Origin of the sequence: Rhodosalinus sediminis, from assembly GCF_003385555.1 — a bacterium.
In the GTDB taxonomy this organism is placed as follows: Bacteria; Pseudomonadota; Alphaproteobacteria; order Rhodobacterales; family Rhodobacteraceae; genus Rhodosalinus; species Rhodosalinus sediminis.
In genome coordinates, this window is record NZ_QOHR01000015.1 from 1 (window position 1) to 55,085 (window position 55,085).

Below are 55,085 nucleotides of genomic sequence, written 5' to 3' on the forward strand. Positions count from 1 at the left end.
TGCCCAAGGGCCTTCGAAGGCCCTTGGCGCCCGGCTCCGGCTTGTGCGCCGCGACGGCCACCGTCATCCTGAGCGCATGACCGATCCCGGCCCCCCGCCCGCCCTGCGCCTTCGCGTGCTCTTCGGAGAGGGGGCCATGCTCGGACCGGGCAAGGCGGACCTGCTCGACGGGATCCGCGACGCGGGCTCGATCGCCGCGGCGGGCCGCGCGATGGGGATGAGCTACAAGCGCGCCTGGTCGCTCGTCGAGGAGATGAACGCCGCCTTCCGCGCGCCGCTCGTGGCGCGCACGCGCGGCGGGCCGCGCGGCGGCGGCGCGCGGCTGACCGAGACGGGGGAAGCGGTGCTGGCGCACTACCGCGCGCTCGAGCGCATCGCGGCGGAGGCCGGCGCGGCGGAGATCGCGGCGCTGCAGGGACTGCTCGCGGATATGTCCGATGAAAGATAACGCTTGCGTGGGCGCGGCGCGCCCGCAATATGTTTCGCGAGACATAACGCCAGTGGGAGATCGCCCCATGCCCGTCCGGCGCGCCATCGCCGCCGCTGCCGCCGTCGTCCTGTTCGCCGCCGCCTTCCCCGCGACGCCCGCCAAGGCGGAGCGGCTGACCGTCTTCGCCGCGGCGAGCCTGACCGACGCCATGGCCGCGGTGGAGGCCGGTTTCGAGGCGGCGACCGGCCACGAGGTCGCCGTCTCGCTCGCCGGCTCCTCGGCGCTCGCCCGGCAGATCGAGGCAGGGGCGCCGGCGGATGTCTTCATCTCCGCCAATCCCGGTTGGATGGACGAACTGGAGGCCGCGGGGCGGCTCGCGCCGGGCACGCGGGTCGATCTCCTGCGCAACGCGCTCGTGCTGATCGCCCACGGGCCCGGGGCCGCGCCAGTCGAGATCGGCCCGGAGCTCGACCTCGCCGCCCGTCTCGGCGCGGGGCGCCTCGCCATGGCGCTGGTGGAGGCGGTGCCGGCCGGGATCTACGGCAAGGCGGCGCTGGAGCGCCTCGGCCTCTGGGAGGACGTGGCGCCGCGGGTGGCGCAGGCCGACAACGTGCGCGCCGCCCTCGCGCTGGTGGCTACGGGCGCGGCGCCCTACGGCATCGTCTACGCCACCGACGCGCGCGCCGAGGACGACGTGACCGCCATTGGCACCTTCCCGGCGGAGACGCATCCGCCCATCCTCTACCCCGCGGCGGCGATCGCCGGGGCGGAGGGGCCGGCGGCGGCCTTCCTCGACTACCTCGCCGGGCCGGAGGCCCGCGCGGCCTTCGAGGCGGAGGGCTTCGCCGTGGTCGCGGACTGAGGCATGGACTGGCTCGGGGCGGAGGAATGGCAGGCGGTCGCGCTCTCGCTGCGCGTCTCGCTCTGGGCCACGGCGGCGAGCCTGCCGCTCGGGCTCTTCACGGCCTACGCGCTGGCGCGCTGGGAGTTCCCGGGCAAGCAGATCGTCAACGGGCTCGTGCATCTGCCGCTGATCCTGCCGCCGGTGGTGACGGGGTATCTGCTCCTTCTGACCTTCGGGCCGCAGGGGCCGGCGGGCCGGCTCCTCGCCGAGGTGGGGGTGGTCTTCGGCTTCCGCTGGACGGGCGCGGCGCTCGCCGCGGCGGTCATGGCCTTTCCGCTCATGGTGCGGGCCATGCGCCTCTCGATCGAGGCGGTGGACCCGAAGCTCGAGGCGGCGGGCGCGACGCTCGGCGCCTCGCCGCCCTGGGTCTTCGCGACCGTCACCCTGCCGCTGGTGGCGCCCGGCGTGCTCGCGGGGGCGGTGCTCGCCTTCGCCAAGGCCATGGGCGAGTTCGGCGCGACGATCACCTTCGTCTCGAACATCCCCGGCGAGACGCGCACGATCCCTTCGGCGATCTACGCCTTTCTGCAGGTGCCGGGGGGCGAGGGGGCGGCGCTGCGCCTCGTCGCGGTCTCGGTCGCCGTGGCGATGGGCGCGCTTCTGCTGTCGGAATGGCTGGCGCGGCGCGTGGCGCGGCGGGTGGGCGGCGCATGACGCTCGAGGTGCGGCTCCGCCACGGCTTCGGCGGTTTCACGCTCGACGCGGGCTTCGAGGCGCCGCCGGGCGTCACGGTGCTCTTCGGGCGTTCGGGCTCGGGCAAGACGACCATCGTCAACGCCGTCGCCGGGCTCCTGCGGCCCGAGGCGGGGCGCATCGCGCTCGGCGGGCGGGTGCTCGTCGACACCGAGCGGGGCGTCTGGCGGCCGCCGCACCGGCGCCGGCTCGGCACGATCTTTCAGGAGGGGCGGCTCTTTCCGCATCTCACCGTACGGCAGAACCTGCGCTACGGCGCGTGGTTCGCGCCCCGGGGCGCGCGGCGCGAGGACATGGGCCGCGTGGTCGAGATGCTGGGGATCGGCCCGCTGCTCGACCGGCGGCCCGGCGCGCTCTCGGGCGGCGAGAAGCAGCGCGTGGCGATCGGGCGCGCGCTCCTGTCGGCGCCGGCGGCGATCCTCGCCGACGAGCCGCTCGCCGCGCTCGACGCCGCGCGCAAGGCCGAGATCCTGCCCTACTTCGAGCGGCTGCGCGACGAGGTGGCGGTGCCGATCCTCTACGTCAGCCACGCCGCCTCCGAGGTGGCGCGTCTGGCCACGACGGTCGTCGCGCTGGAGGCGGGGCGCGTCGTGGCGACGGGCACGGCGGCGGAGGTGCTGGGCGACCCGGGGGTCAAGCCGCTCGGCCCGCGGGAGGCGGGCGCGGTGCTGGAGACGCGGATCGCGGCGCATCACGCCGACGGGCTGACCGAGCTCGACGCGGGCGGCGCGGCGCTCTTCCTGCCGCGGCTCGCGCAGGAGGCGGGCGCGGCCGTGCGGGTGCGCGTCGCCGCGCACGACGTGATCCTCGCGCGGGAGGCGCCGCGCGGCCTCTCGGCGCTCAACGTTCTGCCGGGGACGGTGCGCGAGGTGCGCGCCGGCGAGGGGCCGGGCGCGCTCGTCGCGCTGGACACGGACGCGGGGCGGCTGCTCGCCCGCGTCACGCGGCGCTCGGTCGCGGCGCTCGCCCTCGCGCCCGGCGTGGCGGTGCACGCCATCGTCAAGACGGTCTCCGTCGCGCCGGGGGACGTGGGCGGATGAGCCCGGCCGCGCCCGCGCCGCGACGCCTTTTCCGCCGGGTTTTCCAACGGGGCCCGACACGCTAAGGAGCGGTCATGCGGTGGACCCTGCCCAACGTGCTGACCGTTCTGCGCCTGCTCGCCGCGCCCGGCGTGGCGGTGATGTTTCTCTACTTCAACCGGCTCTGGGCGGACTGGTTCGCGCTGACGCTCTTCCTCGCGGCGGCGGCGACCGACTGGATCGACGGCCGCCTCGCCCGCGCCTGGGGGCAGGAGACGCGGCTCGGCGCGATGCTGGACCCGATCGCGGACAAGGCGATGGTGGTGATCGCGCTCATGGTGATCGTGGGCTATTCCTCCTACTCGCCGTGGATCGTGCTGCCGGCGACGGTGATCGTCTTCCGCGAGGTCTTCGTCTCGGGCCTGCGCGAGTTTCTCGGCGCGGCGGCCGGGACGCTGAAGGTCACGCGGCTCGCCAAGTGGAAGACGACGCTGCAGATGCTCGCCATCGCGATCCTCTTTGCGCAGGGCGTGTTCGAGCATTATCTGGGGCTCGAGCGTTCCGGCATGGGGCCGGAGCGGGTCGCGGCGGTGCTCGCGGGGGAGGCCGAGGACGTGCACGGGCTGCGCTGGATGCACCGGGGCATGGTCGCCACGGGCTACGCCGGGCTGACGCTCCTCTGGATCGCGGCGCTGCTGACGCTCGTCACCGGCTGGGAGTACTTCCGCAAGGCCCTGCCCCATCTGAAGGACTGACGCGATGGACGTTCTCTATTTCGCCTGGGTGCGCGAACGCATCGGCCTGCCGCGCGAGCGCGTCGAGACCGAGGCGGCCACGGTCGCCGATCTCGTCGAGGAGCTCCGCGCGCGCGAAGAGCGCTACGCCATGGCCTTCGCCGATCTCGCGGCGCTGCGCGTCGCCGTCGATCAGGAGCTGTCCGACTTCGACGCGCCGCTCGCGGGGGTGCGCGAGGTGGCCTTCTTCCCGCCGATGACCGGGGGCTGAGCGATGCGCGTCTCGGTGCAGGAGGCGCCCTTCGACTACGGCGCGGAATGCGGCGCCTTCGCCGCGCGGCAGGCGGGGCAGGGGGCCGTGGTCACCTTCGCCGGGATCGTGCGCGACACGCCCGAGGGCGACCTCGAGGCGATGGAGATCGAGCACTACCCCGGCATGACCGAAAAGGCGATCGCGGGGATCGCGGCCGAGGCGCGCGACCGCTGGGCGCTCGGCGACGTGGCGGTGATCCACCGCCACGGGCGCATGGCGCCGGGCGAGGTGATCATGATGGTCGCCACCGCCGCGCCGCACCGCGCCGACGCCTTCGCCGCGGCGGAGTTCCTGATGGATTACCTGAAGTCCCGCGCCCCCTTCTGGAAGCGCGAGATCACCGCGCGCGGCGCCGGCTGGGTCGAGGCGCGCGAAGCCGACGAGGCGGCGCTCGACCGCTGGTGAGGGGCGGGGGCGCGCCGGGCACGCGCCCTGCAGGTCGGTCGCCGGGTCCCGCCGCGGCGTGCGCTGGTGCCTGTGTCACGGCCGCAATGCCGGGCGAATTGGCCCGGGACATCGCCCGGATCGCGCCGGCTCGATCCCCGGGAGGGTCAGTGGTGGCGCGTGCCGGGCACGCATCCTGCGGGGCGGTCGCAGCGCGAGGCGTGGAGCGCATGCCGCCGCCCAACGCGACGACGCCCGTCAGGGCGGAGGAGCGCGCAGCCGGGCCGAACCGCGAGATCGTCAGGGCCACCGCCGGCCCCATCCCGGGGGCGTGACGCCTTTGCAACGCGGGGTAGCGGAGCCCGCGGACCTGTCGCCGAGCCCGGAGGACCGCGCGCGCCCGTCTCAGCCCGCGGCGCCGCCCCACGCGACGACGCCCGTCAGGGCGGAGGAGCGCCGGCTCAGCGCGCCTCGGTCCCGTCGAGCCGGGCGCGCAGTTCCTCGGCCTCGCGGCGGGCGGCCCGCAGGCCGTCCATCGCCGCGGCGCGTTCGGCCTCGGCCTGCTGCAGCTCGTTCGAGAGTTCGGCTTCGCGCTGCTGCATGTAGGTGATCGCCTGATCGCGCGTCTCCTCGGCGTCGTGGAGCTCCTGCGCCATGCGTTCCATCTCGTCCATGTCGGTGCGCGACACGCGCGTGAAGCGGTGCAGCAGCCAGTGCGCGAACCAGCCGAGGCAGAAGGCGACGAAGAGGATCGCCGCCGTGGCGATCACGAACTCGGTGCGAGTCATCCGGCGTCTCCGTCGTCGTCTGCGGTCTCTTCGGTGTTCTCGGCGTCCTCCGGCCGGATCAGGCTGAACTCGATCCGGCGGTTCGCCTCGCGGCCCGCCTCGGTGCCGTTGTCGGCGATGGGGCGGCTTTCGCCGTACCCCCGCGCCCGGAAATCCGCGGTGAGCACCCGGCGGTTGCGCAGCTCGTCCAGAACCGCCTGCGCGCGCGCCTCGCTGAGCTCGAGGTTCATCGACTCGCGGCCCTGGCTGTCGGTGTGCCCCGCGATCTCCAGCGGGATGGACCCGCAGTCGCGCAGGACCTCGGCGATGTCGTCCATCAGCCGCCGGGCCTCTCCGTCGAGGGTGGCCGAGCCCGGCTCGAAGGTGATCTTGCGCTCCTCGAGGAGCCCACGGATGCTGGCGATGCATTCCTCCGGCGTGGGTTTCGACGCCTCCGGGTCGAGCGCCTCGCGGTAGGTCACCTCGAGCGTCAGCCCATCCGTCCCGCCGAGCTTCTCGGCCATCAGCGCGGTGATCTCCGCGGTGGCCTCCGTGTCGCCGGTCTCGCCGCGCAGCTCAATCCCGTCGGGCGTCACGAAGAGCGCCCCGCGCGCCAGTTCGGCGAGGCCCTCGATCCCGGCCAGCACCCGCGTCTGCCAGCCCTCCGGCAGGCCCTCGCGGAGCTCGGCGGCGGTATGCACGACCTCGCTGCCGAAGCGGGCGCGCGCGAGGCTGTCGGCGACGCTCCGCGCGGTCTCGCTCGCCAGCGGTCCGCGTAGCTGCACCGCGCCCTCGGGGCTGAGCGTGGCGATGAACTCGGGCGCCGCGGCGTCGGTCTCCGCGTCCCTCGGGGCCGGGAGGGTGGCGTCGAGGCGGTAGCGATCGGGCAGCGCGTCGCCCAATTCCTGCACCACGCTCTCGTAGCGCCCGGCGTCGGTGCCGCGCGGCGCGACGAGGGCGACCTCGGTGTCCGTCATCGTGAGCGTGCCGCCGCCCATGCGGTCGAGCGCGCCGAGCGCTGCGCTCGCCGCCTCCGCCCAGTCGGGGCCCGGCGCGCCGAGGCCGAGCCGGCAGTCCGCCTTGCCCGTGAGCCCGGCCGCCGCCGCAGCCTCGAGGATGCGGGCGCGGCCCGCCTCGGTCGCCGCGGCGCAGGCGTCGAAGCGCGCGCCGGCCGCGTCCTTGACGAAGCGCAGCGTGAAGGGCGCGATCACCGGCCGCGGCGCCGAGATGCGCAGGGCGAGGCGCACCGCCTCCGGCGTGTCGCGGGCGATCGCGGCCTCGAGCCGGCGCCGCTCCGCGTCGCTCTCGGCCGCGCCCTTCACCGTGACGCGCCCCGCCTCGATCGAGATCTTCGCCCGCGGCAGTCGCTCCAGCGCGTCGAAGGCGGCCTCGAGCGCGGGGCGCCAGCCCTCCGGCGCGGGGTGCTCGGCCGTCTCCAGCAGGTCGGAGACCGGCGCGCCCCCGGCGGCGCGTTCGGCCCGGGCGCGCAACGCGGCGCGGTCGGTCGCGGCGGGCACGAGCCCGATCAGCGTGAGCCCGCCGTCGCGGCGCAGGATCTCCACCGAGAAGCGCGGCGGCGCCGGGCGGTCCGCCTCGGCCACGTTCACGTCGTCGATGAGGCGCGCGGCGTCCACGACCTCGCCGGCCGCCGAGAGCGCGCGGAAGCGCGCCGCCTCCGACGGCGCCGTGCCGAGGAGAAAGACCTGAAGCCCGTAAGCGTCCACCTCGGCCCAGTCGATCCCCGCGCGGTCGAGCACGGCGCGCACGCCCGCCTCGGACTCGCGCTCCACGACCCGCACGGCGACCGCGGCGGCCGCGGCGCTGAGCACGAGGGCGGCGGCGAAGATGGCGATGGTGGCGACGGACGGGGAGAGGCGCATCGGCGGTCGGGTCTCCGGGAGTGACGGCAAACTAGGCGCAGGCCGCCGCCGATGCAATCGCCGCCGGGGCGTCAGCCGGCGCGCTCACACAAAGAGCGCCGCGAGCGCGAAGAACGGCACGACGAGCAGCCCCGCGTCCCGGTTGGCGCGGAAGAGCGTCAGCAACCCCCCGTGATCGTCGAGGTCGAGCCGGCCGAGCTGCCAGACGAGGTGCGCGGCGAAGGCGACCGGCCCGCCGAGCGCGATCCCCAGCGCGAGGATATCGCCCCGCGGCGCGGCGCCGAGCACGGCGAGGCCCATCAGCGCGACCGCGGCCACGAGGAAGCGGCGCAGCCAGCGCGGCGTCTCCGCCCCGAAGAGCCGGGCGGTGGATTTCACGCCGATCAGCGCGTCGTCCTCGCGGTCCTGGTGGGCGTAGATCGTGTCGTAGAAGAGCGTCCAGGCGATCCCGGCGAGATATAGCGCCACCGCCGGCCAGGCGAGCGCGCCGGTATGCGCGGTGAAGGCCAGCAGCGCGCCCCAGTTGAAGGCGAGCCCGAGAAAGACCTGCGGCCACCATGTGAAGCGCTTGGCGAAGGGATAGACCGCCACCGGCAAGAGCGCGAGGATGCCGAGCGCGATCGCCGCCGTGTTGAAGGTCAGCAGGATCGCGAAGGCCACGAGCGCCTGCGCGCACATCCAGAGGATCGCGCCGCGCACGCTCACCTGCCCCGAGGGGATGGGCCGCCCGGCCGTGCGCCAGACGCCGCCGTCGATGTCGCGGTCGGTGACGTCGTTCCAGGTGCAGCCGGCGCCGCGCATCAGCCACGCCCCGATCGCGCAGCCCGCGAAGATCCAGAGGTCGTGCGGCCGCGCGCTGCCCGTGGCGAGAATGCCGAGCGTCAGCCCCCACCAGCACGGCAGCAGGAGAAGCCACGTCCCGATCGGCCGGTCGGCGCGCGACAGGCGGAGGTAGGGCCGCCACGCCGCCGGCGCGCGGCGGTCCACCCAGTTCCCGCTTACCGCGTCGGCGATCGGGCCGGGCTGTCGATCGTTCGGGGATCGGCCCTCGGCGGGCATGGGCGGTCTCCGGCTTGTCTCGCTCACCTGCTGCATAGGGCAGGGGGCGGGGCGCGTGCAAACGCTTCCCCCCGGCGCGGGGCGGCGTTAGAGGGGCGGCATGGCCCCGCGCGTGCGTCTCTTCGTCGATCATCCGCTGTCCGAGGGCGCGCGCGTGCCCCTCGAGCGGGCGCAGGCGCATTACCTGTTCAACGTCATGCGCCTCGGCGAAGGGGCGGAGATCGCGGTCTTCGACGGCCGCTCGGGCGAATGGGCGGCCGAGGTGGTCGAGGCGGGCAAGCGCGGCGGCGCGCTGGAATGCCGCAGGCCGACGGCGCCGCAGGGCGCGCCGCCCGATCTCTGGCTTCTCTTCGCGCCGGTGAAGAAGGCGCGCACGGATTTCATCGTCGAGAAGGCGGTGGAAATGGGCGCGCGCCGGATCGTGCCGGTGCAGACCGACCGCACCAACGCCGAGCGCATCCGCCGCGACCGCTTGCAGGCCCACGCCGTCGAGGCGGCGGAGCAATGCGGCGCGACCGTCGTGCCCGAGGTCGCCGACCTCGGGCCGCTCGCGCGGCTGCTGGACGACTGGCCGGAGGGCCGCGCGCTTCTCTATGCCGATGAGGGGGAGGCGGGGCGCGCGTCGCCCCTCGCGGGGCTCCTCGCGCGCGACGACGCCCGTCAGGGCGGAGGAGCGCCCCCGCCTGCTCCGCCCCCGCCTGCTCCGCCCCCGCCTGCTGCGCCCCCGCCTGCTGCGCCCCCGCCTGCTGCGCCCCCGCCTGCTGCACCCCCGCCTGCTGCACCCCCGCCCGCCGCGCCCCCGCCTGCCGCGCCCCCGCCTGCCGCGCTGCTGATCGGACCCGAGGGCGGCTGGTCGGAGGGCGAGCGCGCGCGCCTCGCCGCGCTCGCCGCGGCGCGGCCGCTCGCGCTCGGCCCGCGCATCCTGCGCGCCGACACCGCCGCGGTCGCCGCGCTCGCGCTCTGGCAGGCGGCCTGCGGGGACTGGCGGTGATCCGGCCCGAGGCCGCCGCCGCGCTCGCGCGCTGGCGCGAGGCGCTGGCGGGCCTCGCGCTCGCCGGCGCGGGGCTCTGGGCCGCGCTCGGCGCCTTCGGGCTGCTCGCCTGGCTCGGCTGGGCGGGCGTGGTCGCAGGCGCGGCGCTCGTCTTCGCCGGTGTCCAGCGCGGCCGCTTCCGCGGCCGGCAGGGCGGGCCCGGCGTGGTCGAGGTCGTCGAGGGGCGCATCGCCTATTTCGGCCCCGAGGCGGGCGGCACCGTCGCGCTTTCGGAGATCGAGGAGCTGCGCCTCGACCCGACGCGCGATCCCGCCGTCTGGGTGCTCGAACAGCCCGAGCGCCCGCCGCTCGCGATCCCGGTCAACGCGGCGGGCGCGGATCAGCTTTTCGACGCCTTCGCGGCGCTGCCGGGGCTGCAGACCGGCCACCTGCTCGCCGAGCTCGAAAAGGGCGGGCGCTGGCCGGTGGTGATCTGGGAGCATCCCGACCGCCGCGCGGCGCGGCCGCGGCTGCATTGACACCGCCGCGCGCTCGGACCATCCCTCCACTTTCAGCGAAACGAGGCCCGGAAGCTCCCCCATGTCCATTCCCCAGTCCGGCGGCGGGCCGATCGAACGGCGAGAGCAGCTCGCGGAATACCTCGAGGCGGGCTGCAAGCCGCGCGCGGACTGGCGCATCGGCACCGAGCACGAGAAGTTCGGCTATTGCCGCGACAGCCACCGCCCGCTGCCCTACGAGGGGCCGCGCTCGGTGCGGGCCGTGCTCGAGGGGCTGCGCGACCGCCACGGGTGGACGCCCATCGAGGAGGCGGGCCACCTGATCGGGCTCGAGAAGGACGGCGCCAACGTGAGCCTCGAGCCCGGCGGGCAGCTGGAGCTCTCGGGCGCGCCGCTCGAGCACATCCACCAGACCTGCGACGAGGTGAACGCGCATCTCGCCGACGTGAAAGACGTGGCCGACGCGCTCGACGTGGGGTTCATCGGCCTCGGCGCCGCGCCCGAGTGGCGCCACGACGACATGCCGATGATGCCCAAGGGGCGCTACCGGCTGATGACCGACTACATGGACCGCGTCGGCACCATGGGGAAGTCGATGATGTACCGCACCTGCACGGTGCAGGTGAACCTCGACTTCGGCTCCGAGGCCGACATGGTCAGGAAGCTGCGCGTGGCGCTCGCGCTGCAGCCGGTGGCGACCGCGCTCTTCGCCAACTCGCCCTTCTTCGAGGGGCGGCCCACGGGCTACAAGTCGTGGCGGAGCCGCGTCTGGCGCGATCTCGACGACGCGCGCACCGGCATGCTCCCCTTCGTCTTCGAGGACGGCTTCGGCTTCGAGCGGTGGGTGGACTACGCGCTCGACGTGCCGATGTACTTCGTCTACCGCGACGGGGTCTACGTGGACGCGCTGGGCCAGTCCTTCCGCGATTTCCTCGAGGGGCGGCTGCCGGCCCTGCCGGGTGAGACGCCGACGCTCTCGGACTGGGCCGATCACCTGACGACGATCTTCCCCGAGGCGCGGATCAAGAAGTTCATCGAGATGCGCGGCGCCGACGGCGGGCCGTGGCGGCGGCTCTGCGCGCTGCCGGCCTTCTGGACGGGGCTGATGTACGACCAGTCGGCGCTCGACGCGGCGTGGGACCTCGTGAAGGACTGGAGCGCGCCCTTCCGCGAGGCGCTGCGGATCGCCGCGGCCGATCTCGCGCTCGGCGCGCGGGTCGAGGACGTGCGGATGCACGACCTCGCGCGCGAGGTGCTGGCGATCTCGGAGGCCGGGCTGAAGGCGCGGGCGCGGCCGGGCGCCGGCGGGCTCTTGCCCGACGAGACGCATTTCCTGAACACGCTCAAGGAAAGCGTCGAGAGTGGCGAGGTGCCGGCCGACGAGCTCCTGCGCCGGTACCGGGGCGACTGGGGCGGCGATCTCTCGCGGATCTACGGGGAATATTCCTACTGACGCGGTCCCGGGCGGGGCCGTCCCGGGCGGGGCAGGGCGGGCGCGCCTCTGGACGCCTGCCGGGCGCGGTTCTATAAGCGCGCCCATGACCCGGGGTGTCGCGATGATCCGTCGAATTAGCGGCCCGGCGCGCTGACGCGCGGCCGGGACCTCAGGCGCCGGGTGCTCCGCGCCGCCGCTTCGACCGACCCCGAGACCCAAGCGAAGGACGCCACCGATGTCCGCCGACGACGCCGCCCCGCTGCCCGACTACAAGGACACGCTGAACCTCCCCGAGACCGCCTTTCCGATGCGCGCGGGCCTGCCGAAGCGCGAGCCCGGCTGGCTCGAACGCTGGGAGGAGATCGGCATCTACGACCGCCTGCGCGAGCGCGCGGCCCGGGATCCGGGGGCGCGCCCTCCCTTCACGCTGCACGACGGGCCTCCTTATGCCAACGGGCACCTGCACATCGGGCATGCGCTGAACAAGGTGCTGAAGGACCTCGTCGTGCGCAGCCAGCAGATGATGGGGCGCGACGCGCGCTACATCCCCGGCTGGGATTGTCACGGCCTGCCGATCGAGTGGAAGATCGAAGAGCGCTACCGCGCCAAGGGGCTCGACAAGGACGAGGTGGACACCGTCGCTTTCCGGCAGGAGTGCCGCCGCTTCGCGGACGAGTGGATCGACGTGCAGCGCGACGAGTTCAAGCGCCTCGGGGTGACCGGCTGCTGGGAGCGGCTCTACCTGACGATGGACTTCCACGCCGAGCGGGTGATCGCCGGGGAGTTCATGAAGTTCCTCATGTCCGGCGTGCTCTACCAGGGCTCGAAGCCGGTGATGTGGTCGCCCGTGGAAAAGACCGCGCTCGCCGAGGCGGAGGTCGAGTATCACGACCACAAGAGCCACACGATCTGGGTGCCCTTCGCCGTGCGCGACCGCGGGGCGGCGCCGGAGGATCTGGGCGCGGCGCGCGTGGTGATCTGGACCACGACGCCCTGGACCATCCCCTCCAACCGCGCGGTCGCCTACAACCCGGAGGTCGCCTACGGCCTCTACCGGGTGGAGGCGACGCAGGAGGAGTGCTGGGCCTCCGTGGGTGAGAACTTCGTGCTCGCCGACGCCCTTGCCGAGGACACGCTCTCGCGCGCACGGGTGACCGAGCACGCGCGCCTGCGGGACGTGACGGCCGATGAGCTCGGCGCGCTGACCCTCGCCCATCCCTTCGCCGGGCTCGACGGCGCGGACGGTTTCTGGGACTACGACGTGCCGATGATCGCCGAGGACTACGTCACCGACGATCAGGGCACCGGCTTCGTGCACACCGCGCCCAGCCACGGGGCGGACGACTACGACGCCTTCGCGCGGCGCGGCTGGCTCGACCGGATGACGCACAACGTGGGCGAGGCGAGCGAGTTTCGCGATCACGTCCCCTTCTTCGCCGGGCTGCGCGTCTTCGACGAGAAGGGCAAGGAGGGCAAGGCCAACACCGCCGTCATCGACAAGCTGGTGGAGGCCGGCGGCCTGATCGCGCGGGGGCGGCAGAGCCACAGCTACCCGCATTCCTGGCGCTCGAAGGCGCCGGTGATCTTCCGCAACACGCCGCAGTGGTTCGCCGCCATCGACCGGGCCGTGGGCGACGGGCAGGACACCTACGGCGAGACGATCCGCGCCCGCGCGCTGACCTCGATCGACGAACTCGTGCAGTGGACGCCGAAGACCGGCCGCAACCGCCTCCACTCGATGATCGAGGCGCGCCCGGACTGGGTGCTCTCGCGCCAGCGCGCCTGGGGCGTGCCGCTGACGGTCTTCACGAAAAAGGGCGCGCTGCCCACCGATCCGGACTTCCTGCTGAAGGATGAGCGCGTCAACGCCCGCATCCTCGCCGCTTTCGAGGAGGAGGGCGCGGACGCCTGGTACAAGCCGGGCGCCAAGGAACGCTTCCTCGGCAAGGATTACGACCCGGCCGAGTGGGACAAGGTCGACGACATCCTCGACGTCTGGTTCGATTCGGGCTCCACCCACGCCTTCGTCCTGCGCGACCGCGAGGACGGCTCGGCCGACGGTCTCGCCGATCTCTACCTCGAAGGCACCGACCAGCACCGGGGGTGGTTCCATTCCTCGATGCTGCAGGCCTGCGGCACCATCGGCCGGGCCCCCTATCGCGGCGTGCTGACCCACGGGTTCACGCTCGACGAGAAGGGCAACAAGATGTCCAAGTCGCTCGGCAACACCGTGGCGCCGGAGGACGTGGTCAAGCAGTACGGCGCCGACATCCTGCGCCTCTGGGTGGCGCAGTCGGACTACACGGGCGATCTGCGAATCGGGCCGGAGATCCTGAAGGGCGTGGCCGACAGCTACCGCCGGCTGCGCAATACCCTGCGTTTCCTCTTGGGCAACGTCGCGCATTTCACCGAGGCCGACCGCACCGCGCCCGAGGACATGCCCGAGCTCGAGCGCTGGGTGCTGCACCGCATGGCGCATCTCGACCGGGTCGTGCGCGAGGGCTACGACGCCTACGACTTCCAGGGCGTGTTCCAGGAGGTCTTCAACTTCTGCACCGTGGACCTCTCGGCCTTCTACTTCGACATCCGCAAGGACGCGCTCTACTGCGACGGCGACACCGCGCGGCGCCGGGCCGTGCGCACGGTGCTGGATCTGCTGTTCCACCGCCTGACCACCTGGCTCGCCCCAGTGCTGGTCTTCACGATGGAGGAGGTCTGGCTGGAGCGCTTCCCGGGCGAGGGCTCCTCGGTCCACCTGCAGGACATCCCCGAAACGCCGGAGGCGTGGCTGGACAGCGATCTCGCCGGCCGGATGGTCGCCGCGCGGACCGTGCGCCGGGTCGTCACCGCCGCGCTGGAGGTGAAGCGCACCGACAAGGAGATCGGCGCGAGCCTCGAGGCAGCCCCGGTGGTGCACGTCGAGGATCAGGGGACGCTCGACATCCTCCGGCAGATGTCCTTCGCCGATCTCTGCGTGACGTCGGATATCTCGCTCACCGCCGACCCGATGCCGCAGGAGGCCTTCCGCCTGCCCGAGGTGCCGGGCGTCGGCGTCGTCTTCGAGCGCGCCGAGGGCGAGAAATGCCAGCGGTGCTGGAAGATCCTGCCCGACGTGGGCAGCCACGCCCACCCGGGCGTCTGCGGGCGCTGCGACGCCGCGCTGGGGTGAGCGACGCCGAGATCGCGGCGGAGCTGATGCGGCTCGCCCGCGCGCGGGGGGCGGACAAGAGCTTCTGCCCCTCCGAGGCGGCGCGCGCGCTCGCCCGCGACTGGCGCGCGCTGATGCCCGAGGTGCGGCGCGTGGCCGCGACCCTGCCGCTCCGCGCGACGCAGAAGGGCCGCCCGGTGGACCCGGCGACGGCGCGCGGGCCGATCCGCCTCTCGCTCGCGCCGGAGTGACGCGGCGCGCGCCGCCGTCCGGCGTTTCGCGTATGGCGACAGTGTGCCGACGGCTTGTCCTGCGCGGCATTCAAGCGACATAATGGCGCCCAAATCGGGGGCTAACACGATATCAACCGCGGCCGGGCGCCCTCGCGCCGCGACCGTTTGTGCCGGATCGCGCCCCGGAGCCGAGATGATCGAGTTCGACACCGTCAGCAAGTCCTTCTGGACCGGCGTGCAGCGCAAGGTCATCCTCGACCGCGTGTCCTTCCGCGTGGAGCTCGGCCGCTCGCTCGGCGTGCTCGCGCCGAACGGGACCGGCAAGACCACGCTGATCAAGATGATGGCCGGCCTCGAGAAGCCCGACGAGGGGGAGGTGCGACGCCACTGCAAGGTCTCCTTTCCGCTCGGCTTCATGGGCGGCGTCATCACGAAGCACTCCGCGCGGGAAAACGCGCGCTACATCGCGCAGCTCTACGCGCTCGATCCCGACTACGTGGAGGCGTTCTGCCGCTGGCTCTGCGGGCTGGAGGAATACTTCGACCAGCCGATCGGCACCTATTCCTCGGGGATGCGCGCGCGCTTCACCTTCGCGCTGATGCTCGCGCTCGATTTCGACGTCTATCTCATCGACGAGGGGATGCCGTCCTCCACCGACGCGGAGTTCAACCGCAAGGCGGGCGAGATCCTGCGCGAGCGGCTGCGCACCACGACGCTCGTCATCGTCTCGCACCAGCCGCAGGTGCTGGAGAAGTTCGCGGTTCAGGCCGCCGTCCTGCTCGACGGCAAGCTCCACATGTTCGACACCCTCGAAGAGGCCCGTCAGCTCTATGACTACCAGACCGAAGGCTAGGAAGTTCCGCGTGCGCCGGCCCGCGGCCTCGGCCTCCGCCTCCGGCGCGGGGGCGGAGCGCGCGGGCGCCGCGGCCGCGGGGGGCGCGAGCCTCAGCGGCGAGGTGCAGAGCCCCGCGGAGGTCGCGGCCGCCGAGGAGGTCGAGGCGATCCGGCGCGAGGGGCTCACGGGGCGGCAGCTGCGCATGGCGCGCCGCGTCGCGCAGCGCCACGGCATCGCCGCCACCTCGGACCACGACGCGGTGCGCCAGTTGCGCGCCCGCGGGATCGACCCGTTCCAGCCCTCGCGCATGCTCGAGCTCGTGGTCCCCGGCGAACGCCGGCCCGACGCCTCCGGCGCCGGTCCGGGCGCGGCGGAAAGCCTGCCGCAGGTGCGCGAGACGCCCGCCGAGACGACCGAGCGCAGCCCGGCGGACCGCCGCGCCGAGGAGATCACGCGCATCCAGCGCGACATCGCCCGGCGCCGGCGGCGCAAGCTCGCGCTGCTGCTGACGCGGCTCGCCTTCTTCGTCTTCCTGCCCACCTTCGTCGCGGGCTGGTACTTCTTCGTGATGGCGACGCCGATGTACGCCACGAAGTCCGAGTTCCTGATCCTGAAATCGGACAGCGGCGCCAGTGCGGCGGGCGGGCTCCTGTCGGGGACGCAGTTCGCCACGAATCAGGATTCGATCGCGGTGCAGTCCTATCTCGAATCGAAGGACGCCATGGTGCGCCTCGACGCGGACGAGGGGTTCCGCGCGCATTTCGCGCAGCCGTGGATCGACCCGATCCAGCGCCTCGAGCCCGACGCATCGACCGAGGACGCCTACGCCCTGTATTCCCGCAACGTGAACCTCGGCTACGACCCGACCGAGGGCGTGATCCGGATGGAGGTGACGGCCGCCGATCCGGAGGTCTCCGCGCGGTTCTCGCGCGCGCTGCTGTCCTATGCAGAGGAGCGGGTGGACAACCTCTCGCAGCGCAAACGCGAGAATCAGGTGGCCGACGCCGAGCGCGCCCTCGAGGAGGCAGAGGCGGCGCGCCGCGAGGCGCAGCAGCGCCTCGTCCGGCTCCAGCAGGAGGGCGCGGTCCTCGACCCCGAGGGCCGGATCGCCGCACTGCGGAGCCAGATCAACAACATCGAGATGCAGATCCAGGACAAGCAGCTCGAACTCGCCGCGCTCCAGGACAACCCGCGCCCCAACGCGGCCCGGCTGGAGGGCGTGCGCGGCGACATCCGCCGGCTCGAGACGCTGCTCGAGCAGGTCAACGCGCAGATGACGGAGGCGACGACCTCGCAGGGGTCGCTCGCCGCGCTCGCCTCGCAGATCCAGCTCGCACAGGCGGATGTGACCACGCGGGACATGATGCTGCAATCCGCGCTCGAATCGCTCGAACAGGCCCGGCGCGACGCCAACTCGCAGACGCGGTATCTGACGACCTCGGTGCGCCCGCTGCCGCCCGAGGACCCGAGCTATCCCCGCGCGGTCGAGAACACGCTCTTGGCCTTTCTCGTGTTTTCCGGCATCTATCTGATGATTTCGCTGACCGCCTCGATCCTGCGGGAGCAGGTCTCGTCCTGAGCCCGAGCGCGGGTCGGCCCGCCCCGATTGATCCGGGCCGCCCGCGGGCGGCCCGCCAAGCGATAGACCGGCCGCGCCCGTCGCGGCCCCAGCGAAAGGCCCTGCCGATGCGTCCCCACCCCGAGAGCCGCCCGAACACCTGGGAGTTCCTCTCCGAGCCAATGATCGCGCCGACGGGCTTTCGGGAATACGACGCGCGCTGGCGCTACCCGGAAGAGATCAACCTGCCGGGCATGACGGCGCTGGGCCGCGGCCTCGGCACGCAGATGCAGCGCCGCGGCCTCCGCCCCGAGATCGCGGTCGGCAACGATTACCGGGACTATTCGCTCGCCATCAAGCAGGCGCTGATCCTCGGGCTGGTACAGGCGGGCATCCGGGTGAAGGACATCGGCCCGGCGCTCTCGCCCATGGCCTATTTCGCGCAGTTCCACCTCGACGCGCCGGCGGTGGCGATGGTCACGGCGAGCCACAACCCCAACGGCTGGACCGGCGTGAAGATGGGCTTCGAGCGCCCGCTCACCCACGGCCCCGAGGAGATGGCGGAGCTGCGCGACATCGTTCTGGGGGACCAAGGCGAACACCGCGCGGGCGGCGGCTGGGAGGTCGTCGAGGGTGTGCGCGACGCCTATCTCGACGATCTCGCGGGCGATTTCCGACTGTCGCGCAAGCTGCGCGTGGTCTGCGCGACCGGCAACGGCACCGCGAGCGCCTTCGCGCCCGCGCTGCTGGAGCGCATCGGCGCGGAAGTCATTCCGCTGCACACCGCGCTCGACTACGCCTTCCCCAACTACAACCCCAACCCCGAGGCCATGGAGATGCTGCACGACATGGCCCGCGTCGTGAAGGACACCGGCGCGGACCTCGCGCTCGGCTTCGACGGGGACGGCGACCGCTGCGGCGTGGTGGACGACACGGGCGAGGAGATCTTCGCCGACAAGGTGGGCGTCATCATGGCCCGCGATCTCGGCAAGCTGCACCCGGGTGCGACCTTCGTGGCCGACGTGAAATCCACCGGCCTCTTCGCCGCTGACCCGGAGTTGCAGAAGCTGGGCGTGAAGGCCGACTACTGGAAGACCGGGCACAGCCACATGAAGCGCCGCGTCAGGGAGATCGGCGCGCTCGCGGGTTTCGAGAAGTCGGGGCACTATTTCCTCGCCGAGCCGGTGGGGCGCGGCTACGACGACGGGATGCGGGTCGCCGTCGAGCTCTGCCGCATCCTCGACCGCAACCCCGAAAGCCGGATGTCGGATCTGCGCCGCGCCCTGCCGCGGACCTGGTCCACGCCGACGATGTCGCCCTTCTGCGGCGATACGGAGAAATACGAGGTGCTGGGCCGGATCGTCGGCAAGCTCGAGGCCAGGGCCGAGGCGGGCGAGACGATCGGCGGGCGCCCGATCGACCGCGTGGTGACGGTGAACGGCGCGCGCGTGATGCTCGACAACGGCGCCTGGGGGCTCGTGCGGGCGAGCTCGAACACGCCGAACCTCGTCGTGGTCTGCGAAAGCCCCGAGAGCGAGGACGAGATGCGGGCGATCTTCGCCGACCTCGACGCGGTGATCCGCACCGAGCCGGCGGTGGGGGATTACGACCAGACGATCTGAGCCGGGCGCAACGCGCTTGAAAGCGCGTTGCAAGGCGCTTGGAAGCGCCTTGCCCGCGCCCGGCGGCGCGGGCGAGGGGGCGCTGCCCCCTCCTGGCCTGCGGCCAGTTCACCCCCGGAGTATTTCGGCCAAGATGATGGGCGTGAGCGGCGGCCCCGAGCCGGGATGCCGCGGTGCGGCGAAGGGCTCGTGACAAGCTCCGGCGTCGGCCCTATAAGGCGCGCGACATTTCCACCATGGCGACGGACGGACTTCGATGACGCTGCAGGTTTTCGGCCACAAGGCCCCCGACACCGACTCCACCGGCTCGCCCATCATCTGGGCTTGGTATCTCTCCGAGGTGAAGGGCGAGGCGGCCGAGCCGGTGCTTCTGGGCGAGCCCAGCACCGAGGCGGCCTTCGTGCTCGAACGCTGGGGGCTCGACCACCCGCGCGTCGCGGAAAGCTTCGAGGACGGCACGCCGGTGGTGATCGTGGACACCAACAACCCCGCCGAGTTGCCCGAGAACGTCAACGCGCTCGACGTCAGGGCGATCATCGATCACCACAAGCTGACGGGGGGCATCGAGACGAAGGCGCCGATCGAGATCACCGTGCGCCCGCTGGCCTGCACGGCGACGATCATGCACGACCTGATGGGGGCGGACGCGGAGAAGATGCCCGAGGGCGTCAAGGGCGCGATGCTGTCCTGCATCCTGTCGGACACGCTGGAGTTCCGCAGCCCGACGACCACCGACAGGGACCGCGCGGTGGCCGAGGCGCTCGCCGGCGATCTCGGCGTCGCGATCCCGGACTACGCGGCGGAGATGTTCGCGGCGAAATCGGACGTCTCGGCGTTTTCCGAGGCGGAGCTTCTGCGCATGGATTCCAAGGCCTACGAGGTGGGCGGCACCGCGTTCCGCGTCAGCGTTCTGGAGACGACGAGCCCGGACCAGGTGCTCGCGCGGAAGGACGCGCTGATGTCGGCGATGCCGCAGGTCGCCCGCGAGGACGGCGTCGATCAGGTGCTGTTCTTCGTCGTGGACATCCTGCGCGAGGAGGCGACGCTCCTCGTGCCGAACGACCTCGTGAAGGGGGTGGCGGAGAAGAGCTTCGGCGTCGCTGTCGGCAGCGACACGGTGGTGCTGCCCGGCGTGATGAGCCGCAAGAAGCAGATCATCCCGAACCTCGCGGTCTGAGCGCGCCCGCGCGATCGCTCTGACGAGGGGCGCCCGGCGCGGCGCCCCTTTTTTCGACGCCGGAGGACCCCATGGCGCAGATCATCGAAACGCTCGACGAGATTTCCGCGGAGTACGACGCGCTGCTCGTCGATCTCTGGGGCTGCGTGCACGACGGCGTGCGTGCGCTGCCCGAGGCGGTGGCGGCGCTCGTCCGCTACCGGGCCGAGCGGGGCGGCGCGGTGGTGCTCGTCACCAATTCGCCGAAGCCCCGCGCGGGGGTGGAGCGCCAGCTCGACCGCATGGGCGTGCCGCGCGCGGCCTGGGACGCGATGGCGACCTCCGGCGACAGCGCGCGCGCGGCGATGTTCCGCGGCGTGGTGGGCCGGAAGGTCCATTTCATGGGGCAGGATCACGACGAGGGGTTCTTCACGCCGCTAGAGGTGCTCGACGATCCGCTGGAGATCGAGCGCGTGCCCCTCGCGGAGGCGGAGGGGATCGTCTGCACCGGGCCCGTCGATCCGATGGCCGACCCGGAGGCCCTGCGGCCCGAGCTGCGCGACGCGCGGGCGCGGGGGCTGAAGCTTCTCTGCGCGAACCCCGACATCGTGGTGGACCGCGGCGAGGTGCGCGAGTGGTGCGCGGGCGCGGTGGCCGCGCTTTACACCGAGATGGGGGGCGAGAGCCTCTATTTCGGCAAGCCGCATCCGCCGATCTACGATCTCGCCTATCGCCGGCTCGCCGCGCTCGGGCGCGAGGTGCCGCGCGCACGGATGCTGGCCATCGGAGACGGCACGCGCACGGATGTGGCCGGCGCGATGGGGGAGGGAATCGATTCGCTCTACATCACCAGCGGGCTCGCGCGGGCGGAGACGAAGACGAAGCGACAGCCCGATCCGCAGGCGCTGGAGCGCTGGCTCGCCGCCGAAGGGGTGTCGCCGCCCTACGCCATCGGCGCGCTGCGGTGACGCGGGCGCCACTTCGCTCTTGCTTTTCTGCGCGCGCGAAGTAATGAAATTACCGAGGGGCGCATCGTGGCGTCCGATAATTTCAGCGCTAGGCCGGAGGGGCGGATGTTGGACAACCTGCCGCGGGGCACGATCTGCATCGAGGACATCGAGATGGGCATGACCCGTCACCTGCGGAAGGTGGTGACGGATCAGGACATCGAGATGTTCGCCGAGGTCTCGACCGACCGGAACCCGGTGCATCTCGATGACGAGTATGCGCAGGACACGATCTTTCACGGGCGCATCGCGCACGGGATGCTCACCGCCGGGCTGATCTCGGCGGTGATCGGCGAGCAGCTGCCGGGCCACGGCACAGTCTACATGGGCCAGACGCTGAAGTTTCTCGGCCCCGTGCGGCCGGGAGACATGGTGAAGGCCGAGGTGGAGGTCACCGGCATCGACCATGCCAAGCGCCGCGTGACGCTCGACTGCCGCTGCATCGTGGACGGCAAGCCAGTGCTCAAGGGCGAGGCGACGGTGCTCGCCCCCTCGCGCAAGTTCGACTGACCGCAGGCGCGCATCGGCCCTGACGGGCCTCTTCGCGCGACGTCGCGGCGCCCGGGCCGCCCGCTTGCGCCGCCGCGCGCGCGGCGCTAGGTGCCTGAGCATGCGGATCGTGCGCGACCATCAGTTCACCGCCCCGGAGGACCGCGGCGCCGCCGCCGCCATCGGCAATTTCGACGGCGTGCACCTCGGGCACACCGCGGTGATCGACATCACGCGGGGCGCGGCCGCGCGCCTCGGCGCGCCGCTCGGGGTCGTCACCTTCGAGCCCCACCCGCGGGAGTATTTCGCGCCCGACGCGCCGCCCTTCCGCCTCACCGGGCCGGAGGCGCGGGCGCACCGGCTCGAGAAGCTGGGCGTCGAGCGGCTCTACGAGCTCAAGTTCAACGCGGCGATGGCTGCGCTGACGCCGGAGGGCTTCGCGGCGGAGGTGCTGCGCGACGGGCTCGGCTTGCGCCATGCGGTGGTGGGGCGCGATTTCTGCTTCGGCAAGGATCGCGCCGGCGACGTGGCCGATTTGACGCGCTTCGGCGCCGCGATGGGCTTCGGCGTGACCGTGGCCGACATGGTTACCGAGGGGCCGACGCGCGTCTCCTCCACCGCCATCCGCAAGGCGCTCTCGGAGGGGCGGCCGCGCGACGCCAAGGCGCTTCTCGGGCACTGGCACAGGATCGAGGGGCCGGTGATCGGCGGCGAGCAGCGTGGCCGCGACCTCGGCTATCCGACGGCGAACATGTCGATCGACGGGCTGCACCCGCCGCGCTTCGGGGTCTATGCCGTCATCGTGGACGTGCTCGACGGCCCGCATGCCGGCAGCTACCACGGCGCGGCGTCGCTCGGCGTGCGGCCGATGTTCGGCGAGAACCGCGCCAACCTCGAGACCTACATCCTCGACTTCGCGGGCGATCTCTACGGCGCGCATCTCTCGGTCGCGCTGATCGACTTCCTGCGCCCGGAGGAGAAGTTCGAGGGCGTCGATCACCTGATCGCGCAGATGGAGGCCGACTGCGCCCGCGCCCGCGCCGTGCTGGAGGCGCTGTGAGCCGCGATCCGATCGACCGCGCCGGTCTCGCGCCGCGCTACTGGGAGCGCAAGCGCCTAGACGAGATGACCCGCGCCGAGTGGGAGGCGCTCTGCGACGGCTGCGGCAAGTGCTGCCTGAACAAGCTCGAGGACGCGGACACCGGCGAGGTGGTGCTGACCCGGGTGGCCTGCCGGCTCTTCGACGACACGACCTGCCGCTGCGGGCAGTACGAGATCCGCCACCAGTTCGTGCCGGAGTGCATCGTGCTCACGCCCGAGACGATCCCGGATCACCTGTACTGGCTGCCGGCGACCTGCGCCTACCGGCTCCTTTACGAGGGGCGGCCGCTTTACGACTGGCACCCGCTGATCTCGGGCGATCCGACCTCCGTCCACGAGGCGGGCGTGTCGGTCCGCGACCGCACGGTGCCCGAGTTCGCGGTGGACGAAGACGACTGGGAAGATCACGTGATAGAGGAACCCCGCTGATGCAGTTCGCCTCCGACAACGCCGGCCCGGCGCACCCGCAGGTGCTCGCGGCGATGAGCGCCGCGAACGAGGGCTACGCCAGCCCCTACGGCGCCGACGCGGTCACCGCGCGCGTCACCGCCCGCCTGCGCGAGATATTCGAGGCGCCGGAGGCCTCGGTCCATCTCGTCGCCACCGGAACGGCGGCGAACGCGCTGGCGCTCGCGACGCTGGCGCAGCCGTGGCAGGCGATCTTCTGCACGCCGGTCGCGCATATCCACGAGGACGAGTGCAACGCGCCGGAGTTCTACTCGGGCGGCGCGAAGCTCGCGCTCGTGGGCGAGGGCGACCGCATGACGCCGGAGGCGCTCCATGCCGCCATCGCCGCCGAGGAGAGCCGCGGCGTGCACGGGCCGCAGCGCGGGCCGGTCTCGATCACGCAGGCGACCGAGCGGGGCGGGGTCTACGACACGGACCAGATCGCGGCGCTCGGCGCGGTGGCGCGCGACTTCGGGCTGAAGATGCACCTCGACGGCGCGCGCTTCGCCAACGCGCTCGTCGCGCTGAACGCGAGCCCGGCCGAGATGACCTGGAAGGCAGGGGTGGACGCGGTGAGCTTCGGCGCCTCCAAGAACGGCTGCCCGGGCGTCGAGGCGGTGATCTTCTTCGACCCGGAGGTCGCCTGGGAGTTCGAGCTGCGCCGCAAGCGGGGCGGGCATCTCTTCTCGAAGTATCGCTACCTCGCCGCGCAGTTGGAGGGCTATCTCGCCGACGGGCTCTGGCTCGAGAGCGCCCGGCGCGCCAACGCCGCCTGCGCGCGCCTCGCCGAGGGGCTGCGCGCCCTGCCGGGCGTCTCCTTCCTGCAGGAGCCGCGGGCCAACATGCTCTTTCCGCGGATGCCGCGGGCGATGCACCGCCGCCTTATGGAGGCCGGGGCGCAGTATTACCTCTGGGAGGGTGCGCTCGAGGGCGATGACCCGGAGGAGCCGCTCACCGCGCGGCTGGTCTGCGACTGGTCGATCCCGGACGCCGAGATCGACCGCTTCGTGGAGATCGCGCGCGGCTGAGGCGGGTGGGGCGCCGCGCCGCCCGTGCGGGCGGCGGCTTCGGCTTCAGTCACCCGGGCGGCGCTCGGCGCATCACCGCGCGGGCGGGGCAGCAAAACGTCTGGCATGAGATCGAGACTGCGGGCCGCCCCGCGCGCGGGGGGAATCCCCTCCGCTATAATGGCGTCGTCGTCGGCGAAACCGCCGACCCCGAGCGTGTGTGAGGGGAAAATCCCGGTCAGATGCCGGAAGCTCCCTGAGGAGCCGCCCCCAACGCGCGGGCATCTTGCGCGCGAGCGTCACCGCCTGATCGCGGTGGGCCGTCCTCGCTCGCGCCCTTGGGGGGCGGCCTCGGCTTCAGCCATCCGGGCGGCGCTCGGCGCTTCACCGCGCGGGCGCCGGGACCGGCCCCCGGGGCCGCCTGAGTCAGTCCGCGCGCCCGCTGGCGTCCTTGCCGAAGAGCCCCGTCAGCGCCCGGTGGATCAGCCGCGAGACGCTCGGCGCCGCCACCGCACGGAAGGGCAGGGGGCGGCAGACCTCCATCGCGGCGACGCCGACGCGCGCGGTGAGCGCGCCGTTGACGATCCCCTCCCCGAAGCGGCGCGAGACCCGCGACAGCAGGCTCCCGCCCGCCACCGAGTGGATCAGGTCGTCGCCCACCGCCACCGCCCCGGTCGCCACCAGATGCGCGAAGACCGCCCGCAGGAGCCGCAGGCTGCCGAGGGTGCCGGAGCGCCCGCCGTAGATCTCGGCGATGCGGCGGATCATGCGGACGTTCGCGGCGAGCGCGCCCACCACGTCGGCGAGCGCGAGCGGCACCAAGGCCGTGACGGCGGCCACCTGACGCGCTGCGGCCTCCACCTCCGCGCGGGCGCGGGCGTCGAGCGGGGCGAGAAGCTCGCGCTCGGCGAGGCCCATCAGCGCCTCGGCGTCGAACTGCTCGGCCTTGCGCTCGGCGAGCCGCCGGCGGCCCCATTCCGTCTCGCCGCGCCCGGCGTAGAGCGCCTCGAGCCGCGCGACGAGCCGGCGCGCGGCCTCGAGGTCGGCCCCGGCGTGGGTGGCGTCCGCCGCGCGGTGCAGCGCGTCGATCCGCGCGAGCCGCGCGAAGGCCGCGGCCTCCTTCATAGCGATTGCGAGAAGCACCGCGAGGAACCCCGCGAAGAGCGCCGTCACCCCCCAGCCGAGGAGCGGCTGGCGGTCGATGAGCCCCGTGGCGAAATCCCAGGCCGCGACCGAGAGCACGGCGGCGATCAGCGCCGCCGCCAGCCCCCAGAACCACCGCGCGAGGCGCGCGGGCCGCGCGGCGGCGAGCGCCGCGGCGCGCTGCATCGCCCGGCCCTCGGGCGCCTCGGGCTCGGGCACGGGGGGCGCCTCGGCCGGGGAGGCCGGCTGCGCCTCGTCGATCTCGATCTCCACGGGGCCCCGCCGCTCGGTCATCGCGCGCCGGCCTCCCGCCGCCAGTCGAGGCGCAGGTCCGGCAGCCCCTCGTCGTTGTCGCGCCCGTCGCCCTCGGCCACGCGGCGAAAGCCCGCGCGCCGGTAGAAGCGCAACGCGGGCCCGTTGGCGGCGAAGCTGCGCAGGCTCAGCGCCGGGCGCTCCATCTTGGCCCGGTCGAGGAGCGCGCGGCCGAGGCCCCGGCCCGTCGCCCCCCCGGCGACGTAGAAGGCGTGGATGAAATCCCCCTCCCGCGCGAGGAAACCCTGCACCGTGCCCGCCTCCTCGGCCACCGTGACCCAGCCGCGCGCGATCATGCGGTCGCAGTGCGCCACCGCCTCGGCCCCGCTCATCAGGCAGGGCATCCACGGGGTGGCCCGCGCGAAGCCGTGCAGGATCGCCCCCGCCGCGCCCGCGTCGAGCGGCGCGGCAGGCCGCAGGGTGAGCGCCGCCACGCTCACAGCCGGTCCCCGATCAGGAACTGCGCCGCCCGGTCGAGCCGGATGTGCGGCGGCCCCTCGCCGGGGCGCAGCGTCAGCGGCGCGGGCGCGAAGCGCGGCGCGGCGTAGTCGCCCGCCTGCCAGTCCGTCGCGCCCAGAAGCTGCGCGGGGTCCTCCGGCAGCGCCCCGGGCGAGACGGCCACCTGCCGCCCGTCGGTGAGCCGCCCGCGCACGAGATCGCGGTGCGCGCCCGCGTGCTCGCGCGTCTCCTCGGTGGTGGCGCGCAGGCTCGCGATCGCCATGGCGCGCGTCTCGGCGCCGGCGTATTGCGCGCGGTCGCGCGCCTGCCGCAGGAGCGCTTCCATCAGCGCGGCGAGGCGCGGGTGCTGGGTGTGGTGCAGGTGGTCGGCCTTGGTCGCGGCGAAGAGGATGCGCTCCACCCGCCGCCCTCGCAGGATCTGCGAGAGAAAGCTGTTCGTGCCGGGGCGGAAGGCGCCCAGCACCTCCGACATCGTGCGCGAGAGATCGGAAAGCGCCGCCGGCCCGTGCGCCACCGCGTCCAGCGCGTCCACGAGCACCACCTGCCGATCGATCCGGGCGAAGTGGTCGCGGAAGAAGGGCCGCACGACGCGCGCCTTGTAGGCCTCGAACCGCCGCGCCATCTCGCGCCGGAGCCCGCGGCGCGGCGCCTCCGCCTCCCGCGGGAGGGGCGCGAAGGTCAGCGCGGGCGAGCCCGCCATTTCGCCCGGCATCAGGAAGCGCCCCGGCGAGGTGTCCGAGAGCCCCGCCTTGCGCATCGCCGCGAGCGCCTCGGTGTAGCGCGCGGCGAGCGCCTGCGCCTCCGGCTCGCCCCAGTCGCGGGTGCCCCGCGCGTCCCGCGCCGCCGCGAGGTAGGCCGCGGCCTCCGGCTCGGGGCGCGTGGCGAGGCGGGCGAGCACCCCCTCGGCCCAGGCGTCGTAGTCCATCCCCATCAGGCCGAGGTCGAGCAGCCATTCGCCCGGATAGTCCACGATATCCAGATGCACGATCCGCGGCCCCGAGAGCCCGGCGAGCAGCCCGGTGGGCCGCACCCGGAGCGAGAGGCGCAGCTGGCTGATCGCGCGCGTGCCCTCGGGCCAGTGCGGCGCGGCGGCGGTCAGCGCCGCGAGGTGGTGCTCGTAGTCGAAGCGCGGCACCGCGTCGTCGGGCTGCGGCTGGAGGTAGGCGGCCTCGATCCGGCCCTCGGCCGCCGCGGTCAGGCCCGGCATCCGCCCCCGGTCGAGGAGGTTCGCCACGAGCGAGGTGATGAAGACGGTCTTGCCCGCCCGCGAGAGGCCGGTGACGCCGAGGCGGATCACCGGCTGAAACGCCTCGCCGATCGTGTCCCCGACCCGGCCGACCCCGCGGGTCAGTTCGTCGGCGAGCGTGCCTATCACCACTGCGTGGCCCTCCTTGCGCCGCGGCCAAGATAGGCACCCCCGCCGCTTGGTGCCAGAGGCGGGACCAGCGCCGGGACATCAGCGGGGCCGGAAACGTGGGCAGAGGCGGCGCCGAGGTGGGGTCGGAGACGGTGCCAGAGCCGGGGCCCGACGTGGCACCGGAGGCGGGGCCCGAGGTGGTACCGGAGGTGGAGTCCGAGGTGGCACCGGAACCGTAGCCGGAGGTGACACCGGAGGCGGGCCATATGCGGGACTGGAGCCGGAGAGCGGAGCGGCGCCGTGGTCCGGGTCGAGGCCGGAGCCGGAGAGCGGACCGGAGCCGCTGGCAAGGCTCGGGACCTACGCCGAAGCCCGAGGCTTCACCGGACGCGGCCCCGGCGCGCGGGCCTTGCCGCGCGCCGGGGCCGGCGCTATGCGCGCCCCCATGCCCCGCTACGCGCTGAAGATCGAGTATCACGGCGGCCCCTTCGCCGGCTGGCAGCGCCAGGCGGGCCCCGCCACCGTGCAGGGCGCGCTCGAGGCCGCGCTCGCCCGGCTCGAGCCCGGCCCCTTCGCCGTCGCCGCCGCGGGGCGGACGGACGCGGGCGTGCACGCCCTCGGACAGGTGGCGCAGGCGGAGATGGCGCGCGACTGGGACCCGTTCCGCCTGTCGGAGGCGCTCAACCACCACCTGAAGCCGCATCCCGTGGCCGTCGTGGCCTGCGCGCGGGCGGCGGGCGACTGGCACGCGCGCTTCTCGGCGGTGGAGCGGCGCTACCTCTTCCGCATCCTGATGCGCCGGGCGCCGGCGACGCATGCCGCGGGCCTCGTCTGGCAGGTGCCGCGGGCGCTCGACGCGGGCGCGATGCGCGCCGCGGCGGCGCATCTCACGGGCCGGCACGACTTCACCACCTTCCGCGCCGCGCTCTGCCAGGCGAAGAGCCCGGTCAAGACGCTCGACGCGCTCGAGGTCGAGGAGGTCGCGGGCCTCTGGGGGCTGGAGCTGTGGCTCCGCGCGCGGGCGCGCTCCTTCCTTCACAACCAAGTGCGCTCGATCGCCGGCACGCTGGAACGCGTGGGCGCCGGGGCGTGGCGGCCGGAAGACGTGCGCGCCGCGCTCGCTGCGCGCGACCGCGCGCGCTGCGGCCCCGTCGCGCCGCCGCAGGGGCTCTACCTTTCCGAGGTGCGCTACCCCGAGGACCCCTTCGCGTGAGGCGCTTCGCCCCTCGCGGGGCGCATCGCCGGGTCTCGCCTGCCGTACCGGTCGCCCCGGTCTCGTGCGGTGCCGCCGCCCGGGAAAGCCCGTCCCGACCCGCGAGCCGCGCGCCGGGGACCGACGCACGCCGCGCAGAGGCCCCTCTGCCGCGACCCGTCGCCGCCCCGGCCGACGCCGCGCCGCCCGCGCGCCGTGCCGCGACGTTGACTTGCCCCCGCCCCTCGGGCACTCAAGGGGCTTCTTCCGGAGGACCCAGCCCATGATCCCGTCCGTTCTGCCCACCTACAACCGCGCCCCGCTCACCTTCGTCGAAGGCGCGGGCGCCTGGCTGACCGAGGCGGACGGGCGACGCTTCCTCGACATGGGCGCCGGCATCGCCGTCAACGCGCTCGGCCACGCGCACCCGGCCCTCGTCGCGGCGCTGACGGAGCAGGCCGGGCGGCTCTGGCACGTCTCCAACCTCTACCGCATCCCGGAGCAGGAGGCGCTCGCCGACCGGCTGGTGGCCGAGACCTTCGCCGACACGGTCTTCTTCACGAACTCGGGCACCGAGTCGCTCGAGCTCGCCGTCAAGATGGCGCGCAAGCACTGGCACGCCGCCGGCGAGGACCGCCCCGAGATCGTCACCTTCGGCGGCGCCTTTCACGGCCGCTCCACCGCCGCCATCGCCGCCGCCGGCTCGGAGAAGATGACCGCCGGCTTCGGCCCGCTGATGCCCGGCTTCGTGCATGTCCCCTGGGGCGACCACGAGGCCCTGCGCGCCGCCGTGACCGAGCGAACCGCCGCCGTGCTGATCGAACCCGTGCAGGGCGAGGGCGGCATCCGTCCGCTGCCTGACCAGTGCCTCCGGGGCCTGCGGGAACTCTGCGACGCCACCGGCGCGCTCCTGATCCTCGACGAGGTGCAGTGCGGCATGGGCCGGACGGGCCGGCTCTTCGCCCACGAATGGGCCGGCGTCGCGCCCGACATCATGATGGTCGCCAAGGGCATCGGCGGCGGCTTCCCGCTCGGCGCGGTGCTCGCCACCGAACGCGCCGGCAGCGCGATGACCGCCGGCACCCACGGCGCCACCTACGGCGGCAATCCGCTCGCCTGCGCCGTGGGGCTCCGCGTGATGGAGATCGTCGCCGATCCCGGCTTCCTCGAAACCGTGCGCACGCGCGGCGCCGAACTGCGCGCCGGCCTCGAGCGGCTGGTCGCCGCCCATCCGGAGGTCTTCGAGGCAGTGCGCGGCCGCGGGATGATGCTCGGGCTCAAATGCCGCCTGCCCGCGGCGGAGGTGATGACCGCCGGCTTCGCCGAGGACGTGATCACCGTGCCCGCCGCCGACAATGTCCTGCGCCTCCTGCCGCCGCTCACGCTGACCGCGGCCGAGGCGGAGGAGGCGCTCGCCCGCCTCGACTGCGCCGCCCGGGCCGCCCGCGCCGCGGCGGAGGCCGCCTGAGCGGGTCTTCTTCTTGGTAAAAATATCCCGGGGGAGTCGGCGCAGCCGACGGGGGCAGCGCCCCCTCGCCCCGGCCGCAACGAGCGTTCCGCGATGACCCATTTCCTCGACATCCACACCACCCCGCCCGACGACCTCCGGGCCATGCTGCAGCAGGCGCACGCCATGAAGACCGCGCGCGCAGGCCGCCCGCGCGGCGCGCCGGACGAGACGCAGCCCCTCGCGGGGCGCATGGTCGCGCTCATCTTCGAGAAGCCCTCGACCCGCACCCGCGTCAGCTTCGACGTCGGCGTGCGCCAGATGGGCGGGCAGACGATGGTGCTCTCGGGCGCCGACATGCAGCTCGGCCACGGCGAGACCATCGCCGACACCGCCCGCGTGCTCTCGCGCTACGTCGACCTGGTGATGATCCGGACCTTCGACGAGGCGGTGCTGCACGAGATGGCCGAGCACGCCGACATCCCCGTGATCAACGGCCTGACCGACCGCACGCACCCCTGCCAGATCATGGCCGACCTGATGACCTACGAGGAGCACCGCGGCCCGATCGCGGGGCGCAAGGTGGTCTGGTCGGGCGACGGCAACAACGTCTGCGCGAGCTGGCTGCAGGCGGCGGGGCAGTTCGGCTTCGATCTCGCCTTCACCGGCCCGAAGCAGCTCGACCCCGAGCCCGAGTGGGTCGACTTCGCCCGCGGCAAGGGCGCCACCGTCACCATCGAGCGCGACCCGATGGCCGCCGCCGCGGACGCCGACCTGATCGTCACGGACACCTGGGTGTCGATGCACGACGCGCAGTCGGCGCGGGAGCGGCGCCACACCCTCCTGCGCCCCTACCAGGTGAACGACCGGCTGATGGCCGCGGCGAAGCCCGACGCGCTCTTCATGCACTGCCTGCCCGCCCACCGCGAGGAGGAGGCGACGTCGGGCGTCATGGACGGGCCGCAGTCGGTGATCTTCGACGAGGCGGAGAACCGGCTCCACGCTCAGAAAGCCATCCTGCGCTGGTGCCTCGGCACCTGAGCGGCACGCCTCCGGCGCGCGCCAGAGGCCAAGCGGTTTCGAAACCGCTTGGCCCGCGCCCGGGGCTGCCGGTGCGCGGGCGTCGTGTCGCCGCGCGGTGAGCGCGGTCCCGGATGCGCGCGTCCGGCCGAGGGGGCGCGCCAGCGCCCGGGCCTCGGGCGCGACAGGCAGCCGGCGCGTCACCGGTCCCGGCAGCCGCGGCCCCGCATCTGCGGCCGTCGCGTCGCAGCGCGTCGCCCTCCTCCCTGCCTGTCGGAGGCGGTGCAGGATCACTGGTGCGGAAGGGAGCGCGTCGCCCCCGCCTGACGCGCGACGACCGCGTGCCGCGGCCAAGCGGTTTCGAAACCGCTTGGCGCCCCGTCAGATTGGCCCCCCTCCAGCTGGTCGCCCGTCAGCCGCCCTTGCGCTTCGTGCGCAGCGTGGGCGCGGCCTCGGTCGGGTCCTCGGGCCAGGGGTGCTTCGGATAGCGCCCGCGCATCTCCTTGCGCACCTCGGCGTAGGCCCCGGCCCAGAACCCCGGCAGGTCCGTCGTCGTCTGCACCGGCCGCCCCGCGGGCGAGAGGAGCGTGATGCGCAGCGGGCGGCCGCCCACCTGCGGATGCGCCGTCCGGCCGAACATCTCCTGCAGGCGCACCGAGATCTCCGGCGCCTCGCCGGTGTAGTCGATGGGCACCCGCCGGCCGAGCGGCGTCTCGAAGGCGCCGGGCACCGCGCGGTCGAGCGCCCGTTCGCCCATCGGCCCGAGCCGTGCGCGCAGTGCGTGGCTAAGGTCGAATTGCGCCCAGTCCTCGGCGCTGCGCACGCCTGAGAGGAAGGGCAGCAGCCAGTCCTCCAGCGTCTCCATCAGCGCCGCGTCCGAGAGGTCTGGCAGGTCGAGCCCCGCCGCCCGGCCGAGCGCGACGCGCGCCTGCAGCCGCCGGACGGCCGCCGACGGGGCGAGGCCAAGGTCGCGCACGCCCTCGAGCATCGCCCCGGCCACGCGATCGGCCGGCACCTCGCGCCAGATCCGGTCGTCGAGCGCGATGGCGCCCAGCCGCTCCTGGCGCCGGGCGACGACGCGGCGCGCGCGCCGCGACCAGCGGCAGACCTCGACCCAGCCGATGCGCTCGGGAAAGAGCGCGCGCAGCTCGCCCTCGGTGACCGCCGCCGCCCGGCGCACCCGCGCCTCGCGCCGGTCGCCGTCCAGATCGCTCGCCACGATCAGGCGCGCCCCGGCGAGCGGATCGTCCTCGGGCAGCGCCGCGCCCTTGCCGCCCGAGAGCAGGTAGCGCGGCGCCTCGCCCTTGCGGCGCAGGCCGATCCGGTCGGGATAGGCGAGCGCCGCCATCGCGCCGGGCGAGAGGGGGCCGAGCGTGTCGCCCTCCGGCGCCGCCTTTTCCAGCCGCGCGGCCTCGGCCCGGAGGCGCTCCACCGCGCCGCGGTTCGGCGCCCAGGGCCGCTCCTCGGTGAAGCGCGCGGGGTCGCGCAGCGCCTCGAGCCGCAGGGACAGGTCCACCGGCGCCGCGCGGGGCAGCGGGTCGCGGTCGGCCATCAGCGCGGCGAGCGGCGCGGCCTGCGCGCCCGCGCGGGTCAGCATGTGGCCGAGCCGCGGGTGCAGCGGCAGCGCCGCGAGGCGGCGGCCGTGCGCCGTGACGCCGCCCCGCGCGTCGAGCGCGCCGAGCGTCTGCAGGAGCGCCACCGCCTCAGCGTAAGCCGCCGGGGGCGGCGGCGTGGGGAAGGGCAGCGCCTCGTGCGCCGCGCCCCAGAGCGCGAGCTCCAGCGCCAGCCCGGCGAGGTCGGCCGCCTCGATCTCGGCCGGCGGATGGGCGGCGAGCGCGCCCTCCTCGCCCTTCGACCAGAGCCGGTAGGCGACGCCCGGCGCGACGCGCCCGGCCCGGCCCGCGCGCTGCGCCGCCTCGGCGCGCGTCACGCGCTCGGTCACCAGCCGCGCCATCCCCGCCCCCGGGTCGAAGCGCGAGCGCCGCGCGCGGCCCGCGTCCACGACCACGCGGATGTCCTCGATGGTGAGCGAGGTCTCGGCCACCGAGGTCGAGAGCACCACCTTGCGCGCGTCCCGCTCGGGGCGGATCGCCGCGCGCTGCGCGGCGAGCGGCAGCGCCCCGTAGAGCGGCCGGATCACGCAGCCCGCGGGCAGCCGGCCCTCGAGCGCGGCGGCGGTGCGGCGGATCTCGCCCTCGCCCGGCAGGAAGACGAGCACGCCGCCCTCCGTCTCCGCGATGGCCCGCGCCACGAGATCGGCGGTCGCCGCCTCGAGCCGCGCGCCCCGCCCCAGCGGCCGGTCGAGCCAGCGCGTCTCGACCGGGAAGCTCCGCCCCTCGGCGCGCACCACTGGCGCGGCCATCAGATCGGCGAGCGCGGCGGTCTCGAGCGTCGCGGACATGGCGAGCAGGATCAGGTCCTCGCGCAGCGCGCCCGCGATCTCGAGACAGAGCGCGAGGCCCAGATCGGCGTTGAGCGAGCGTTCGTGGATCTCGTCGAAGATCACCGCGCCGACGCCCGAAAGCTCCGGGTCGGACTGGATCATCCGGGTGAGCACGCCCTCGGTGACCACCTCGATGCGCGTGGCGGCCGAGACGACGCTCTCGCCGCGGATGCGGTAGCCCACGCTGTCGCCTGGACGCTCGCCCAGCGCCTCGGCCATGCGCTCGGCGGCGGCGCGCGCGGCGATGCGGCGCGGCTCCAGCATCACGATGCGCCCTTGGGCGAGCCCGGCGGCGTCGAGCGCGAGGGGCACGCGCGTGGTCTTGCCCGCGCCCGGCGGCGCCTCCAGCACCGCGCGGCGGCGGGCGCGGAGCGCGTCGAGCAGCTCCGGCAGGGCGGCGTCGATCGGGAGCGGCTGGGCCATCGGCGGCGGTTATCACGCCCGCGCGCGGCGGCGTCCAGAGGGCGGCGGTGCGCAAGCCGCTTGCAAGCGGCTTGCGCCCGGCGTCGAGGGGGGTGGACACCGCCCCGGGCTTCGCGTCATCTCGGCGCGCCCGAAAGGAGGCCGCGCATGGACATCGACCCTCTCGCCCGCGCCGTGGCGCAGGGCGACCGCCGCGCGCTCGCGCGCGCGATCACGCTGATCGAAAGCGGGCGCGACGATCACCGCGCGCAGGCGGTCGCGCTGCTCGAGGCGCTCAAGGACACCGGCCGCGAGGCGCTGCGCATCGGCCTGTCGGGCACGCCCGGCGTCGGCAAGTCGAGCTTCATCGAGGCCTTCGGGCTGATGCTGATCGCGCGCGGGCTGCGCGTCGCGGTGCTCGCCGTCGATCCCTCGAGCGCGCGCTCGGGCGGCTCGATCCTCGGCGACAAGACGCGGATGGAACAGCTCTCCCGCGCGCCGGAGGCCTTCATCCGCCCCTCGCCCGCGCAGAGCCAGCTCGGCGGCGTGGCGCGGCGCACGCGCGAGTCGGTCGCGCTCTGCGAGGCGGCGGGCTTCGACGTGGTGCTGATCGAGACCGTGGGCGTCGGCCAGTCCGAGACGGCGGTGGCGGAGATGTCGGATCTCTTCGCGCTCCTGCTCGCGCCGGCGGGCGGCGACGAGCTGCAGGGGGTCAAGCGCGGCATCATGGAGATCGCGGACCTGATCCTCGTCAACAAGGCCGACGGCGCGCTGCGCGAGGCGGCGGTGCGCACCTGCGCGGATTACGCGGGCGCGCTGCGCCTTTTGCGCAAGCGCCCGGAGGACCCGGAGGATTTTCCGAAGGCGCTCACCGTCTCGGCGCATACCGGCGACGGGCTGGAGAGCGCCTGGACCGAGATGCAGGCGCTCGCCGACTGGCGGCGGGAGACCGGGCATTTCGCCGCGCGCCGGGCCGAGCAGGCGGCGGCCTGGTTCGCCGCGGAGGTGCGCGAGGGGCTTCTGGCGCGCCTCACCCGCGACGCGGAGACGCGCGCGCGGATGGAGGCGATGACGGCGCGCGTGCGCGCCGGCGAGGTGACGCCCGAGGGCGCCGCGGCGGAGATCCTCGCCGCGCTCTGAGGCGGGGCCGCCGCGGGGCGGGGCCGCGGGCCGGCGTCGATCCGGCGCAGGCGCGGCCGGCCCGCGCTTTTGGTCCCGCGCGCGCAAGCCGCGCGGGGCAGGTGCGCCGGGATTCCCGGTTGACAGGGGCGCCGCGCTGGTGTTGAAGCACGCGACGACGTGCCGGCCCCGCCGAGGCGGGCCGATTGTTTTCTTTCTCGCCGAGCCGAGACCGCCAAGTCACGAGGATGCCATGTCGCGCCGCTGCGAACTGACCGGAAAAGGCCCGATGGTGGGCAACAACGTCAGCCACGCCAACAACAAGACCAAGCGTCGGTTCATGCCGAACCTGAACGACGTCACGCTCCAGTCCGAGGCGCTGGGCCGCGGCGTCAAGCTGCGGATCACCGCCTCCGCGCTGCGCACGGTCGATCACCGCGGCGGGCTGGACGCCTTCCTCGCCAAGGCCAAGGACGACGAGCTTTCGCCAAAGGCGCTCAAGATCAAGCGCGAGATCGCCGCGGCCCGCGCCGCGGAGGCCTGAGGCGCGCATGGCGCCGGCCGCGCGGCCGTCCTGACGTGCCGGGCGTGACGCTGCGCGCCTGTCTCTCCGCCCTGCTCGCCGTGACGCTCGTCGTCACGGCGCAGACGCTCGCCGCCGCGCGGGCGCAGCCGGCTCCGGCCGGAACCATGGTGATCTGCGCCGCGCAGGGGCTCGTCACCGTGGCGGTGGATGCGCAGGGCGAGCCGGTCGGCCCGCCGCACATCTGCCCCGACGGGGCGCTCGCGCTCATGGCCGGGCCGGCGCCCGTGGCCGCGCCGCTCTCCCGCGCCGACGTCACGCAGGTCGCGCGCGCCTTCGACACCCGGGCGCGGGCGCCCTTGCAGCCCTTCGTCCCCTTCGCGGCGCGCGCGCCGCCGCGCTTCCTCTGATCCGCGCTTTCCGTCAGATTTCACCGCGACAGAGGAGACGGCCCATGCCGCTCAAACCCCTGATGATCGCCGGCGCGCTCGCGCTGGCCGCCCTGCCCGCCGCCGCCGGGACCGGCATCGTGATCGAGGACGCCTACGCCCGCAGTTCCGGCATGATGGCCGCCTCGGGCGCGGCCTTCATGACGATCGAGAACCGCACCGGCACCGACGACCGCCTGATCGGCGCCGCCTCCGAGGTGGCCGAACGCACCGAGCTTCACACCCACGAAGAGGACGACATGGGCGTGATGCGCATGATCCACGTCGAGGAGGGCTTCCCGCTCCCCGCCGGGGAGACGCTGTCGCTCGCCCGCGGCGGGCGGCACGTCATGTTCCTCGGGCTGGCCGAGCCCTTCGAGCAGGGCGACAGCGTGACGCTCACGCTGGAGTTCCGGGAGGCCGGCGAGGTCACGGTCGAGGTGCCCGTCGATCTCGAGCGCATGCCGGCGCACGGCCACTCGATGAACTGAGACCCCGGGGGCGGCGCGGCCTGTGCCGCCCCTCAGCTGCCCGTGCGCTCGGCGAGGATGCGGCGCAGGACGGGGCGCGCCTCGTCCAGCGTCATGCCCGCCTCGAGCCGCGGGTCGTAGAGCATCCGCAGCAGCATCTCGTCGTGGCTCGTCAGCAGGGCGAACTCGTCGTCGTCGTTGAAGATCGAGGGCCGCGCGCGCGGGCTGTCGTTGGCGAGGCCGAGGCCCTGCGCGACTTCCTCGTGGATGCAGGAGCGCCGCATCAGGTCGGGATGCTCCGCCCGGATGAAGGCGATGGCCTGATCGTAGCGCTGCCCGCCCGGGTCCTCGGAGAAGGCGAAGACGAGGCAATGCACGGCCCGCGGCAGATCGCGGATGATGCCGAGCGCGTTGGCGTCGATGTCGGGCACGAGCGCGCGAATGCGGCGCAGCGCCCGGGCGCGGTCGTCCTCTCCCATGAAAAGGACGTGAAAATTGGCCGATCCGCCCTCGGTGTAGGTGATCGGATGCCCGGTGACCCGCGCCAGCCGGGCGGTGTAGGCGCGCAACGCGTTCTCGTCGCGCGTGCGTTGCGCGGGCGGGACGCTCGCGCCGAACTCCGCCGTGACGCGCACCGGGCCGGGCCAGCGCTTGAGCCGGCCGGAGGTGTCGGCAGCGCGGCGCAGGCCGCCGCCGCGCACGTATTCCTCGTAGAAGGCGATGCGCTCGAAGTTGCGGAGCAGATCGCGCGCGCCGTAGCGCGTGTCCGGTCCGCCGCCGTCGGTGCGCAGGAGCCCCCGCGCGAGCAGGTCGTCCTGCAGCCGCGCGTAATGGGCCGCGAGCGCGCGGCTCTCCTCGGAGCGGCCGGCCTGCGGGGCCGGGCGCGTCTCCTGCGGCGCGTCCCGCTCCGGCGTCTCCGGCGCGGGGCTGTCGGGCGGCGCCACCGTGCAGGCCGCGAGCAGCGCCAGAACCGGCGCGAGACGGGCGGCGCGCCACGCGGTCATCCCGAGGGCGCCTCCGTCGCGCTGCGGCTCTTCGCGGCCGAGAGCGCCTCGCGCAGCTCGGCTTCCATCTTCTGAAGCTCGCCCTCGGCCTCGGCACGCTTCGCCTTGCCTTCGTCGGCGATCTGAAGGCTTTCCTGAATCGTGCCGATGAGCTCGTCGTTGGCCTTCTTCACCGCTTCGACGTCGAAGACGCCGCGCTCCATCTCCTGACGGATCGCGCGGTTGCTCTCGCGCAGGGTCTCGGCGTTCGAGGTCAGAAGCTCGTTCGTCAGGTCGCTCGCCTCCTTCACCGCCGCCGCGGCCTCGGCTGAGCGCTGGATGGTGACCGCCTGCGCGAGCTGCGTCTCCCAGAGCGGCACGGTGTTGACGAGGGTCGAGTTGATCTTGGTCACCAAGCTCTTGTCGTTCTCCTGCACGAGGCGGATCGAGGGGAGCGACTGCATCGTGACCTGCCGCGTGAGCTTCAGGTCGTGCACCCGCCGCTCGAGGTCGTCGCGCGCCGCGCGCAGGTCGCGGAGTTCCTGCGCGGCCATCACCTGCGCGTCGGGGGCGGCGCCCTCGACCGCGCGCTCCTTGGCGGGGATGTCCTCCGCGTCGAGCGCGGCGAGCTTCGCCTCGCCCGCGGCGATGTAGAGCGCGAGCTCGTCGTAGAAGGCGAGCGTCTTTTCGTAGAGGTGATCGAGCGACTTGATGTCCTTCAGCAGGGTATGCTCGTGGCGGAGCAGATCCTCGGTGATGCGGTCGATCTGGGCCTGGATCTCCTCGTAGCGGGCGGTGAACTTGGCGAAGGGCGCGGCGCGGCCCATGAGCCGCTCCCAGAAGGTGCGCTCGCGGCGCACGTCGAGCTCGGAGACCGAGAAGCCGCGGATCGTGGTGACGATGTCGCGGAGCGAATCGCCCGCCGGGCCGACGTCCTTGTTGCGCACGTCGGCGAGCATGGACTGGCTGATCTCCTGAAGCTCCGCCTGCGCGGTCGAGCCGAAGGAGACGATGGAATTCGTGTCCGAGAGGTCGATCTCCTCCATCCGGCGGCGGATCTCGGCCGAGGTCTGCGGGTCGGCCTCCTCCAGCGGGGTGACGGCCGACGCCTCGCCCGGTTCGGGCAGGCGCACGGCGGTGGCCTCGTCCACGAGTCCGGTCGCCTGCTCCGCCTCCGCGCGTACCTTGTCCGACATCTGCTCTGTCCTCACTCTTCGCTGTCCTCGGTGCGCAGCCCCTCGCGCCGGAGCCGGTCGCGCAGCACCTCGATCTCGACGGTCAGGTCGGCGCGATCGTTCTGCAAGAGTTTCCGCGTGCGGGCCGCGAAATTCTCCTCCAGGTCGTCGAGAAGGGCCATGTAGTCGCGCCGCGCGGCGGCGTTCGGGCCGCGCTCGGCGATTTCGGCGTATTTCGCCGTCGCGTCGCGCGCGCCGGTCAGATAGACCGAGAGGTAGCGCCGCGCGGCGTTCAGGTCGCGCGGGTCGCTCTCCAGCGTCCGGAAGAGCGCCTGCGCCGCCGCCTCGAAGCCGGCGACCCGCTCCTCGAGCGCGCGGTCGCCGAGCCGGTCGGCGATGCGCCGGATCTCGGCGAGCTTCGCCTCGGCCTGCTCCACCGCGCGGGTGACGCGGCCCTGCTGCACCTCGTCCACGCCGGGCAGCCCCTTGTCCGTCAGCGGATCGATCCCGAAGGCGGTGACGTGCAGCGCCGCGGCGATCACCCCGTAAAGCCCCGCGCCCAGCGGATCGCCGCCCGAGAGCCCCGCGGCCACGGCGGTGCCCGCGCCGGTCAGCAGGCTCGCGGCCAGCTTGCGGGGCAGGGCCGGGCGGCGCGCCACTTTCCGGTCGTGATAGGCGGCCTCGGCGCGCAGCCCCTCCCGCGTGAGCCACGCGGCGAGCGCCCAGAGCCCCGCGCCGATCAGCCCGAGGGCCAGCCGCTCCGGCCCGCCGCCGAGCGCCACGACCGCCAGCACCGCGGCGGGGAGATAGAGAAAATTGACCCGCGCGCCCGCCGGGTCGATCCGGAAGCGCGTCGGCGCGGTCGAGAGGCGATGCGCGGCCGCGCGCGCCTCGCCGTCTTCGGGCGGGGGATCGGGGCTGTATCGGCCGCCGTAACGCTCCGCCATCACTCGGCCCCCAGCCAGCCGGCGGCGGTGCCGAGCATCACCGCCATCAGGAGGACATAGGCCGCGCGCTGCACCGCGTTCAGCCGCCCGCCGGGCCGGCCCATGGCACGCCCGGTCCGCTCGCCCGTCTCGGAGATCAGCGAGACGGCGATGGCGGCCGCGGCGGTGAGCACCGCGGCGAGCAAGAGGGCGATGATCAGTCGCGACACGAATGGGCCCCTCGGTCTGCCTATGCGCCAACATAGGCAATCGCCGCCCGTCTAGCTAGGTGCGCCCCGGCCCGCGCGGGCCGCGCCCGCCCTTGGTCGGTGCGCCCTTGGCTTGCCCGCCCTTGGCCGGCGCGCTCTTGCCATGCGCGCGCGTATCCGGCCCGCCCTTGCCGTGCGCGCCCTTGCCGTGCGCGCCCTTGCCCGGCCCGCTCTTGCCCGCCCCGTCGCCGCCGCGCCGCTGCGGTGCGTTCCGGCGCCGGGTGCGCGCGGGCTTGCCGGATTTTTCCGGGGTGCCCGCGGCCTCGGGCGCGAGGCCGAGCTGATCGCGCAGGATGCGGGGTTTCACCTCCTCCACCGCGCCGGGCTTCAGTTCGCCGAGCTGGAAGGGGCCGTAGCTCACCCGGATCAGGCGGTTCACGGGGAGGCCCACCGCCTCCAGCGCGCGGCGCACCTCGCGCTTCTTGCCCTCGCGGAGCGAGACCGTCAGCCAGGCGTTCGCGCCCGTCTGCCGGTCGATCCGCACGGTCATCGGCTGGAACCGCTCCCCGTCGAGCGTCAGCCCCGCGCGCAGCGGCGCGAGCGTGTCGTCGGTGGGACGGCCCTTCACCCGGACGCGGTAGCGCCGGGTCCAGCCGGTCGCGGGCAGCTCCAGCCGCCGCTTCACCGCGCCGTCGTTGGTCAGCAGGAGAAGCCCCTCGGAGTTCAGGTCCAGCCGGCCGACGCTCATCACCCGCGGCATCTCCTCGGGGAGCTCGTCGAAGACGGTGGGGCGGCCCTGTTCGTCCTTCGTCGTCGTCACGAGGCCCGCGGGCTTGTGGTAGAGCCAGAGGCGCACGGGATCGGGCGCGCCGATCTCGCGCCCGTCCACCGCCACGCGGTCGGCCGCGGTGACGTTGAGCGCGGCGCGCTCGATGCGCTTGCCGTTCACGCTGACGCGGCCCGCGGCGATCAGGCGCTCGGCCTCGCGCCGGCTGGCGACGCCGGCGCGGGCGAGCACCTTGGCGATGCGCTCGCCGTCGGGGGAGGGGGGGCTCTTGCCGCTCATGGCCCGGCTCTAGGCGCCGCGCGGCCCTTGCGCAAGCGCCGGCGGCCGCCCTAATGGCGCGGATGCCGTTTCGCACGCACATGGACGCCGCGCTCGCCGAGGCGCGCGCCGCCGCCGCCCGCGGCGAGGTGCCGGTAGGCGCGGTGGTGGTGGACCCGGCGGGCCGCGCGGTGGCGCAGGCCGGCAACCGCACGCGCGAGATGTCGGACCCCTCGGCGCATGCCGAGATGCTGGCGCTGCGCGCGGCCTGCGCGGCGGCGGGCTCCGAGCGGCTGCCCGGGCATTCCCTCTACGTCACGCTCGAGCCCTGCGCGATGTGCGCGCAGGCGATCGCATTCGCGCGGATCGCGCGGCTCTACTACGGCGCGGCGGACCCGAAGTCGGGCGGCGTGGCCCACGGCGCGCGGGTCTTCGCCCACCCCCAGGCGCACCACCGCCCCGAGATCTACCCCGGCCTCGCCGAGCGGGAGGCGGCGGCGCTCCTGCGCGCGTTCTTCGCCGCGCGGCGCTGAGCGCGCGCATCGGCCGCTGGCGCGGCCTCTTCGCTGGGGGCGGCGCAGCGTCGGTGTGGGCTTGGCGCTCCGTGGTTGGCTCTGCGGCGGGGCGGTCTCCGGCGGCGGGCCCGGCGCGGAGGCAACCGGGGGGCGGCCTGGGGCGCAGCCGGGCGGCGGCACACCGGCGCTTGGCCATCCGCCCGACGTGCGCGCGGCGGCAGGACCGCGCGTCGGAATATCGGTGCGGGGCCGCCTCGGCGGGAGACGCGGCGCGTCTGCGGCGCGGCCGGTGGGCAGGAAGCCGGGCGGCGGCACACCCGCGCGCCCGGCCATCGCACCGACGAGCCCGCCGCGCGGATCGCCGCCGATCGATCCACGCGCGTTTGGGCTGGGTCGGCCCCGGGCCGCACGGTCGCGGCGGTGCACCCGTGCGTCCGGCTCCGGCCAAGCCGTCTGAGGCGTCGCGCGAGGGAGCATCGGTCGACCCGCGCGCACCGCGAAGCGAGGCGCGCCCGGAAGGGCGCGAGCGAGCGATCTCATGGCTGATCAGCGGGCGCTGATCGGCAAGGGTGCTAACGCACGCGTATGAGCAGCGTTGGTCGAGCCGGAGGCCTGCTCCCGCTCGGCGGTCGCCCCCTGTCTGTTGGAAATGGTGTAGGATAACTGGTGCGAAAGGGAGCTTGTCCCCCCAGGGTCCATAAGCCCGGGCGGGAGCGGCGTCGGGCGCACGGCTCTGGAACACCTCGGCTGCGGTGACGGGTTCTCGAGGCGCGCACCGCGAAGCGAGGCGCGCCCGGAAGGGCGCGAGCGAGCGGGCCGCCGGGCCCCGGCTAGTCCGGCGTCTCGACCTGCACGGTCTGGCGCAGCGCGCCGGTGGTGCGGTCGTAGATCAGGATGCGGTCGTCGTCGGTGACCACCGCGTACCAGCCCGGCCCCTGCGTCAGCGCCACCGCCGCCGCGCCGCCGGGCAGGTCGATCGCCCGGGGCAGGGCGGGCGAGCGGTCGGTCAGGCGGATGACAAGCAGCGCGATCACGACTAGACACCCGACGATCATGGTCGCCGTCAGCGCGGTGACCAGCCGGCGCAGCCGCCTGAGCTGCGCGGGTTCCTGCTCCTCCCGAGGCGCCCCGTCCATGACCGAAGAGATCCTTCACTTCTACCTCGGCGCAGAACCGCCGTCCCGCCTTGATAAGGCGCTCGCGGCCCATGCGCCAGACGGGGCGAGCCTGTCGCGCTCGCGCCTCGCGCGGCTCATCGCCGAAGGTGCGGTGCGCGTGGACGGCGCGACGGCGCGCGATCCGGCCGCGCGGCCGGCGCCGGGGGCGGAGGTGGAGATCACGCTGGAGCTGCGCGCGCGCGACGATCTCGGGGCGGAGGCGATCCCGCTCGACGTGCTCCACGAAGACGCCGACGTGATCGTGATCGACAAGCCCGCGGGGCTCGCCGTCCATCCCGCGCCGGGCACGCCGGCGGGCACGCTCGTCAACGCGCTGATGTGGCACTGCGGCGACAGCCTCTCCGGGATCGGCGGCGAGGAGCGGCCGGGGATCGTCCACCGGCTCGACAAGAACACCAGCGGGGTGATCGTCGCCGCCAAGAGCGACCGCGCGCATCAGGGCCTCGCCGCGCAGTTCGCCACGCACAGCGTCGAGCGGCTCTACCGCGCGGTGGTGCACGGGCGCCCGGACGCCGCCGAGCCGCGGCTGATGGGCCTGCCCGGCGTCTCGGAGGAGCCGGGCGGCGTGCTGCGGATCGAGGCGCCCCTGGGCCGCAACCCGCACGACCGCCAGCGCCAGGCCGTCGTCAAGAGCGGCGGCAAGCGCGCGGTCACGCGCGCGCGCGTCACCGAGAGCTTCGGCACCCCGCCCGCCGCGGCGCTCTTGGAGTGCTGGCTCGAGACCGGGCGCACGCATCAGATCCGGGTGCATATGGCGCATGTGGGCCACGGGCTGATCGGCGATCCGCTCTACGGCGGGCGGCGGCGGCTCGCTGCGCGTGCCCTGCCCGGGGGCGCGGCCGAGGCCGCGGCGGCCTTTCCGCGGCAGGCGCTCCATGCCGCGGTGCTGGGCTTCCGCCATCCGGTCAGCGGCGAGGCGATGCGCTTCACCGCGCCGCTGCCGCCCGACATGGCCGCCCTGCTCGCGACGCTGCGTGGGGGCGGGGCGGGATGAGCGGCGCGGCGTTCGTCCTCGCCGCGGCCGGGGCCGGCTTCGTCGCGGCGCAGATCGCCACCCTATTCCGCATCCTCCTGCGCGAGCGGCGCACGCCGGCGGCGCGGCTGGCGTGGATCATCTGCGTCGTGGCGCTGCCCGGCGTCGGGATTTTTCTTTATTTCCTCTTTGGAGAGGTCGACTTCGGCCGGCGCAAGCTCCGCCAGCTCAAGGCGATCGAGGCGCGGCTGCCCCGCGCGGTGCCGGGCGTCGCGCCGGCCGCGCGTGAGCGCCTGCCGGCCGCGCAGGCGTTCGCGCGCGCCGCGGCCTCGAACGGCTTCGCGCCGGTCGCGGGCAATCGCGCGACGCTCGCGGCCTCCTCGGAGGACGCGATCCGGCGGCTCGTGGCGGACATCGACGCGGCGCGCGACAGCGTGCATCTCCTGTTCTACATCTGGCTCGAGGACGAGAGCGGGCGCGCGGTGCTCGACGCGGTGCGCCGGGCGGCCAGGCGCGGCGTGACCTGCCGGGTCATGGTGGACGCGCTCGGCTCGCGCAAGCTCACGCAATCGCCCGCGTGGGCCGCGCTCTCGGAGGCGGGGGTGCGGACCGGGCTCGCCTTCGGCTTCCGCTTCGCGCTCCTGCACATGTTCTTCGCGCGGGTCGATATCCGCAACCACCGCAAGATCGCCGTGATCGACGGGCGCATCGCCTATGTCGGCAGCCAGAACTGCGCCGACGCGGCCTTCCGGCCGAAGGCGCGCTACGCGCCCTGGGTGGACGTGATGGCGCGCGTCGAGGGGCCGGTGGCCTGGCAGTTGCAGTGCCTCTTCGCGGAGGACTGGGAGCTGCACGCGGGCGAGGACCTGCGCGATCTGCTCGCCGCGCCGGTCGCGCCCGTGCCCGGCGGCGCGGTGACGGCGGTGGCGATGGGGACGGGGCCGGACGACGCCTTCGCCGACGTGCCGGATACCGCGACGCTCCTTTTCGCCGCGGCGCGTGAGCGGCTCACGATCACCACGCCCTATTACGTGCCGAGCGAGACGGTGCAGCAGGCGATCTGCGCCGCGGCGCTGCGCGGCGTCGCGGTGGACCTCGTCCTTCCGGCGCGCAACGACAGCCTCGTCGTCGGGCTCGCCAGCCGGAGCTATTTCCGCCAGTTGCTCGCGGCAGGCGTGCGCATTCACGAATACCCGGGCGGCCTTCTGCACGCCAAGATCGTCAGCATCGACGGGCAGGCGGCGATGATCGGCTCGGCCAACCTCGACCGGCGGAGCTTCGAGCTCAACTTCGAGAGCTCGCTTCTCGCCGCGGACGGGGACTTCGTCGGCGCGCTCGACGCGCGGCAGGCCGACTACATCACCCGCGCCGAGCCCGTCGCGCAGGCGGAGGTCGCCGCGTGGTCGCACGGGCGGCGCGCGCTGCAGAACCTGATGGCGACCATGGCGCCGCTCCTCTGAGGCGGGGGTGTAACATTTCCGCCCGCGTGCGCACGTCCGCGTGAAACCGGCGCCGTGCTGACGGGTTTCCCTTTCGACGCCGCTCGCGATGCGGCATCCCTGCGGCGGGGTGCCCGAATGGCGGACTTGAACTGAACCGATCGGTTCACTATTTATGTTAAGCTCCGCAACATTGCGGGGACGCAGGAGAGGTCGAAATGGCGAATTATGGCAATCTGCCGGCCCCGAGCCCCGAGCAGGGCCTCAACCGCTACCTTCAGGAGATCCGGAAGTTCCCGCTTCTGGAGCCGGAGGAGGAGTACATGCTCGCCAAGCGCTGGGTGGAGGATCAGGACACCGAGGCGGCGCATCGGCTCGTCACCTCGCACCTGCGGCTGGCCGCGAAGATCGCCATGGGCTACCGCGGCTACGGCCTGCCGACCTCCGAGGTGATCTCGGAGGCGAACGTCGGGCTGATGCAGGCGGTCAAGCGCTTCGATCCGGAGAAGGGCTTCCGCCTCGCCACCTACGCGATGTGGTGGATCCGCGCCTCGATCCAGGAATACATCCTGCGCTCCTGGAGCCTCGTGAAGCTCGGGACGACCTCGGCGCAGAAGAAGCTCTTCTTCAACCTGCGCAAGGCCAAGGCGCGCATCGGCGCGCTGGAGGAGGGCGACCTGCGCCCCGAGGCGGTGCAGCGCATCGCGCAGGATCTCGGCGTGACCGAGGACGAGGTCATCTCGATGAACCGGCGCCTGTCGGGCGGCGACGCCTCGCTCAACGCGCAGGTCGGCCAGGAAGGCGAGGGCTCGCTCCAGTGGCAGGACTGGCTCGAGGACGAGAGCGCCGACCAGGCGAGCGAGTACGAGGCGCGCGACGAACTCGACGCGCGGCGCGAGCTTCTCGCCGAGGCGATGGGCGCGCTGAACGAGCGTGAGCGCGACATCCTCACGCAGCGCCGCCTGACGGACGAGCCGGTGACGCTCGAGGCGCTTTCGGGCCAGTACGACGTCAGCCGCGAGCGCATCCGCCAGATCGAAGTGCGCGCCTTCGAGAAGCTGCAGGAGCGGATGCAGACGCTGGCGCGCGAGAAGGGCATGACCGCCCCGGCGTGATGGGGCGGGCATGACGGAACGGGCGCCGCGCCGGGCGTGGCGCACCCGGATCCGGCTCTGGCGGCGCTGCATCCGCCGCCGCCTGCCGTCCGGCACGCGCCTGCCCCTCGGGCTTTTGCTGATCGCGGGCGGCGTGCTCGGGTTTCTGCCGGTGCTGGGCTTCTGGATGATCCCGCTCGGCGTCGCCGTGGCCGCGATGGATCTCGCGCCCCTGTGGCGACGCCTCCGCGGTCGCCGTTAGGCGACCTGCTCGGCCTCCTCGGTGTGCGGGCCGCTGTTGGCGTCGATGAAGTCGAGCACCAAGGGCCGGATGTTGTTGCGCCAGCTCTTGCCGGCGAAGATGCCGTAGTGGCCCGCATCCGGCTCGAGGTGGCTCGCCTTCTTCTCGGCGGGCAGCCCGGTCAGCAGGTCGAGCGCGGCGACGCATTGTCCGGGCGCCGAGATGTCGTCCTTCGCGCCCTCGACGGTCTTCACGGCGACGCGGGTGATCTGCCCGATGTCCACCGGCTTGCCGGCGACGGTGAAGCGGTTCTCCGCGATCTCGCGGTTCTTGAAGATGCGCTCGACCGTCGAGAGGTAGAACTCCGCCGTCATGTCCATGACCGCGAGATACTCGTCGTAGAAGCGGTTGTGCGGGTCGTGGTCCGACGCCTCGCCCTTCGCGGCGCGGATGATCTGGTCGCGGAAGGCGCGCGAGTGGCGGTCGGCGTTCATCGACATGAAGGACGACAGCTGCAGGAGCCCGGGATAGACCATGCGCCCGACGCCCTTGTACTTGAAGCCGACGCGCTGGATCAGCGTCTCCTCGAGCTGGCCCATGGTCACGCGGCGGCCGAAGTCGGTGACGTCGGTCGGCGTCGCGTCCGGGTCGATCGGCCCGCCGATGAGGGTCAGCGTGCGCGGCTGCGCCTCCGGGTCCTCGGCGGCGAGATGCGCGGTCGCGGCGAGGGCGAGCGGCGCGGGCTGGCAGACGGCGATGACATGCGTGTCCGGCCCGAGCTCGCGCAGGAAATCGACGAGGTAGAGGGTGTAATCCTCCACGTCGAACTTGCCGCAGCTCACCGGAATGTCGCGCGCGTTGTGCCAGTCGGTCACGTAGACTTCGCAGTCGGAGATCAGGCTCTTGACCGTGGAGCGAAGCAGCGTCGCGTAGTGGCCCGACATCGGCGCCACGAGAAGAACCTTGCGCGGCTGTTCGGGCCGGCCGACCACGTCGAAGTGAATCAGGTCGCCGAACGGCTTCTCCAGCACGGTCTCGACGCGCACGAGGTGATCGCGCCCGTCTTCGCAGGTGTGCGTGCGGATGCCCCAGTCGGGCTTGCAGACCATGCGCTCGAAGCTGCGCTCGGTCACCTCGCCCCAGGCGCCCATCCACTGAATCATCGGATTCGGGGCCATGGAAAGCCACGGATAAGCCGCCAGCGCCTTGGCGGTCGCACCGAGCCACTGGTTCGTGTTACGAACCGATTCCATGAAATCATAGGTCGCCATATAGCGCATCAGGGTCTCCTTTCGTCCGTCGCTCCGGACTGCGCCGCCCGAACATGCAGGCCACGACGCATATATCACTCGTTGCCCCGGCTCCCCCGGCAACCTACGCTGCACAGCAGCGAGATTAGGTGGAATCCGTTAACATGACAACCGACGACGACGCCGAGATCGAACGCGCCGAGCGCATGCAGGAAAATCTCCAGCGCATCGAGGAGCTCACGCAGCGGCTCATCCGCGCGCTCGGAAGCAAGCCGCCGTCGAATCCGGGGCTGAACGCGCCGGGCGGGGACCTCTACGCCAAGGCCGCCGCGGCGTGGTGGGTCGAGTGGATGCAGAACCCCGGCAAGCTGCTGGAACAGCAGATCGCCTGGTGGGGCAAGTCGCTCTCGCACTGGATCGAGGCGCAGAAGCAGCTCGCCCACGGCCAGCTGGAGCCGCCCGAGGACGACACCCCCGAGGACCCGCGCTTCGCCAACCCGCTCTGGAAGACGCACCCCTATTTCAACTTCGTCAAGCAGCAGTACATGATCTACGCGCAGGCGGTGGACGACGCCGTCAGCGCGATCGACGATCTCGACGAGACCGAAAAGCGCCGGCTGCGCTATTTCTCGCGCCAGATCGTCGAGATGATGGCGCCTACCAACTATTTCGGCACCAATCCCGACGCGCTCGAACGGGCGATCGAGACCGAGGGCGAGAGCCTCGTGAAGGGGCTCGAGAACCTCGTCGCCGATCTCGAGGCCAACGAGGGCGAGCTCGTCGTGCGCCTCGCCGACGAGCGCGCCTTCAAGGTGGGCGAGAACATCGGCACCTCGCCGGGCAAGGTCGTCTATCGCAACCGGATGATGGAGCTCATCCAGTACGCGCCCGCGACCGAGCAGCAGCGCGAGACGCCGCTCGTCATCTTCCCGCCCTGGATCAACAAGTTCTACATCCTCGATCTCAAGGCCAAGAACAGCCTCGTGAAATGGCTGACCGAGCAGGGCTACACCCTCTACATGGTCAGCTGGATCAACCCCGGCCCCTCCTACGCCGACGTGGGCCTCGAGGAATACGTCGACGAGGGCTTCCTGACCGCGATCCGCGAAGTGAAGGCGATGACCGGGCAGGCGCGCATCAACGTCGTGGGCTACTGCATCGCCGGCACGACGCTGGCGCTCACGCTGTCGCTGATGAAGAAGCGCGGCGACACCTCGGTGAAGTCGGCGACCTTCCTCACCGCGCTCACCGATTTCTCCGATCAGGGGGAGTTTACGCCCTTCCTGCAGGACGATTTCGTGGACGCGATCGAGGGCGAGGCGCGCGACGCGGGCGTCCTGCCGAGCCACGTCATGGCGCGCACCTTCTCCTTCCTGCGGTCGCGCGATCTCGTCTACGGGCCGGCGATCAAGAGCTACATGATGGGCGAGACGCCGCCGGCTTTCGACCTCCTGTACTGGAACGGGGACGGCGCGAACCTGCCCGCGAAGATGGCGATCCAGTACCTGCGCCGGCTCTGTCAGGACAATGCCTTCGCCGAGGAGGGCTTCGAGCTCTTCGGCGAGCGGCTGCGCCTCCGCGACGTCGACGTGCCGCTCTGCTCCGTGGCCTGCGAGACGGACCATATCGCCGCCTGGAAGGACTGCTACCGCGGGGTTCAGGGGATGGGCAGCCGGTCCAAGACCTTCATCCTCTCGCAGTCGGGCCACATCGCCGGCGTCGTGAACCCGCCGACCAAGAACAAGTACGGCCACTACACCAACGCCGACCTGAAGCTCGACCACGCCGCCTGGCGCGAGAGCGCGGCGTTCCACGAGGGCTCGTGGTGGCCGCGCTGGGACGCGTGGCTCGCGAAGCGGTCGGGCAAGTGGGTGCCGGCGCACGCGCCCGGTGATTCGGAGCATCCGCCGCTCGCCGACGCGCCCGGCACCTACGTCGTCGCGCCGCCAACGGATTGACCCTGCGGCATTTTCCGGATTTGTGCTGCGCTGCAGCAATTCATCCTTGAAATGCTGCGGTGCAGCAAGCATATTCCTCTCAGCACCGAGGCCGGGCGGGCCGGCACGGGATTGCTGCAGAGCTAGAGAGAGGACTTCGACCATGGCCAACGCCAAGACCGCCACCCCCGACATGACCCAGATGATGAAGGACATGATGTCCGCCTTCCCCGTGGACACGTCCTCGATGGAAAACAGCTTCAAGACCGCCGCGACGCTGAACGAGAAGCTCAGCAACGTCGCGATCGAGGCGGCCGAGAAGTCCACCGAGCTGCAGACCAAGTGGATGAAGGACGTCCTCTCCAAGATGGGCGACATGACGAAGGCCAAGACGGAGCCGGCGGACTACGCCAAGGCGATGACCGATTTCGCCTCCGCGCAGGCCGAGGTCACCGCCGAGCACATGGCGGCCTACGCCGAGATCGCCAAGAAGGTTCAGATGGACACCGTCGAGCTGATGATGGCCGCGGGCAAGGACATGTCCGAGGACGCCTCGGCCGCCATGAAAAAGGCGACCGCCGACGCGACCACGGCGGCCAAGAAGGCCTCCACCGCCGCCAAGTAAGGCGCGCGCGCCGCGCCGCGACGCGGCAGGATCGGTTTCGGGCGGGTGCGCTGCGGCGCGCCCGCCCTTTCATTTCGCCCCCGGGTCAACTACGTTTCAACGAAATGCCGCACACGGGGGAGTGAGCGCGTGGCCGAGACCGAAAAGCCGCTGCTGATCAAGCGCTACGCGAGCCGCCGGCTCTACAACACCGAGACGAGCGACTACGTCACGCTCGAGGATATCGCCGGCTTCATCCGGGCCGGCCGCGAGGTGCAGATCGTCGATCTGAAATCCGGCGACGACCTGACGCGGCAATACCTCCTGCAGATCATCGCGGAGCACGAATCGAAGGGCGAGAACGTCCTGCCGGTCAACGTGCTGACCGATCTCGTGCGCAGCTACACCGACAGCGCGCAGTCGGTGGTGCCGCAGTTCCTGTCCATGTCCTTCGAGATGCTGCGCGACAGCCAGACGAAGATGATGGAGAACATGGAGAAGATGAACCCGATGAGCGCCGTGCCGGGCTACGAGGCCGTGCGCGCGCAGCAGGAGGCCTTCCTCAAGGCGATGACCGGCGGCTCCGTCGGCGGCCTTTCCGGCCCGCAGCCCGAGGGGCGCGCCACCGAGAGCGACGAGAAGCAGGAGCTCGAGGAGATGCGCCGCCAGCTCGCCGAGATGAAATCCAAGCTCGACAAGCTGACGTAAGGCCGCGGCAGGCGCGGGCTCAGCCCCGCGCCGCGTCCTCCGCCGCGCCGGTCAGCGCCTCCGCGATCGCGTCGAGCTCGTCCGTCGCGAGCCGCGCGGGCAGGCGCACGTCGCAGGCGACCTCCAGCATCGCGCGCGTGCGCGGCAGCTCCACCCGCTCGGGCAGGAACTCCCAGTTCCAGAAGGCGCGCGCGTTGTCGCGGCTCATCCCGAAGATCTGCACCTTCACGCCGCGGTCCGCGGCGGCCCCGGCGAAGGCCGCGCGTTGCTCCCGCGTCAGGCCGACGAGGTTGAACTGGATCGAATCCGGCGCGCGCAGCTCGCCGGGCAGGGGCGCGGGCACCTCCATCCAGGGCGAGGCGTTCAGCGCCGCGGCGACGCGGTCGTGCCCGGCGCGTCCGTCGCGCACCCGGCGCGGCACCTCGGCGAGCTGCGGCCGGATCACCGCCGCGGAGAGGTTCGACATCCGCATGTTGTAGAGCGGCAGCCGGTTCTGCCACGTCTCGAAGGGCGCCTGCAGCGCGCCGTGCTTCTTCCAGTTGTGCTCGTAGGCGCCGGACATGATGACCGCGCGGGCGATCAGGTCGGCGTCGTCGGTCACCAGCATGCCGCCCTCGCCGCCGTTGACCAGCTTGTAGCTCTGGAAGCTGAAGGCGCCGACGCGCCCGAGCGTGCCGATCTTCCGCCCGTGCCAGAGCGTGCCGAGCGAATGCGCCGCATCCTCGATCACCGGCAGGTCGTGCGCCGCGGCGAGCTCCATGATCCGGTCCATGTCGCTGGTGTGCCCGCGCATGTGGCTGATCATCACCGCGTCCACGCCGGGCAGCTTCGCGGCGAAATCCTCGAGGTCGAGGCGGTAGTCCATCCCCACCTCGCAGAGCACCGGCACGCAGCCCGCGTGCACGATCGCCGAGGGCACCGCGGCGAAGGTGAAGCCCGGGATCGCCACCCGCGCGCCGCGCGGCAGGCCGAGCGCCTCGAGCGAGAGGAAGAGCGCGGCCGAGCAGCTCGACACCGCGAGCGCGAAGCGCGTGCCCATCATCTCGGCGAACTCGCGCTCCAGAAGCGCGACCGGCGCGTCCTCCGGCGCGGTGTAGCGGAAGAGATCGCCGGACAGGAGCAGCCGCTCGATCTCGGCCCGCGCGGCCTCGGGGATGGGCTCGGCCTGATGCGTGTCGGGCATCGCGGGAGCGTGGTGATCTTTCATTTCGATTTCCTTAATCGAGGTTGCGACAAGTCTAAATCCGCGCGGGCGAAAACGCAAAGCCGGGCGCGGCCGGCCGGCACGATGTCGCAGGGTGTGGCGGATCGGCCGCGCCGCCTCAGTCCGGGAAATGGCGCCGGCGCGCCGCCTCCAGCCCGAGGTCGCAGCGGTGCAAGAGCCCCTCGGCCTCCAGCCGGGCGAGGAGCGGGGGATGCGCCACCGCCACCGCCTCGAAGAGCGCGCGCAGCCCGGCCTCGCCCTCCTCCGCCTCGATCCGGCGGAAGAGCGTATGCAGGTTGAGCGCGCCCCGCGCCTGCGGGCGCAGCTCAACGCGGTAGGAGCCCTGCGCGAGCCGGTAGCGGTAGTGCGCGCGAAACGCCTCCCACGAGGGCGCGTGCAGGTGGCAGAGCCGCACGTCGGAGAGCTCCCGCAGGCCCGGGTTCTCGGTCTCCCCCGCGAAGGCGTTGTGGATCTTCAGTTTCAGCCCGTGCCCCGGGCGCACGAAGAGCTTGCCCTGCACGTGGCTCAGGAACCCGCCCGGCAGATGCGCGGCCCAGGGGCCGTAGATCCGCTCGGCGGCGGCCTGCCGCGCGGCGCGGTCGGCGGGCGCGGCCTTGAAGTGGACGGGCGGCCCGCCCGCCGGATCGGCCAGCGCCTCGATCGGGCGCACGCGGGCGGTCAGGCAGTCGGCCGGCAGGGCGGAGAGCCGCGCGCCGATGTCGCCCTCGGGCCAGAGGAACTCGTCCACGTCGATATGGGCGAGCCAGTCGCACTCCGCCCGGCGGTTCAGCGCGTGGCGGGCGTTCACGAACTGGCGCGACTGATGCTTCTCGGGGCGGCCCTTGCGCTTCGCCCACCAGGCGTCGTCGGTGCGCACGACACGCACCTTCGGATGGGCGGCGAGCCGGGCCTCGGCCTCCGGCGCGTCGGCGTCGAGGTAGAGGTAGAGCCGGTGCGTGCCGAGCGCGAGGTGATGCGCCGCGAAGCGCAGGATCGCGGCGTCCGGCGCCTTGATCGTGGCGATCACGCCCCATGTCGCACCGGCGCTCATGCGGGGCCGCTCATCCGGCGGCGCGCGCCGCCCGGGTGGCGCGGCGGGCCTTGCGCACGCGCATGCGGCGCAGGCGGCGGAACACCGTGCGGGGGTCGTGCATCAGCCGGTCCAGCATGCCGTGCGCGAGCGGGCGGATCACCGCGTCGCCCTCGGCCATGCGCCAGAGCCGGCCCAGCAGGTTCACGTCGAGCCCGCCCGCGTCGAGCGAATAGGCGTCCATCTCGAGCGGCAGGGGCGCGCGGCTGCGGCCGCGCAGGCGGAAGCTCATGGCGGGGGCGAAGCCGGAATAGCGCCGCTCGGTCTCGTAGAGCTTCATCATGGCGAAGAGCGTGGAGAGCGACTCGCCCACCATGCGCTGCGTCTCGGTCGCGCCATGCGTGCCGAAGGTGGTGAGCGCCGAGACCTGCCAGCGGAGGTTCAGCTCCTCGAGCAGATGCGCGCCCTCCTCGGCCCAGAGCCGGACGAAGAGCGGCGCCGTCTGCGGCGGCTGCGCCCGCTTGCGCAGATGCGCGACGAGCAGCCCGTGCAGGCAGGCGAGCTCGGAGCGCCCCGCGAGCTCCTCGCGCAGGGCGAGATACTTGCGCCGGTTGGGCGAGGCGAGACCGGCGCGGCGCTCCGGGTCCTCGGCGGGCGGCGGCACGCGCGCGGCCCTGAGGGGCGCGAGATCGACGTCGCGCGGCGGCAGCGCCTCGCCCGGGGCGAAGTCGAGCGGCGCGCGCCGCGCCTCCATCTCCTCGAGCACGGCGTCGATGCCGCCGGGATAGGTGCACCGCTCTTCGCTGTCGCTCATCGCTGCCTCTCTCCTCTCCCGGGCGTGCCGGAGCGGTGTGACGACATGATGGCGGGTGCGGGGCGCAGGTGCCCGCCCCGCGCGGCGGTCAGACCTGCATTTCCTTGGTGTCGGTGAGCGTCAGGTCGGGCCAGTCGCGCTCCACCCGGTCGATATCCCACTGAAGCCGGGTAAGATAGACCATGTCGCCGTCGTTGTCGGTCGCCATGTGCTGCTTGTTGGCGTTGGCGAAGCGCTCCAGCGCGGCCTTGTCGCCCGCGACCCAGCGCGCGGAGGTGAACTGCGTCGGCTCGAAGCGCACGGGCAGGCCGTATTCCATCTCGATCCGGCTGGCGAGGACGTCGAACTGAAGCTGCCCGACCACGCCGACGATGAAGCCCGAGCCCACCACCGGCTTGAAGACCTTGGCCGCGCCCTCCTCGGCGAACTGCATCAGCGCCTTCTCGAGGTGCTTGGCCTTCATCGGGTCGCCTGCGCGCGCCTGCTGCAGAAGCTCGGGCGCGAAGGAGGGGATGCCGGTGACGCGCAGCCCCTCGCCCTCGGTCAGCGTGTCGCCGATGCGCAGCTGGCCGTGGTTCGGGATGCCGATGATGTCGCCCGCCCAGGCCTCCTCGGCGAGCTCGCGGTCGGAGGCGAGGAAGAGCACCGGCGCCGAGACGGTCATCGCCTTCTTCGAGCGGACATGGGTGAGCTTCATGCCCCGCTTGAAGTGCCCCGATGCGAGCCGGACGAAGGCCACGCGGTCGCGGTGCTTGGGGTCCATGTTGGCCTGCACCTTGAAGACGAAGCCCGCGACCTTGCCCTCCTCGGGGGCGATCTGACGCGGCTCGGCGCGCGCCGGCTGCGGCTCGGGGGCGTAGGTGCCGATCCCCTCCATCAGTTCCTTCACGCCGAAGGAGTTGATCGCGGAGCCGAACCAGATGGGCGTCAGGTGGCCCTCCTGCACCGCCTTCAGGTCGAGGGGCGGCATCAGTTCGCGCGCCATCTCGACCTCCTCGCGGAGCTTGTCGAGCAGGTCGGGCGGCACGTGCTCGGCGAGCTTCGGGTCGTCGAGGCCCGCGATCCCGATCGATTCGGCCACGCGGTTGCGGTCCGCGCGGTCCATGAGCTCCAGCCGGTCGTTGAGGATGTCGTAGCAGCCGAGGAAATCCTGCCCCATGCCGATCGGCCAGCTGGCCGGGGTCACGTCGATGGCGAGGTTTTCCTGAATCTCGTCCACGATCTCGAAGCTGTCGCGGCTCTCCCGGTCCATCTTGTTGCAGAAGGTCAGGATCGGCAGGTCGCGCAGGCGGCAGACCTCGAAGAGCTTGCGCGTCTGGCTCTCGACGCCCTTGGCGCCGTCGATGACCATGATCGCGGCGTCCACCGCCGTGAGCGTGCGGTAGGTGTCCTCGGAGAAGTCGGAGTGGCCCGGCGTGTCCACGAGGTTGAAGCGGAAGTCCTTGTAGTCGAAGGACATGGCCGAGGCCGAGACGGAGATGCCGCGGTCCTTCTCCATCTGCATGTAGTCCGAGCGCGTGCGCCGCGCCTCGCCCTTGGCGCGGACCTGGCCCGCCATCTGGATCGCGCCGCCGTAGAGCAGGAACTTCTCGGTCAGCGTCGTCTTGCCCGCATCCGGGTGCGAGATGATGGCGAAGGTACGCCTGCGGGCGATCTCGGCCGGCAGGTCGGGGCGGTTGGCGCGCGCGTCGAGCATGAGCGGCGATATAGGGAAGGGGCGGGGCGCGCGCAATCGG

The 55,085-nt window shown here is 73.0% G+C and carries 54 protein-coding genes; 36 read left to right on the plus strand and 18 right to left on the minus strand.

The features are described 5' to 3' along the window. Window positions 1–76: 76 nt before the first annotated feature. The 7 genes from DRV84_RS10640 (at window position 77) to DRV84_RS10670 (ending at window position 4,498) form a co-directional block, all read left to right on the plus strand. Entirely contained in the window at window positions 77–448 is a 372-nt protein-coding gene (locus DRV84_RS10640) for a winged helix-turn-helix domain-containing protein (RefSeq protein ID WP_115980315.1), read from the plus strand. A 67-nt stretch (window positions 449–515) separates the two neighbouring features. Then, entirely contained in the window at window positions 516–1,292 is a 777-nt protein-coding gene (gene modA / locus DRV84_RS10645) for a molybdate ABC transporter substrate-binding protein (protein ID WP_115980318.1), read from the plus strand. 3 nt (window positions 1,293–1,295) lie between these two features. Next, window positions 1,296–1,988 carry a molybdate ABC transporter permease subunit gene (gene modB / locus DRV84_RS10650; protein WP_115980321.1) on the plus strand — a complete coding sequence of 231 codons (693 nt, stop codon included), beginning with the start codon at window positions 1,296–1,298 and terminating at the stop codon, window positions 1,986–1,988. Further along, a complete protein-coding gene (modC, locus tag DRV84_RS10655; protein ID WP_115980466.1) occupies window positions 1,985–3,067 on the plus strand; it encodes a molybdenum ABC transporter ATP-binding protein in 1,083 nt (360 codons plus the stop codon). The genes modB and modC overlap by 4 nt, the downstream gene beginning before the upstream one ends. Window positions 3,068–3,141: 74 nt before the next feature. Continuing rightward, window positions 3,142–3,801 carry a CDP-diacylglycerol--glycerol-3-phosphate 3-phosphatidyltransferase gene (gene pgsA, locus DRV84_RS10660; RefSeq protein ID WP_115980324.1) on the plus strand — a complete coding sequence of 220 codons (660 nt, stop codon included), beginning with the start codon at window positions 3,142–3,144 and terminating at the stop codon, window positions 3,799–3,801. Between the two features lie 4 nt (window positions 3,802–3,805). Then, window positions 3,806–4,051 (plus strand): molybdopterin converting factor subunit 1, encoded by a 246-nt coding sequence (moaD, locus tag DRV84_RS10665; RefSeq protein ID WP_115980326.1) that lies wholly within the window; start codon window positions 3,806–3,808, stop codon window positions 4,049–4,051. A 3-nt stretch (window positions 4,052–4,054) separates the two neighbouring features. Next, complete coding sequence (locus tag DRV84_RS10670) at window positions 4,055–4,498, plus strand: molybdenum cofactor biosynthesis protein MoaE (protein ID WP_115980329.1); 444 nt, start codon at window positions 4,055–4,057, stop codon at window positions 4,496–4,498. 440 nt (window positions 4,499–4,938) lie between these two features. Here DRV84_RS10670 and DRV84_RS10675 read toward each other — a convergent pair whose 3' ends face one another. The 3 genes from DRV84_RS10675 to ubiA all read right to left on the minus strand — a co-directional run bounded on the left by DRV84_RS10675 (window position 4,939) and on the right by ubiA (window position 8,183). Then, complete coding sequence (locus DRV84_RS10675) at window positions 4,939–5,265, minus strand: hypothetical protein (RefSeq protein WP_115980332.1); 327 nt, start codon at window positions 5,263–5,265, stop codon at window positions 4,939–4,941. Further along, window positions 5,262–7,124, minus strand: a complete 1,863-nt coding sequence (locus tag DRV84_RS10680; protein ID WP_115980335.1) for an OmpA family protein — start codon at window positions 7,122–7,124, stop codon at window positions 5,262–5,264. Before DRV84_RS10680 ends, DRV84_RS10675 begins: the two co-directional genes overlap by 4 nt. Before the next feature lie 84 nt (window positions 7,125–7,208). Continuing rightward, window positions 7,209–8,183 (minus strand): 4-hydroxybenzoate octaprenyltransferase, encoded by a 975-nt coding sequence (gene ubiA / locus DRV84_RS10685; RefSeq protein ID WP_115980338.1) that lies wholly within the window; start codon window positions 8,181–8,183, stop codon window positions 7,209–7,211. 100 nt (window positions 8,184–8,283) lie between these two features. On the opposite strand from ubiA, the gene DRV84_RS10690 reads away from it, so the two are divergent. From DRV84_RS10690 to DRV84_RS10755, 14 genes are all read left to right on the plus strand, one after another. Beyond that, window positions 8,284–9,174: a 16S rRNA (uracil(1498)-N(3))-methyltransferase gene (locus DRV84_RS10690; protein ID WP_115980341.1), complete on the plus strand. Its 891-nt coding sequence runs from the start codon at window positions 8,284–8,286 to the stop codon at window positions 9,172–9,174. Then, window positions 9,171–9,692 (plus strand): hypothetical protein, encoded by a 522-nt coding sequence (locus DRV84_RS10695; protein WP_420852973.1) that lies wholly within the window; start codon window positions 9,171–9,173, stop codon window positions 9,690–9,692. The genes DRV84_RS10690 and DRV84_RS10695 overlap by 4 nt, the downstream gene beginning before the upstream one ends. Window positions 9,693–9,753: 61 nt before the next feature. After that, entirely contained in the window at window positions 9,754–11,124 is a 1,371-nt protein-coding gene (locus DRV84_RS10700; protein ID WP_115980346.1) for a glutamate--cysteine ligase, read from the plus strand. 217 nt (window positions 11,125–11,341) lie between these two features. Further along, the gene (gene ileS / locus DRV84_RS10705; RefSeq protein ID WP_115980349.1) at window positions 11,342–14,275 is read left to right on the plus strand and encodes an isoleucine--tRNA ligase; all 2,934 of its coding nucleotides are present in this window, start codon (window positions 11,342–11,344) and stop codon (window positions 14,273–14,275) included. After that, on the plus strand, window positions 14,272–14,505 hold the full coding sequence (locus DRV84_RS16030; RefSeq protein ID WP_273522051.1) for a DUF3253 domain-containing protein: 234 nt from the start codon (window positions 14,272–14,274) through the stop codon (window positions 14,503–14,505). The genes ileS and DRV84_RS16030 overlap by 4 nt, the downstream gene beginning before the upstream one ends. Window positions 14,506–14,680: 175 nt before the next feature. Beyond that, complete coding sequence (locus tag DRV84_RS10715; RefSeq protein WP_115980355.1) at window positions 14,681–15,340, plus strand: ABC transporter ATP-binding protein; 660 nt, start codon at window positions 14,681–14,683, stop codon at window positions 15,338–15,340. Continuing rightward, a complete protein-coding gene (locus DRV84_RS10720) occupies window positions 15,318–16,901 on the plus strand; it encodes a KpsE/RkpR family capsule polysaccharide export protein (RefSeq protein ID WP_115980358.1) in 1,584 nt (527 codons plus the stop codon). Before DRV84_RS10715 ends, DRV84_RS10720 begins: the two co-directional genes overlap by 23 nt. A gap of 107 nt (window positions 16,902–17,008) precedes the next feature. Then, complete coding sequence (locus DRV84_RS10725; RefSeq protein ID WP_115980360.1) at window positions 17,009–18,502, plus strand: phosphomannomutase/phosphoglucomutase; 1,494 nt, start codon at window positions 17,009–17,011, stop codon at window positions 18,500–18,502. Between the two features lie 256 nt (window positions 18,503–18,758). Beyond that, window positions 18,759–19,679: a manganese-dependent inorganic pyrophosphatase gene (locus DRV84_RS10730; protein WP_115980363.1), complete on the plus strand. Its 921-nt coding sequence runs from the start codon at window positions 18,759–18,761 to the stop codon at window positions 19,677–19,679. Between the two features lie 71 nt (window positions 19,680–19,750). Next, entirely contained in the window at window positions 19,751–20,626 is an 876-nt protein-coding gene (locus tag DRV84_RS10735) for a TIGR01459 family HAD-type hydrolase (RefSeq protein WP_115980366.1), read from the plus strand. Between the two features lie 105 nt (window positions 20,627–20,731). Beyond that, entirely contained in the window at window positions 20,732–21,175 is a 444-nt protein-coding gene (locus DRV84_RS10740; RefSeq protein WP_115980369.1) for a MaoC family dehydratase, read from the plus strand. A gap of 100 nt (window positions 21,176–21,275) precedes the next feature. Next, a complete protein-coding gene (locus DRV84_RS10745) occupies window positions 21,276–22,214 on the plus strand; it encodes a bifunctional riboflavin kinase/FAD synthetase (RefSeq protein ID WP_115980372.1) in 939 nt (312 codons plus the stop codon). After that, on the plus strand, window positions 22,211–22,684 hold the full coding sequence (locus DRV84_RS10750) for a YcgN family cysteine cluster protein (RefSeq protein WP_115980375.1): 474 nt from the start codon (window positions 22,211–22,213) through the stop codon (window positions 22,682–22,684). The genes DRV84_RS10745 and DRV84_RS10750 overlap by 4 nt, the downstream gene beginning before the upstream one ends. Then, complete coding sequence (locus DRV84_RS10755; protein WP_115980377.1) at window positions 22,684–23,730, plus strand: threonine aldolase family protein; 1,047 nt, start codon at window positions 22,684–22,686, stop codon at window positions 23,728–23,730. The genes DRV84_RS10750 and DRV84_RS10755 overlap by 1 nt, the downstream gene beginning before the upstream one ends. A 405-nt stretch (window positions 23,731–24,135) precedes the next feature. Here DRV84_RS10755 and DRV84_RS10760 read toward each other — a convergent pair whose 3' ends face one another. Genes DRV84_RS10760 through DRV84_RS10770 form a run of 3 tightly spaced genes read right to left on the minus strand, consistent with a single transcriptional unit; the run spans window position 24,136 to window position 27,001 of the window. Continuing rightward, window positions 24,136–25,146, minus strand: coding sequence for a YcjF family protein (locus DRV84_RS10760; RefSeq protein WP_115980380.1), 1,011 nt, complete (start codon window positions 25,144–25,146; stop codon window positions 24,136–24,138). Next, window positions 25,143–25,598, minus strand: coding sequence for a GNAT family N-acetyltransferase (locus DRV84_RS10765; protein WP_239995055.1), 456 nt, complete (start codon window positions 25,596–25,598; stop codon window positions 25,143–25,145). The genes DRV84_RS10760 and DRV84_RS10765 overlap by 4 nt, the downstream gene beginning before the upstream one ends. A 2-nt stretch (window positions 25,599–25,600) precedes the next feature. Continuing rightward, complete coding sequence (locus DRV84_RS10770; RefSeq protein ID WP_115980382.1) at window positions 25,601–27,001, minus strand: YcjX family GTP-binding protein; 1,401 nt, start codon at window positions 26,999–27,001, stop codon at window positions 25,601–25,603. A gap of 424 nt (window positions 27,002–27,425) precedes the next feature. Here DRV84_RS10770 and truA point away from each other — a divergent pair, with 424 nt between their 5' ends. The 3 genes from truA to argF all read left to right on the plus strand — a co-directional run bounded on the left by truA (window position 27,426) and on the right by argF (window position 30,660). Then, window positions 27,426–28,193 (plus strand): tRNA pseudouridine(38-40) synthase TruA, encoded by a 768-nt coding sequence (truA, locus tag DRV84_RS10775; protein WP_115980471.1) that lies wholly within the window; start codon window positions 27,426–27,428, stop codon window positions 28,191–28,193. Between the two features lie 262 nt (window positions 28,194–28,455). Next, on the plus strand, window positions 28,456–29,640 hold the full coding sequence (locus tag DRV84_RS10780) for an aspartate aminotransferase family protein (protein ID WP_115980385.1): 1,185 nt from the start codon (window positions 28,456–28,458) through the stop codon (window positions 29,638–29,640). Between the two features lie 93 nt (window positions 29,641–29,733). Then, a complete protein-coding gene (gene argF / locus DRV84_RS10785) occupies window positions 29,734–30,660 on the plus strand; it encodes an ornithine carbamoyltransferase (RefSeq protein ID WP_115980388.1) in 927 nt (308 codons plus the stop codon). A 391-nt stretch (window positions 30,661–31,051) separates the two neighbouring features. On the opposite strand, the gene hrpB is transcribed toward argF, so the two are convergent. Next, window positions 31,052–33,505: an ATP-dependent helicase HrpB gene (hrpB, locus tag DRV84_RS10790; RefSeq protein ID WP_115980391.1), complete on the minus strand. Its 2,454-nt coding sequence runs from the start codon at window positions 33,503–33,505 to the stop codon at window positions 31,052–31,054. Window positions 33,506–33,652: 147 nt separating this feature from the next. Between hrpB and meaB the strand changes: the two genes are divergently transcribed. From meaB to DRV84_RS10810, 4 genes are all read left to right on the plus strand, one after another. Next, window positions 33,653–34,624 carry a methylmalonyl Co-A mutase-associated GTPase MeaB gene (meaB, locus tag DRV84_RS10795; RefSeq protein ID WP_115980394.1) on the plus strand — a complete coding sequence of 324 codons (972 nt, stop codon included), beginning with the start codon at window positions 33,653–33,655 and terminating at the stop codon, window positions 34,622–34,624. Window positions 34,625–34,856: 232 nt separating this feature from the next. Continuing rightward, a complete protein-coding gene (gene rpmB, locus DRV84_RS10800) occupies window positions 34,857–35,147 on the plus strand; it encodes a 50S ribosomal protein L28 (RefSeq protein WP_115980397.1) in 291 nt (96 codons plus the stop codon). A gap of 44 nt (window positions 35,148–35,191) precedes the next feature. Continuing rightward, a complete protein-coding gene (locus DRV84_RS10805; protein WP_147298853.1) occupies window positions 35,192–35,536 on the plus strand; it encodes a hypothetical protein in 345 nt (114 codons plus the stop codon). A gap of 44 nt (window positions 35,537–35,580) precedes the next feature. Further along, the gene (locus DRV84_RS10810; protein ID WP_115980403.1) at window positions 35,581–36,045 is read left to right on the plus strand and encodes a copper chaperone PCu(A)C; all 465 of its coding nucleotides are present in this window, start codon (window positions 35,581–35,583) and stop codon (window positions 36,043–36,045) included. A 32-nt stretch (window positions 36,046–36,077) separates the two neighbouring features. Here DRV84_RS10810 and DRV84_RS10815 read toward each other — a convergent pair whose 3' ends face one another. From DRV84_RS10815 to DRV84_RS10835, 5 genes are read right to left on the minus strand one after another with little or no spacing between them, the layout of a single operon-like run. Next, window positions 36,078–37,028 carry a DUF2927 domain-containing protein gene (locus DRV84_RS10815; protein WP_115980406.1) on the minus strand — a complete coding sequence of 317 codons (951 nt, stop codon included), beginning with the start codon at window positions 37,026–37,028 and terminating at the stop codon, window positions 36,078–36,080. After that, complete coding sequence (locus tag DRV84_RS10820; RefSeq protein ID WP_115980408.1) at window positions 37,025–38,203, minus strand: toxic anion resistance protein; 1,179 nt, start codon at window positions 38,201–38,203, stop codon at window positions 37,025–37,027. Before DRV84_RS10820 ends, DRV84_RS10815 begins: the two co-directional genes overlap by 4 nt. An 11-nt stretch (window positions 38,204–38,214) precedes the next feature. Beyond that, window positions 38,215–39,129 carry a 5-bromo-4-chloroindolyl phosphate hydrolysis family protein gene (locus DRV84_RS10825; protein WP_115980410.1) on the minus strand — a complete coding sequence of 305 codons (915 nt, stop codon included), beginning with the start codon at window positions 39,127–39,129 and terminating at the stop codon, window positions 38,215–38,217. Further along, window positions 39,129–39,338, minus strand: a complete 210-nt coding sequence (locus DRV84_RS10830; protein ID WP_115980413.1) for a hypothetical protein — start codon at window positions 39,336–39,338, stop codon at window positions 39,129–39,131. The genes DRV84_RS10825 and DRV84_RS10830 overlap by 1 nt, the downstream gene beginning before the upstream one ends. A gap of 55 nt (window positions 39,339–39,393) precedes the next feature. Continuing rightward, window positions 39,394–40,383 (minus strand): pseudouridine synthase, encoded by a 990-nt coding sequence (locus DRV84_RS10835; RefSeq protein WP_115980416.1) that lies wholly within the window; start codon window positions 40,381–40,383, stop codon window positions 39,394–39,396. Window positions 40,384–40,445: 62 nt separating this feature from the next. On the opposite strand from DRV84_RS10835, the gene DRV84_RS10840 reads away from it, so the two are divergent. Next, the gene (locus DRV84_RS10840; protein ID WP_115980474.1) at window positions 40,446–40,895 is read left to right on the plus strand and encodes a nucleoside deaminase; all 450 of its coding nucleotides are present in this window, start codon (window positions 40,446–40,448) and stop codon (window positions 40,893–40,895) included. Window positions 40,896–41,707: 812 nt separating this feature from the next. Here DRV84_RS10840 and DRV84_RS10845 read toward each other — a convergent pair. Continuing rightward, the gene (locus DRV84_RS10845; protein WP_115980419.1) at window positions 41,708–42,013 is read right to left on the minus strand and encodes a DUF6476 family protein; all 306 of its coding nucleotides are present in this window, start codon (window positions 42,011–42,013) and stop codon (window positions 41,708–41,710) included. Here DRV84_RS10845 and DRV84_RS10850 point away from each other — a divergent pair. The 4 genes from DRV84_RS10850 to DRV84_RS10865 all read left to right on the plus strand — a co-directional run bounded on the left by DRV84_RS10850 (window position 42,012) and on the right by DRV84_RS10865 (window position 45,823). Continuing rightward, window positions 42,012–43,049, plus strand: coding sequence for an RluA family pseudouridine synthase (locus DRV84_RS10850; RefSeq protein WP_115980421.1), 1,038 nt, complete (start codon window positions 42,012–42,014; stop codon window positions 43,047–43,049). The genes DRV84_RS10845 and DRV84_RS10850 overlap by 2 nt on opposite strands. Then, window positions 43,046–44,488, plus strand: coding sequence for a cardiolipin synthase (gene cls, locus DRV84_RS10855; RefSeq protein ID WP_115980424.1), 1,443 nt, complete (start codon window positions 43,046–43,048; stop codon window positions 44,486–44,488). Before DRV84_RS10850 ends, cls begins: the two co-directional genes overlap by 4 nt. Window positions 44,489–44,685: 197 nt before the next feature. Beyond that, entirely contained in the window at window positions 44,686–45,582 is an 897-nt protein-coding gene (gene rpoH, locus DRV84_RS10860; protein WP_115980427.1) for an RNA polymerase sigma factor RpoH, read from the plus strand. A 10-nt stretch (window positions 45,583–45,592) separates the two neighbouring features. Next, a complete protein-coding gene (locus DRV84_RS10865; RefSeq protein WP_115980429.1) occupies window positions 45,593–45,823 on the plus strand; it encodes a hypothetical protein in 231 nt (76 codons plus the stop codon). Here DRV84_RS10865 and phaZ read toward each other — a convergent pair. Further along, the gene (gene phaZ / locus DRV84_RS10870) at window positions 45,820–47,082 is read right to left on the minus strand and encodes a polyhydroxyalkanoate depolymerase (protein WP_115980432.1); all 1,263 of its coding nucleotides are present in this window, start codon (window positions 47,080–47,082) and stop codon (window positions 45,820–45,822) included. The two genes, DRV84_RS10865 and phaZ, sit on opposite strands and share 4 nt — an antisense overlap. A gap of 134 nt (window positions 47,083–47,216) precedes the next feature. Between phaZ and DRV84_RS10875 the strand changes: the two genes are divergently transcribed. From DRV84_RS10875 to phaR, 3 genes are all read left to right on the plus strand, one after another. Continuing rightward, window positions 47,217–49,010 carry a PHA/PHB synthase family protein gene (locus DRV84_RS10875; protein ID WP_115980435.1) on the plus strand — a complete coding sequence of 598 codons (1,794 nt, stop codon included), beginning with the start codon at window positions 47,217–47,219 and terminating at the stop codon, window positions 49,008–49,010. Window positions 49,011–49,152: 142 nt separating this feature from the next. Continuing rightward, window positions 49,153–49,614 carry a phasin, PhaP gene (locus DRV84_RS10880; RefSeq protein ID WP_115980438.1) on the plus strand — a complete coding sequence of 154 codons (462 nt, stop codon included), beginning with the start codon at window positions 49,153–49,155 and terminating at the stop codon, window positions 49,612–49,614. A 129-nt stretch (window positions 49,615–49,743) separates the two neighbouring features. After that, the gene (gene phaR / locus DRV84_RS10885) at window positions 49,744–50,301 is read left to right on the plus strand and encodes a polyhydroxyalkanoate synthesis repressor PhaR (protein WP_115980441.1); all 558 of its coding nucleotides are present in this window, start codon (window positions 49,744–49,746) and stop codon (window positions 50,299–50,301) included. 19 nt (window positions 50,302–50,320) lie between these two features. Here phaR and DRV84_RS10890 read toward each other — a convergent pair whose 3' ends face one another. From DRV84_RS10890 to DRV84_RS10905, 4 genes are all read right to left on the minus strand, one after another. After that, window positions 50,321–51,508, minus strand: a complete 1,188-nt coding sequence (locus DRV84_RS10890; RefSeq protein ID WP_239995056.1) for a DegT/DnrJ/EryC1/StrS family aminotransferase — start codon at window positions 51,506–51,508, stop codon at window positions 50,321–50,323. A 115-nt stretch (window positions 51,509–51,623) separates the two neighbouring features. Beyond that, complete coding sequence (locus tag DRV84_RS10895) at window positions 51,624–52,556, minus strand: glycosyltransferase family 2 protein (protein WP_115980447.1); 933 nt, start codon at window positions 52,554–52,556, stop codon at window positions 51,624–51,626. A 10-nt stretch (window positions 52,557–52,566) separates the two neighbouring features. Further along, entirely contained in the window at window positions 52,567–53,349 is a 783-nt protein-coding gene (locus DRV84_RS10900; RefSeq protein ID WP_115980449.1) for a hypothetical protein, read from the minus strand. 88 nt (window positions 53,350–53,437) lie between these two features. Next, window positions 53,438–55,045 (minus strand): peptide chain release factor 3, encoded by a 1,608-nt coding sequence (locus DRV84_RS10905; RefSeq protein WP_115980452.1) that lies wholly within the window; start codon window positions 55,043–55,045, stop codon window positions 53,438–53,440. Window positions 55,046–55,085: the final 40 nt, after the last annotated feature.

Bases quoted from the DNA above. Each gene is read 5' to 3' on its own strand.
- DRV84_RS10640 (WP_115980315.1), top strand. From the start codon at position 77: ATGACCGATCCCGGCCCCCCGCCCGCCCTGCGCCTTCGCGTGCTCTTC.
- modA (WP_115980318.1), top strand. From the start codon at position 516: ATGCCCGTCCGGCGCGCCATCGCCGCCGCTGCCGCCGTCGTCCTGTTC.
- modB (WP_115980321.1), top strand. From the start codon at position 1,296: ATGGACTGGCTCGGGGCGGAGGAATGGCAGGCGGTCGCGCTCTCGCTG.
- modC (WP_115980466.1), top strand. From the start codon at position 1,985: ATGACGCTCGAGGTGCGGCTCCGCCACGGCTTCGGCGGTTTCACGCTC.
- pgsA (WP_115980324.1), top strand. From the start codon at position 3,142: ATGCGGTGGACCCTGCCCAACGTGCTGACCGTTCTGCGCCTGCTCGCC.
- moaD (WP_115980326.1), top strand. From the start codon at position 3,806: ATGGACGTTCTCTATTTCGCCTGGGTGCGCGAACGCATCGGCCTGCCG.
- DRV84_RS10670 (WP_115980329.1), top strand. From the start codon at position 4,055: ATGCGCGTCTCGGTGCAGGAGGCGCCCTTCGACTACGGCGCGGAATGC.
- DRV84_RS10675 (WP_115980332.1), bottom strand. From the start codon at position 5,265: ATGACTCGCACCGAGTTCGTGATCGCCACGGCGGCGATCCTCTTCGTC.
- DRV84_RS10680 (WP_115980335.1), bottom strand. From the start codon at position 7,124: ATGCGCCTCTCCCCGTCCGTCGCCACCATCGCCATCTTCGCCGCCGCC.
- ubiA (WP_115980338.1), bottom strand. From the start codon at position 8,183: ATGCCCGCCGAGGGCCGATCCCCGAACGATCGACAGCCCGGCCCGATC.
- DRV84_RS10690 (WP_115980341.1), top strand. From the start codon at position 8,284: ATGGCCCCGCGCGTGCGTCTCTTCGTCGATCATCCGCTGTCCGAGGGC.
- DRV84_RS10700 (WP_115980346.1), top strand. From the start codon at position 9,754: ATGTCCATTCCCCAGTCCGGCGGCGGGCCGATCGAACGGCGAGAGCAG.
- ileS (WP_115980349.1), top strand. From the start codon at position 11,342: ATGTCCGCCGACGACGCCGCCCCGCTGCCCGACTACAAGGACACGCTG.
- DRV84_RS10715 (WP_115980355.1), top strand. From the start codon at position 14,681: ATGATCGAGTTCGACACCGTCAGCAAGTCCTTCTGGACCGGCGTGCAG.
- DRV84_RS10720 (WP_115980358.1), top strand. From the start codon at position 15,318: ATGACTACCAGACCGAAGGCTAGGAAGTTCCGCGTGCGCCGGCCCGCG.
- DRV84_RS10725 (WP_115980360.1), top strand. From the start codon at position 17,009: ATGCGTCCCCACCCCGAGAGCCGCCCGAACACCTGGGAGTTCCTCTCC.
- DRV84_RS10730 (WP_115980363.1), top strand. From the start codon at position 18,759: ATGACGCTGCAGGTTTTCGGCCACAAGGCCCCCGACACCGACTCCACC.
- DRV84_RS10735 (WP_115980366.1), top strand. From the start codon at position 19,751: ATGGCGCAGATCATCGAAACGCTCGACGAGATTTCCGCGGAGTACGAC.
- DRV84_RS10740 (WP_115980369.1), top strand. From the start codon at position 20,732: ATGTTGGACAACCTGCCGCGGGGCACGATCTGCATCGAGGACATCGAG.
- DRV84_RS10745 (WP_115980372.1), top strand. From the start codon at position 21,276: ATGCGGATCGTGCGCGACCATCAGTTCACCGCCCCGGAGGACCGCGGC.
- DRV84_RS10755 (WP_115980377.1), top strand. From the start codon at position 22,684: ATGCAGTTCGCCTCCGACAACGCCGGCCCGGCGCACCCGCAGGTGCTC.
- DRV84_RS10760 (WP_115980380.1), bottom strand. From the start codon at position 25,146: ATGACCGAGCGGCGGGGCCCCGTGGAGATCGAGATCGACGAGGCGCAG.
- truA (WP_115980471.1), top strand. From the start codon at position 27,426: ATGCCCCGCTACGCGCTGAAGATCGAGTATCACGGCGGCCCCTTCGCC.
- DRV84_RS10780 (WP_115980385.1), top strand. From the start codon at position 28,456: ATGATCCCGTCCGTTCTGCCCACCTACAACCGCGCCCCGCTCACCTTC.
- argF (WP_115980388.1), top strand. From the start codon at position 29,734: ATGACCCATTTCCTCGACATCCACACCACCCCGCCCGACGACCTCCGG.
- hrpB (WP_115980391.1), bottom strand. From the start codon at position 33,505: ATGGCCCAGCCGCTCCCGATCGACGCCGCCCTGCCGGAGCTGCTCGAC.
- meaB (WP_115980394.1), top strand. From the start codon at position 33,653: ATGGACATCGACCCTCTCGCCCGCGCCGTGGCGCAGGGCGACCGCCGC.
- rpmB (WP_115980397.1), top strand. From the start codon at position 34,857: ATGTCGCGCCGCTGCGAACTGACCGGAAAAGGCCCGATGGTGGGCAAC.
- DRV84_RS10810 (WP_115980403.1), top strand. From the start codon at position 35,581: ATGCCGCTCAAACCCCTGATGATCGCCGGCGCGCTCGCGCTGGCCGCC.
- DRV84_RS10815 (WP_115980406.1), bottom strand. From the start codon at position 37,028: ATGACCGCGTGGCGCGCCGCCCGTCTCGCGCCGGTTCTGGCGCTGCTC.
- DRV84_RS10820 (WP_115980408.1), bottom strand. From the start codon at position 38,203: ATGTCGGACAAGGTACGCGCGGAGGCGGAGCAGGCGACCGGACTCGTG.
- DRV84_RS10825 (WP_115980410.1), bottom strand. From the start codon at position 39,129: ATGGCGGAGCGTTACGGCGGCCGATACAGCCCCGATCCCCCGCCCGAA.
- DRV84_RS10835 (WP_115980416.1), bottom strand. From the start codon at position 40,383: ATGAGCGGCAAGAGCCCCCCCTCCCCCGACGGCGAGCGCATCGCCAAG.
- DRV84_RS10840 (WP_115980474.1), top strand. From the start codon at position 40,446: ATGCCGTTTCGCACGCACATGGACGCCGCGCTCGCCGAGGCGCGCGCC.
- DRV84_RS10850 (WP_115980421.1), top strand. From the start codon at position 42,012: ATGACCGAAGAGATCCTTCACTTCTACCTCGGCGCAGAACCGCCGTCC.
- DRV84_RS10845 (WP_115980419.1), bottom strand. From the start codon at position 42,013: ATGGACGGGGCGCCTCGGGAGGAGCAGGAACCCGCGCAGCTCAGGCGG.
- cls (WP_115980424.1), top strand. From the start codon at position 43,046: ATGAGCGGCGCGGCGTTCGTCCTCGCCGCGGCCGGGGCCGGCTTCGTC.
- rpoH (WP_115980427.1), top strand. From the start codon at position 44,686: ATGGCGAATTATGGCAATCTGCCGGCCCCGAGCCCCGAGCAGGGCCTC.
- DRV84_RS10865 (WP_115980429.1), top strand. From the start codon at position 45,593: ATGACGGAACGGGCGCCGCGCCGGGCGTGGCGCACCCGGATCCGGCTC.
- phaZ (WP_115980432.1), bottom strand. From the start codon at position 47,082: ATGCGCTATATGGCGACCTATGATTTCATGGAATCGGTTCGTAACACG.
- DRV84_RS10875 (WP_115980435.1), top strand. From the start codon at position 47,217: ATGACAACCGACGACGACGCCGAGATCGAACGCGCCGAGCGCATGCAG.
- DRV84_RS10880 (WP_115980438.1), top strand. From the start codon at position 49,153: ATGGCCAACGCCAAGACCGCCACCCCCGACATGACCCAGATGATGAAG.
- DRV84_RS10890 (WP_239995056.1), bottom strand. From the start codon at position 51,508: ATGAAAGATCACCACGCTCCCGCGATGCCCGACACGCATCAGGCCGAG.
- DRV84_RS10895 (WP_115980447.1), bottom strand. From the start codon at position 52,556: ATGAGCGCCGGTGCGACATGGGGCGTGATCGCCACGATCAAGGCGCCG.
- DRV84_RS10900 (WP_115980449.1), bottom strand. From the start codon at position 53,349: ATGAGCGACAGCGAAGAGCGGTGCACCTATCCCGGCGGCATCGACGCC.
- DRV84_RS10905 (WP_115980452.1), bottom strand. From the start codon at position 55,045: ATGCTCGACGCGCGCGCCAACCGCCCCGACCTGCCGGCCGAGATCGCC.